Below are 54,942 nucleotides of genomic sequence, written 5' to 3'. Positions count from 1 at the left end.
ATTCGGTGGTGGATTGGGCAGACGCCATATCTCAGAAAGAGAGAGCGGCCTTTTGATCTTTCTTTTGAAGAATTCACTCGAATTTATGCTAGGCCCATGCCCTAATGACAAGCCGCCAGCTTGCATTGGTAATATTTAGAAATCCACCAGTGTCTTTGCGTGTAATCTGAGCTGCACTAGAAGCCTGCGACCCAAATCTAACGACCATATTTGTAGCATCGGGAACTACACTTAGGCCTCGATTGGTGCTTGCTTCGTGCGATCCAATCGAGACAGGTTCTTCGTCTCCAATAGAATAGCCACCCTCAGCAGTGGTGCACTGTAAGAATGCAAGGTAATTTTTCGGCTTCACCCCCAGCCCATGAGCCAACGTCAGCGACCCGCCGGATGTGATGGTCTGTTGCGGGCTTTCATAAAACTTCTGAAGCAACGTCGTGGACGACTGGACATAGCGTGCATCCTGTTCGGCTTGCGACCATTGCAGCTTGATCCATCCTCCCCAGGCACCGCCAGCCTGCCTGCGCCGCCATAGCTTTTGGTCTGCCGCCGTAGTGTCGTTGACGAAATCATGCACCGTCTGCGTCCGGTAGCCAGTGCTTCCGTGCGCTTCCACAAACCCCAGGAACCAATTTACGCCGTCTGGCGCATTAGCCGCCGCCGAGGCCATATACCAGCCATTGTCCAGGGCGTTGTTCCAATCGGTGATCGTCTGCGCGACGACACCAAGGTTGGGTCGGCTATCAAGTTTCAGATCAAACCCAGCCTTGACGAACCCCGTTGTAGCCAATTGCGTGGTATTCGTTCCAGGCGCTGCGGTCGGCCCCGTTGGCGTCCCGGTAAATGTCGGCTGGCCTTCGGCGCCAGGCTGGACACCGCGATCCCACTATCCTTCCCCACCTTGCCCGTCGTGCCCGCGAAAGTGACAATATTGTCGGTTGCCGAAGACGCAGGCCCCAAAAAATCTCCTACTCCCGTCCCGTCGGCGCCTCTGTCGCCGGCCCGGTCGAACATCAGCCAGATGCCGTTGGCCGCCGTCGGCAAAGTGCCGGCGCCGCTGACATAGGCGAGCGTCAGTTTGCGGTATCGCGTCGCAGCCATCAAATCGTCGCGCAGTTTCACCACCTTGCCGTCCTTTCGGTGAAAAAGCCTGAATTCCTCGAACCAGGGCAGCAGCGTCGAAAACACCTTGAAGCGGCCGGATTGCATGCGGTCGAGCATTTCCATCAGCCCCGCCTCGACCGAGACCGAGCCGTCGGCGAAGCGGGCGTGGCCCGACAGCATGTTCAGCCCGTGCGCGGCGTATTGTCTGGCAAGCGCGGTGCCCGCGCCTTCCAGCGTCTCGCGGCGGCCGTCGCGCGGCCAGGCCCAGGGCAGCCATTCGCCCCATGGCTTCAGCGCCAGCACCTGCATCGCCGGCGTCTGCTGCGAGGCCCTGGCTGCTTTGGTGACGTAAACGATATCAGCCTCCGTATCCCAGGCGAGTTCGACGGCGGCCGAGGGATGGTCCCATCCGAAATCGAGCGCGCCGATCCGCGGCCAGTAGCGCGGCAGCCGGAACGGCTCGCAGGCAATCAGCTCCTCGGCAATCGGAAAGATGCGGCCGGAGCCCAGCACCGGAATGCCCTTGGCCCTCGCTTCGCGCTCATGTTCGGGATAGGCGGCGATGATCGCGGCACGCTCGTCCGGCGAATAGTGTTCGACGTCGTCTATGGTCATGAAGGTGACGTGACGGGTCATGCAAGCATGCTCCAATAGAGTGTGGCCATTGATACCAGCGCTCATCAATGCGAAGCTGACCCAAGACTTGGGGGAACACATGATTCGGATTGCAATCGTTGTCGGCATTGCCGCCAGTGCATCGGCATGCACCAGCCAGGCGAATGTTCCTTACGATACTAGTAAAAAAATCTGCAGAACCCGTACCGATCCAGGAACAGGGTTCAAACGCGAGGTCTGCGTCCCCGACACTCCCAATCAATCCTGTATGCTCTATATATATCAGTATACCGGTCGAGAGAAAATATTGTGCGGCCCATTAACGCGCAAATCGTCAACCGCCGAAGGTCGTGCCAGGCAACTTGCCGGCACCAAATACCCCTGATTCGACTTAACTGGGTTTGATGCGGATCACCTTTGGCGCCTGCGCATCCATGAACATGTAGCACCTGCCAAGCAGCGCCTTTTTGCCGAGCTCATCGAACACATTCTGCCCCAGCGGCGTGATCAGCACCTCGCCCGTAGCCAGCCCATCCTGGTGGCGGGCCTCGATCTCTTGCCAATGCGCATTCGCAACGTCGGAAAGCACGACATTGAAGGCTGGATGATTGTAGCTGACCAGCACGTTGCCATCATCCATGTCAGACGGCTTCATGTCCGGGTGATAGTTGTAAATCATGGCAAGCGTCTGGATGGCGGCCATGGCTGCCGCCTCATCGGACAGGCCGGCTTCCGTCAGCACGCAGGTGCCGTTTCAAGGATGGCAAAGTCACGGCCTCTGTCGAAGTAATAGCCGAACCGTTCCTCGATGCGATCGATGGGTTGTGAAAACGAGGGTCGCCATTTGGGCACCTGGGGCTTTGATACCTCAGCACCACCCGCCGGCGACACGACAAGCGAAGACAAACCGCCTGTCAATACCTGCCGCCTGTTCATGGACTTGGTTCCTCGACAACCTGGCCACCAGTCTAGTCGCGGTTCGCAATTCCGCAACGCGCCGAAACGGGAAAGCTTCGCTCTCATCTTTTCCTTTATCGCTTTATGCGGTAGGTCTTGCCGTGCATCGGCGACATCGATGCGTCTGGGCTGGTGCATTCTGCGCGGCCTGTACTCTACGCGGGTGGGACAGCCACTCTTTGCCATGACAGATCTATTCGAGGCGATGCGCCTGTCCGCCGAGGACAGCGAGGTTGCTCATCTTTTTTTCAGCGAAGGCGGTAAGATCCTGCTGCCACTCGGCAAATCGACAAATGCCATGACAGGTCAGGAGATGCTGGAGCGGCTGCTGTCGTCCCCGAATGATGACGATGGCGCGCTTGCCAACGACCTTCTCGGCGAGCTCGGCAAGACGGTGCCGTTGGAAAGCCTTCGTCTCCTGCTGACATCTGCCAATGCTGAGACGCGAGCGGCGGGTGCGTTTATTGCCACCTTTCAAAACCAGAACATAACTTCGATGGTGGGTGAGCTGGCCGCGCTGCTTGGGGACAGCAACCCGCGCACGCGCTTCGATGCCGTGGAGTCTATCTTGCGATGCAGTACGCGGAACGATGGTCAGCATCTCGCGCAGGCGTTGTTTGCCCTTGATGATTATCACGATGGTGTACGCATGGGAGCCGTCAAATTTGTGCGCTTTGCAAAAGACTGGCAGTTAAAGCTTGCGCGTCAGCACGCCGCGTTGCTCAGGCCGCAAACGCCGTTTTCGGCGATCGCCGATATCTCCGGGCAATGGCGAGGTGATGCATCAGGCATGATCCGTGCTATGCTCGACCATTCAGAGCCGGTAGTGCGCCGTTACGGCTTGGGGCTGGCCAGCCGGGCGAGGTTGGTCGTTGTTGACGCGTTCGTCGAATGGGCGCAGGCGTCCGCCGATCCTGAAATCAGCAAACTGGCAACCGATTGCATCGAGCACAACCAGATATCGCACCACGCCGTATGGCAATCATCGTTGCCGGCAATCGCCTGAGGCACCGCTGATCTCGGGGTCAAGATAGCGACGTGACAGGACGTAGAGCCTGCCGAACTGATTCAAAGTAATGTCGTATGATGTTGTCCGCGCACGATATTTGCGCCGGGCGTGGCGGTTCTTACCTTCTCCCTTTGTGGGGTGAGAAGCGGTCCGCGTGGCGGACGAAAAGCCAATTGCTTGGCTTTTCGAGCTTCGAACGCCCTGATCCTGCGAAGGGCCGGGTGGTGGCCGATCCAACCTGCCGGGTCCCCGCTGCTCCGCAGCGTCCCGGCGTTCGCCGGCCTTTCGTCGTGCCACTGGCACGACGAATTCGCTTCGCGAACCAGCTGCTCACCCCACAAGGGGGGAAGGGAGAACCTCCTGCGCCGTCAAGAACCGCAGCACCACGTCGCTCATGCCAAGCAGCGGCGTAAACGTCACCATGGTGATGCCGCCCGTCGCGTTGGTGCGGGTCAGGCCTTCGGAATAGATATCGAGCGGCGGCTCCTCGTCGAACCAGACGCCGTGCAGGGTTTCGCCCTGCCACTTTTCGCGGCCCTTCTCATAGCTCTTGAACGACAGCACCGATTCATCGGCCTGCACGTCGCCGCCGCCGCCCCAGCGCACCACGATGCTGTCGAGCGCGCCCGGCGCGCCGCGGCCCATCGTGGTCTGGCGGATGGCATCGGCGGGGATCATGCCGGTGCCCCATGCCGCCTGCTGCTGCGGCGGGCCGACCAGCACGCGCTGCGGGTTGTCTCGCGTGCCCTCGCCGGTCACGCCGGCAGCCCATAGCCTGACGGCGGCGTCGAAGGTCTTGCCCTGCCACCACGCGGGATAGCGGCCGGTGAGATGCATGGCCCATTCGGCGCCGCCGGCCCTGGTCTTGCCCAACTGGTTGCCGGCCATGAACAGACGTTCCCGGTTCTGCGCGCCGGCGGCGTGAAACTGCGCCTGCCTGGGATAAGGCCGGTAGGCGGCAAGCTGGTTAGTCCTGCGCCTGCGGTCCAGCTCCTGCAGCAGCGCCAGATAGTGGCGGCGCGTCTTCAGGCTGGTCGCCAAACGGCCCGAGGACGGCTTCGAGGCCACGGATGCGGCGGCGGATCTCGTCATCGCTCAGGGCTTCCAGATTGTCAGATGAAACATGCAAATCCTTGGCCAGATCCTTGGGTAGCACCGATTGCACGATCTTCAGATACTGGTCGGGCTTGTCGGCCCGGACCGCGGCAATGACGCCGGCGCCATGGGCGCTGAAATCGGCGCGAACCGCGTCGAGGAAATCATCGCCAAGCGTCTTCTTCGTCCGCTTCGGCTTGGCAGCGGCGGCAGTCGCCTTGCGGCCAGGGCGCGCACGCGGCGCCGTCCGGTCAGCCATGATCCGAGATCCCGGCGGGCTCGGCGGTAGGTGCCTGTTTCGCTGGCCGCTTGATCTTGCCGGACTTGATCTTGCCGGACTTGCGCCGTGCCGATTTTGGCCCTGACCGTGTTGGGGCGGCCTTGCGGGCTGCATCAGCGGCCGGCGCGTGGCGCTTTCCGGCAGACGCGGCTTTCAGGCTTGCCCTGGCGATCGCCCTTGCGTCGTGCGCGCCGCGCGGAAAGCCGAAGCCGCCGATGGCATCGACAGGACCACCGCGAACCATGCCGATCAGCACGCCCGGCACGACCGGCTCGATACGGCCGATGCGCGCCTGCGGGGCAGCGCCCTCGAACACGCCAATGGCGCTGACGACCTCGCGGCCGTCATCGTCGGTGATGATGGTGGCATAGCGGTTGGACAAGGGAGGCCTCGCGGATAAGGCAGAATGAACCGAGGATAGCGTTCCTTCACGCCCCCCTCTGTCCTGCCGGACATCTCCCCCTCAAGGGGGGAGATTGGCAGCTCCAGGGTCGCGACCAATTTGCAGCGCTGACGATTGGCGAAAGCAAGGCGGCAGTCCGATCTCCCCCCCGTGTGGGGGTTGAGGAGTGGTCCGCGCAGCGGACGGAAAGCCAATTGCTTGGCTTTCCGAACGACGAACGTCCGGCAGGCCAGAGGGGGGCTGTCCCGCCGACATCCGATATCCGCACGTTGTGGGCATCAGGAAAACAAAACCCGCCTCGTGGGCGGGTCGGTGGCGCAAATCAGCACCATGGACAAATCATAGCAAAGCTGCCCTCACCCGTCAATGCAGATAAGAAATAATTCCTACTCCGGTCAAAGCCTCGTCCTTGGCGGCGGCGCGCATTGCGCGAGGGCCGCATCGATGGGATGCTGGGTCTCGTCGGAGAGCGAAATGAGCGATGTGACCAGTCACTATGGCAGCGGCGGCATTGTCGAGCGCATCCTGTCGGCTGTGCCGGACGCAAAGGCCGGCAGCCTCGCAGCCAAACAACTCTATCCGTTCGATCAGCTTCATGGCCGCGAGCTGATCGCCACGCAGGACCATGCTGCGCGTCTTGCGCCCTCCGCCGGCGATCGGGTTCTGGACATCGGCAGCGGCATTGGCGGCCCGGCCCGGTTCCTTGCCGAGACCTATGAGTGCAGCGTCGACGGCGTCGACCTGACGCAGGCGTTCGTCGAGGCATCCCGCCGATTGACCGAGCTCTGCGGCCTCGGCGACAAAGTGCGTTTCCATGAGGCCGATGCGACAAGGCTGCCTTTTGCGGACGACACATTCGACGCGGCGATCTGCTTCTATGTCGGCATGAATATCGCCGACAAGGCGGCGGTCATCGGGCAAGCGTGGCGCGTACTGAAGCCGAAGGCCAGGCTTGTCTGGACCGAGGCGGTGCTGGCGGACGGCGAGCCTCACTATCCCTTGCCTTGGGCGGTGTCGGCTGTGGCCAGCCATCTCGTCGACCGCGAAACCCTGAAGGCTCTGTTTGCTTCAGCCGGATTCCAGGTCGACGACGTCATCGACGAAACCGGCGATCACGTCGAGCTGGCGTTGAAACGGGCAAATTCCAGCATGGTTCCGTCGCCCGCCCAGCAGCAGGCCAATGAGATCGTGCTCGGCGCCGAGTTCGTGCATCGGCGAAAAAACTACATAAGCAGCCTGAGCGAGGGAAAACTCGCGTCACTGGCCATCATCGCTTCCAAGCCGGCCTGAAACAAAAAACCCGCCTCGGCGGCGGGTTGGTGGCGCAAATCAGCAACATCGACAAATCATAGCATAGCTGCCCTCACCGGTCAAGATATGTCAGGAAAGAATTCCTACATCGACATCGATCGGAGACTCGGCGATGCTAGCGCTACCACATCCGGCGTCAAGTCATATGCATATGTTCTAAAGTGCCATGCCGTCGGCGGATGTTGTCTGATAATTTGTCCTTTGGCATCAAGGGGGCAAAAGAAGCCATGTCTGAGGACAAAATCCGAAATATAAATCTGACCGCCGACATCGTCGCGGCATTCGTGCGCAACAATTCAGTGCCTCCGGATAGCCTGCCGGCGTTGATCGAGAGCGTCAATGCAGCGCTCGCGGCCGTGGACAATCCCGTTGCTCCGCCGCAACCTGCGCCTGAGCCCGCGGTCAACCGCAAGCGCTCGGTAACGCCGAATTTCATTTACTGCCTCGAGGATGGCAAGAAGTTCAGGTCGCTGCGGCGTCATCTCGGCTCCGCCCATGGCATGACGCCGGAAGCCTATCGCGCCAAATGGGACCTGCCCGGCGACTATCCGATGACGGCGCCCAGCTACGCCGCCAAGCGCTCGGAGCTGGCAAAGGAGTTCGGGCTCGGCATCAGGACACCCGAGGCCCCGGCCGCCAAGGCGCCGGCCAAGAGCAAGACCAAGGCGTAAAGGCACGCCCCCTCCGTGCCGTACGCCTGCTGGAGGACGATCGTGGTGGCCGGAGAGCCCAATGACGTTCGCGTGGAACGTGTGGACCGCCGCCAATGGGCGGTGCTGGTTGCCGAGAATGGCACGGTGACCCAGCATCTGTTCATGGCCCAGGAAGCGGCCGAGGAGTTTGCCGACGGCGAGCGGACAAGGCTCGGCCTTCCCGCCAGGCCGCCGGCGGCGGATCCGCTGGCCTGAACAGTCCTTCAACGGGCTGCAGGATACAAGACGCAGCCTTCGACAGGCCGTCTAGCGACTGGTCATTAGCTGGCTCTTATGGAATCATTCCACTCCAACTCGGGGGAGAGCGGGATGGACAAACCAGCCATGGCATCCGTGTTCAGGATGCGGCAAGCGCCAGCCACTGTTTCGGGCGTTCGCAGCGTCGGCCAAGGCCAGGCCGATCCGGTCATCGGCAGAAGGCCGCTCGGCGAGGCGATCCGCTTCGTCATCGACGCCCATCCCCATTACGACATCAGCTGCGTTTCGATCGCCTATGGCGACGGCTCGGCCCCGCGCCTCGGCAGCCGGGAGGTCAAGGCGCTGTGGGCCGAATATGGCCGCCGCTGGATGGAAGAGTAGCGCAGGCCATCGGCCGACGCCTATCGCTTGCATCCCCGTCCGGATCGTAACAGCGGCTCATGCGTTGAGCGTGAGCCAAATGGGAGCAACAGCCATGAACGTCGCCAATCTGCAACTCGAAGGCCTGCTGATGGCCGTCGCCTCGATCAATCAGGTGCTGGTGCGCAAGGGCCTGCTCACGGTGGAGGATATCGACATTGCGCTGCGCAAGGCCGAGGCCATCGAAACCGGCGAGGAGCGGTCCGACGGCATGTCGGAGTCCAACCGCGACGCCGTCAACTTTCCGATCCGACTGCTGGAACTGGCCAATCAATGCCAGCCGGAGGCGGACATGCCGTCCTTCTCGAAACTGGCCCGCATGGTCGGTCAGATGAAGGAACCCTACAACGACCAGATGTGAGGCGGTCTGCCGACGCGGGGCCTCACCCTCGGCCAATCTTCGAGGCCAGCACGCTGCCCGGTCCATGCGCGGCGGCGAACAGCAGGCCGGCGGCGAACGGGAAATGGGACATGAAGGCGCCGAACTCGGCCTGGTTGCCGGTCCAGTGCGACGGACCGTGGAAGGCAAAGCCGAGGAAGACCACGTAGACGGCGGCGACCAGGGCGGCCGGCGTGAAGAACGCTCCGGTCAGCAAGGCGATCACCAGCAGCGTTTCGAGGATCGCGGCGCACCAGGCCAGAAACAGCGGGAACGGGAAGCCGGCGGCGGCGATGTAGCCGGCGGTCATGTTCATATCCATGAACTTGAAGGCTGCTCCCATCGCGAACATGGCGGCCAAGGTCAGGCGGGCGATGAGAATGGCCGCGGTCTGCCACGGCGATTGAACGGCTTCCATGATGTGCTCCAAAGGTTTGCAACGGGTTTCGCCCCAAGGACGGGCGCCACGCCGCCGATCCTACACCAGCCCGCGAAATTCTTTCGCGGCAAAGCCGGACCTCGCAAAAGGAGGCGCTTGCAATCCTCTTGCCGCGCGTGGCCGCTCAGAGCTTCGCCATCAGCTCCCGCCCCAACCGTTTCGGCGGCTCGGCGCGCAGCACCACATTGGTCGTCACCGCGCCGTAGCGGCCGATGGCATCGACGATGCTTTCGAGGTCGGGCGGCGACGGCACGACCACCTTGACCAGAAAACAATCCTCGCCGGTCACCCGCAGCACCTCGACCACTTCCGGCATGGCCGCGAATTTCTTCAGGCAGGTCTGGATGTGCTCATGCGTGGTGCGCAGGCGGATCATGGCCATGGTGCCGAGACCGAGGGCGGTGGGATCGATCGCGGCCCGGTAGCCGGCGATGATGCCGCGCTCCTCCAGCCGCTTCACCCGCTCCGACGTCGCGGGCTGGGACAGGCCGACGCGGCGGCCGAGTTCGGAAATGCCGATGCGGCCATCCTCCTGCATGATCTCGATGATTGCCATGTCGGTGGGGTCGAGCCGTGGCCGGTAATCGCCGTTTGCCATGAACACCTTCAATCCATCGGAATTCTTCATCGCTTTCCGATGATCTCTCATTCCGCGAACAAGGAGAAGCCCTAGGATTGGGACATCATCTGCGGCGAAGAAACAGGATTTTCCATGACCGACTTCATCATTCTGCCGGGCAGCGGCGGATCGGGCGAGGCCCACTGGCAGACACGCTGGCAACAGGCCGACCCGGCGATGCGCCGCTTCAGCCCGGCAAGCTGGGAGCTGCCGGATTTCGACGACTGGGTGGCGGCGCTGGACGTCGCGGTGTCACAGGCACAGACCCCGCCGGTGCTCGTCGCCCACAGTCTCAGCTGCCTGCTGGTCGCGCATTGGCAGGCGGTGTCGAGCCGTCGGATCGGCGGGGCGTTTCTGGTTGCGGTTCCCGACCCGGCCTCGCCGGTCTATCCCGCTTACGGAATTCCCTTCGCCGATACGCCGCGCGGGCCGCTTCGCTTCCCCTCGCTGATCGTGGCCAGCACCGACGATCCCTATGATCCGAACGGCTATGCCGGTGAGAAAGCCACACAATGGGGCAGCGAACTGCACATCGCCGGGCCGCTTGGTCACATCAACAGCAATAGCGGGCTGGGCGACTGGCCGGCGGGAATGGAGCTGCTGACGGCCTTCGTGAGAGAGAGACAGGCCGACCACGCAATCGCACCGTAGGCGCCCGAAGCGTGCGCGCGGGCTTGCCCCGACTTGTCCCGCCAGCTATCTCTCGGGAGGGCGTTTGTGAGGGAGCCTGCGAATGGTGTCCGTCCGATATCTGGTCCGCGATGTCGATCTGTCCATCGCGTTTTATACGAGCCATCTGGGCTTCGCGCTGAAGCAGCAATTCGGTCCGGCGATGGCCATCCTGACGCGCGGCGACCTTTCGCTCTGGCTCGCCGGCTCCCTGGCGTCGGCAGCCAGGCCGATGCCGGACGGCCGGACACCCGAGCCGGGCGGATGGAACCGCTTTGTGCTCGAAGTCGAGCAATTGCCGTCAATCGTGACTGAGATGGGCGAGGCCGGCGTGCGGTTCCGCAACCAGATGGTCGAAGGTCCGGGCGGGCGACAGATTCTTTGTGAAGACCCGTCCGGCAACGTGATCGAGCTGTTCGAGCCCAGCTAGGCTTCGGCCGTCGCCTCGGATTCGGCGCCGGGCTTTGCCTGGCCTTCCCACTGCCGCTCCGCCTCTGCTTTGCGCTTCGGACAATCCTCGTAGTCATGCTCTCGCGAACCGCAATAGGAGCAGCATTTTGCCGGCGTGTCGGTTCGAAGCATTGTGGCCATGCACAAGAATGCACGAAAATTCATCCGGTTGCAGCAGCGTCTGCGACGTCGCTGCTGGGATGCGTGACCGCCAGCCCTGGCGCCGCCCTCAATAGCCGCCGCCGAGGATCGGCAGAATCTCGGCGGCAGACATTGCGCGCGGCGCGTATTCGTCCGGCCTATATCAAAGTTAAATGCGGATGCTGGGCGTGAGGTGGTAGGTGATCGCGATGGGGGGACTCTCAACGCGCTCGAGGTGTCCCATGGACGTTCGAAATCTGATTGCCAAATTGTCAGCCGCGGTATTGCACCGCCGCGCCGCGTCTTCGCCGATACTGTTCAGGCCGATCCGCAACTCGCTCGCCGACATCCCGTTGAAGCCGGCGCCGCGCCCGCCTTATCGTCCGCATCGGCCGATCTGGCCGGCAAGCAACATGTAGCTCGCCGGGCTGCAACCAGTTTGTGATTTCCTCGTTTATGGCGATCCTGTTTTCAAGGAGGCAAGTGATGCGATCAATCCGGGCGAGACGCGAATGGTTTGGATGGTGAGCGCATGAGCCGTTTTCTGCCCCTGACGATCAGATTCGTGGACGGAAGCGCGATGACGGTGTCGTCGGTCGCCGACGCCAGGAGGGCGCTCGGCGGAACATGGAAGAACAAGCAGGCGGCGGCTTACAAGGCGGCCGACAGGCTGGTGGATGACGCGTTGAACGGCATTTGCCGCCCGGACATCGCCTTTGCCGCTTTCCAGAATGCCGCCGCCCAACAGGGCTTGCTGAAGCCGACGAAGCCAAGTGCCGCCCTTGCCATGCTCGACGAATTGGCGTCGCTGGATGGGCATCGTTGAAGACCGGCTGACGGATTGCCTGCGATGTCATGGCGAACGCCGGATAGCCTATCTCGGCTCGCGGTTCATGCTGAGATAAGTCGGGTCGAACTCGGCGATTTCCACCAGCTGCTGCCAGTCCAGAATGGTCACCATGTAATTTGCCCAGCCGATCACACCGATCTTGCGCAGCGCGCCGATGACCCGGTTCATGTGGACGACCGAAAGCCCAAGCACATCGGCCAGTTCCGCCTGCGACAGGGGAAGCCGGAAACTCATGCCGTTGGTCTGCTTGACGACCTGGAGCCGCACGAACAGCTCGCACACAAGATGCGCCAGATGCGAAGTCTTGGACCGCCGGCCCATGGCCACGATCCATTCCCGATGGATGGCGCCATCGACGAGCGTGTCCAGCCAAAGCAAGCGGCTGAGATGAGGCGCCTGTTCGGTGATCGTCCTTAGCCGACTGTGGTCGGCGGCGATCACCCGGCATGGCGACAAAGCTATAATGCCATGGTCCATTGTCTTGAGCAGGAAGGCGTGCAAATCGACAAAATCGCCGGGCACCTGCAACGAGGTGAACTGGCGGCCGCCATCCTCCAGCACCTTGTAGCGCGCCGCCAGACCCTCGATGATGAGCGTGCTGTAGCCTGGCCTCGATCCCTCTGAAACGATGTCCTGACCGGTGGCAAAATCCATCTCGATGGTCATGGCGGCGGCCAGCAGCCCCTTTTCCTGCTCGGACAAAGCGTCATGCTGGCCAAGGTTGAGATAAAGCGGTTCTAGCATCGAGGATCCAGTTCGAGATTTCGTGGACATTCGTGGCCTAGCCAAACGCCGGAGATCGGGTGCGGTTGCAATCGGCCGGCACGGCGACGGCTCCTGGCAGGAAATCTGCTCAGGGCACAGTCGCATGGAACCATGGGTGCGGGTTGGGATTTAATCCATGTCGCTCAAAAATGGCCCCGATTTTGAGACAACGACATGCATAAAAACACAGACCTGAAGCGCGTCGCCTGCGTCCTTCAACCGCGATGCGCCTTAGCGTTCTCACGCAGGGATCCTTGCACACATGGAACGGTTCTACTTCGACTTGTACAACGCCGAGACCCAGATTGATGAAGAGGGGCAGCTTTTTCCCAGCCGGGAGCGTGCGGGAGCCGAAGCGCTGCGCATATTGCACGATGTGGCGCGCGACGAGATACCGGAGGGCGACCACCGGCGGATCACCGTCAAGATGCTGAACGAGAACAGGGAGCAGATATTCGAAGCGTCGCTGACCATGGCGTCGCTGTGGAGTTGAACTCGTCGACCCTGTCGAGGACTGTATGGAACCTCTTGCCCTCCCCTCTGTTTCCTAAGGAGGGGCCAGCGGCAGAAGCTGCACGGCTGATTGACTGGAGGCATCTATGTCCTTGCAAAAGCTTCATCCCGAGCAGGTCGACGACACACGCAGGCTTGCCTATTCGACCTTTGCCCCGGCGCTGATCGGTTCGCTCACCAAGCGTCTGGCGCGGTGTCAGGGCGTCAAGGAACTGGGCGCCCTGGAAAAGTCGCTCATCCGCCTGATCGAAGACTCTGATGTCGATGGGCCGCAAGCCGAGGCGATGAAAGAGTTCGCCATCGAGCTGGTGGTGTCGACGATATCGGAAGCCCGCGCTCACCCCGACACCAAGAGCGATGTCGAAGCCGTTGGCGAGCGCCGCGCCGAAGGCCGCTCCGAGAACCCGCAGACGCTCGAGGAGCAGTTGCAATCAGGCCTCGAAGACAGTTTTCCGGCCAGCGATCCGCCCGCCGTCCTCTCGACCGCCATTTCCGGCGGCTCGAAGGACCTTGTCGGCACCGACGAGGTGTTGCGCCGCAAGAAGGAGGCGGCGCAGCGAAAGCAGGAGAAGGCCGACGCCGGTTAGCCGGACAAGTCGCGCCAGCTCGGGCGATGAGAAGCCGTCAGCCGAAGCGCTTTTCCGGTGACTGTCCGCTGGATGGTGACTGTTCGCCGGCCCGCGCGACGATCGCCTCGAGCGGCTCCGGCCGGTGCAGCAGAAAACCCTGGCCATAGGCCACGCCCATGCCGCGCAGAATGTCGAGCGCTTCCTGCTGCTCGATCTTTTCGGCCACCACCGCGCAGCCGAGACTTTTGGCGATGCCCGCTATGGCCGAGACGATCTCGCGGTCGAAACGGCTTTCCGCGATATTCTCGATGAACGAGCCGTCGATCTTGATCTGATCGACCGGAAAGCGCCGCAAATATTCGAACGAGCTCATGCCGGCGCCGAAATCGTCGAGGCTGACACGGCATTGCCGCTCGCGCGCCTTGCGCACGAACTGCTCGGCGGCGTCGAAATTGGTGACGGCCGCGGTCTCGGTGATCTCGAAGCCGATGCCGGAATGCGGCGCCCCGGTCTCGGCGATGACGGCGTCGACGAAATCCCATAGCAGCGGATCGCTCAGCGTCTGCGCCGACAGGTTGAAGCCGAGCATGATGGCGCCTGACCGCATCGCCGCGCCATGCTGCGAAAGCGCTGTCCTGATGATCCAGCGGTCCAGCCGCGAGGCAATGCCGAAGCGCTCGGCGACCGGAATGAATTCGTTGGGCGGGATCAGCTTGCCATTGCGCCCGGCAAGCCGCGCCAGCACCTCGACGTGGCGGCTCTCCTGCCAGGGCTGGCCGAGCAGATGGATTTCCTGGCCGAACAGTTTCAGCCGCCCGTCATCCATGGCGTCGACCGTGTCGGCGGCGACACGCGCCGCGTTGAGGCCGCCGGAGCCCGACGCCGCATCGGCCGAAAACACCGCGAAGCGATTGCGCCCGGCCGCCTTGGCGGCATAGCAGGCGTCGTCGGCGCAGGCCAACGCATCGGCAACTGTGGTGGTGGTGTCCTCGACGAANGTGGTGGTGTCCTCGACGAAGGCGATGCCGATGCTGGCCGCGAGTTTTCGCGAGGTCGCCGGCAGTCCGAGGTCGGCGTCACGGACCGCCGCAAGAATCGCGCCGGCCAGCGCCTCGGCCTTGGCCGATTGGCAATTGGGCACCAGCAGCGCGAACTCGTCGCCGCCGAGGCGCGCGGCACGCGCCGATGCCGGCAGGCAGCCCAGAATACCGGCGGCGACACCCCTCAGCGCCAGGTCGCCGGCGGCGTGGCCGGCAAAGTCGTTGAGCGCCTTGAAGTAGTCGAGATCGACATAGAACACCGCCAGCGGCAAAGCCCGCTCGGTGGCGATATGCACGGCCAGCAGCCGGTCGAAGGCGGCACGGTTCAACAGGCCGGTCAGCGCATCGTGGTGAGCGGCGTAGGCGAGTTCCCGCTCGCGCTTCTTGTCCTCGGTGATGTCGCGCACGGTGCCGAGAATCTGGCCCGCCGTCTCGGGCGCCGCGATGAAGCGCACCAGCGATTCGACATGGCGGATTTCGCCGTCGCGCCTGACGATGCGGTATTGCGCGGCGACGACGCCGTCGGTCGAAAGCGGCGCCAGATGGGCGCGCTCTGCGGCATCCTTGTCGTCGGGATGCAGATAGGAATGCCAAAGGTCGGCAGCCACCTCGTCGGTGTCGGCGACCAGGCCGAATATCTCCCTGGTGCGGGCGTCCCAATAGCTCTTGTTGGCGTCGATGTCGTGATGCCAGATGCCGGTGCCGCTGGCCGCCAGCGCCAGGCGAAAGCGCACATTGACCCGCTCGAGTTCGGCTTCCGCCTCTTTCTGCCGGCTGATGTCGGTCTGCACGCCCATCAGCCTGACCGGCTTGCCCGTCTCGTCACGCTCGACAATGCCGCCGCGGTCCAGCACCCAGATCCAGTGGCCGTCCTTGTGCTTGAGGCGCAGCTCGGTCTCGATCGAGGCGGTCAGGCCGGAAATGTGCCGCTCGCCGCTGGCCAGCGCCCGCTGGCGGTCGTCGGGATGCGTCAGCTTCAGCCAGAGGTCGTCGCTGTTGGCAAGCTCGCCATCCTCATAACCCAGCATGTGCGACCAGGTTGGCGAATAGAAACAGTCGCCGCTCAAAATATCCCAGTCCCATACGCCGAGATGAGCGCGTTCGAGCGCAAGCGCCCAGAATTCGCCGTTGCGTATTTTCTCTTCAGCCATGCCCTGGTTTCGCTCACTCCGTCGCCGCCACTATGCACGCAAGCAGAGAAGAAAGCGTTACCGGGTGCGCCGCGCCCACAGTGCGGACAAGGCCTGCAATCGTGCCGGACCATGCCGTAAGGCGTCATCATGCCATTGGGGCTCGTCATGCCATTGGCGCCCTGATTGGAACCGCCCTGCCCGGGCCTGGCTCGACGATCCTTATCGCGCGGCGGCGCGCATTGTCCTCAAGCAGGCCGCGCAGTTCCTCACGGCCGCGCGCGATGCGCGACATCAGGGTGCCGGCCGGCACGCCGAGCATCTCGGCGGCCTCGGCATAGGAGAAGCCCTCGATNCGCGATGCGCGACATCAGGGTGCCGGCCGGCACGCCGAGCATCTCGGCGGCCTCGGCATAGGAGAAGCCCTCGATGGCGACCATGGTCAGCGCGGCACGGCGGTCCGGGCTGATCGCCTGCAGCGCGGTGATGATCTCGCGCGCGGCTACGTTCTCCAGCTGGTCGGCGGGAGAGGCCTGCACCTCGCCGGCCTCCAGCGGCAGCATCGAGGCCTCGCCTCGCCGGTTCACCTTGCGCATCTGGTCGATGAACAGATGATGCATGATCGTGAACAGCCATTTTCGCGGGCTCTCTCCCGTCTGCCAGTTGTCCAGCCGCAGCAGCGCCCGCTCCAGGCAGTCCTGGACGAGATCGTCGGCGGAATCGCGGTCGCGCAGCAGCGAGCGCGCATAGCGGCGCAGGCGCGGGATTTCGTCGAGAATTGCTCTCTGCTTTTCGTCCATGACCTTTTGTCTTCGTTTCGGCATGCCGTTGCCGCAAAACCGCTGCGCCCCCGGGTGAGGACAGCTTTGGCTGATCTGAAAAATTCCTCTGTTCATGCCTGTCGTCGGCTCCAAAAACGCTGGCCACTTTTGGGCGACAGGCATGACGCGCTAGCGCGGCGTGGCGTCGATGGCGACCCGGTCGGGATAGAAGGCGCCGTGGGCGCGAATCTCGGCCATCTCGTCGAAGGGCTGCTCATAGGCCCACATCGCATCGTTGCCGGTTTCACCCGCCGGCAGCACGTTCCAGTAGCTGGCGTCACCCTTGTAGGGGCACAGCGTCGACCGCTCCGTCTTCTTGAGCTTGCGGAAGTCGATGTCCTCGAACGGGATGTAGAAGGAGAAGGGATGGGGCGGCTCGGTCACCATTTTGGCTTTTGCCGAGGAAGCGATGATGTTGCCGCTTGCAAACACGACGACACGCCCGTTGAAGGGCTCGACGGTGATCACCTTGCCGGGATTGCGCCTGAAGCCGGGTGACGGGTTCGCATGCTGATCCATGACTGCTCTCCTTGTCCGCTGGTGGTTCGATGCCGGTCGACGGCGTCAGCTCTCACTGGTCACTGATGGGCGGCGACAGCCGTCACGCGCGACAGCTTCTGGCGCTTTTCGAGCTTTGGCTTTTCATAGGTCTTCTTCATCGTTCTTCCTTTTCTGACGTCTGGCAGCCGGTCCGCGCGGCTACCGGCCGTACGATCATGGCTCCAAGGGACAACAGGCGCATCTCCCGTCCGGCCGATGCGCCGCCGAAGAAATCGGGGTCAGCGTGGCAAGAATGATTCGCATCGCCGCGATCCGACGGCGGTGGATTTATCTCAGCCGGGACGGCCATGCTTGGGCCGGGCGGAACACGGTTTTGGCGAATGCGGCCCTGTCAGCATGATCGCAAGGCTTGGACAGGCTGGAACAGCCACCCGCGCGGCTATATGGCGATGGCTGCTTGGCGCCGGTGCACGCCGCGAAATATCGATAATAAAGGACGGCAGGTGAGACTCTACAAAATCAAGATGATTTGCCAGATATTTTCGCCTTTTCTGCACGAGAACTAAAATAAATTATCGACAGACGAACTTTCACTTTGGAAAAATGTCCATTTTATCTCTGTTAACCAAATATTAACCAAAATTATCCGATACATACCGAAGTTATTCGCTGTCGCAATCCGAATCTAAGTTGTAATAATAATTGCACAGTTCGCTTGTGACATTACTGTACCGTTGATGTCTTGCGAAGCATGCAGCGGAGGAGCTGTAGGGGTGAAATCCGGGTCAAGACCGTTTTGCGAAGAACGATCTGCCCCGACGGAGGGCCATCGCATGAGATTGCTAAAATACGCGCTGCTGCTGGGTGGGTCGCTGCTTGCAACCCTTCCCGCGACCTCCACCGTCTTGACCACCAACTTTAACGTGAAGATCACGATCACAAACGAATGCAAGATCCTGACGGCTAGCGATCTTATTTTCGGTTCGCACGGTATCATTGATACCAATGTGGACCAGACCAGCACCATTGGCGTGCAATGCACCGCCGGACAGACCTACGTCGTGGGTCTGGGGCTCGGAAATGGCGCGGGCACAACCGTCGGGAGTCGCAAGATGACCGGGCCGGGCGCAGCGGTGGTCAACTATAGTCTTTACCAGGATGGCGGCCATGCGCAGGTCTGGGGCATCACATCCGGCACCGACACGCAAGCGGGAACCGGCAATGGCAGCGTCCAGAGCCTCACGGTCTACGGGCGCGTTCCGATCCAGCCGACACCGGTGGCGGGCGACTATGCGGACATCGTTCAGGTCACCCTAACCTACTGATTATCGGCACCAATTACGAGGAAGACCATGCGATCCATGCTTTCATGCATTGGCGCCACGGCTCTTTTATTGCTCTGCGCCGGGACGTCACACGCTGCCTCGCTGAGAGTAGCGCCGACAGGCCTCGAACTGATCGCTCCCGACAGCGCGGCGGTTCTCAACCTCGCCAACGATGACGCCAAGCGGCCGATCAATGTGCAGATCCGGGTCTTCGCATGGAGCCAGGCCGGCGGCATCGAAACGCTGACGCCGACCACGGACGTGGTCGCCAGCCCACCATCGACCAAACTCGGACCCAATGCCCAATACGTGGTTCGCGTCGTGCGCGTGTCGAAGGCGCCGGTGCGGGCCGAGGAAAGCTACCGCGTCATCGTCGACGAACTGCCGGACCCCTCACGCAAGAAGGCCGGTACGGTCGCGCTCGCGCTTCGCTATTCGGTGCCGGTGTTTTTCCGCAATGCCGATGCAGCGGCGCCGGCAGTTGCGTGGAGCATTTCGCGCAAGGGCGGCGGCCTTGTGCTGACCGCCAGCAACAGCGGCGAAAGTCGCCTCCGCCTGTCCAACCTATCCCTGACCCAGAACGGCAAGAAGCTTGGCAGCCGAAACGGACTCGTCGGTTATGTCCTGGGCGGCGCCACCATGCAGTGGCCGATCGGCAGCAGCAAATCACTGTCCGCGGGCTCGGTGCTTTTGAAGGCACAGAGCGATCTTGGACCTTTCGATGCCAAAGTTGCCGTCAAGGGCCGCTAGCACCGCGATTGTCGTCGCGCTCGCGACTTTCACACCTTGCCCGGCAGTGAACTCGCAAGAGCTGCCGGCCGTGACGAACCCTGAAGAGCCTGAATCCGTTTTGCCAGCCGGCCGCAGCCTCTATCTGGAGGTGTTCATCAACGACGCCTCGACGAAACTGATCGGCAATTTCACCGAAATGCCGGGCGGCGGCCTGGCGGCGACTCCGGAAGAGCTGAAAGGGGTCGGCCTGAAGCCGCCGGAGGGCGTAGCCGACGCCGGCGGCCTGGTCAGGCTCGACCAGCTGGCGGACGTGTCGTTTCAGGTCGACGAGGCCACGCAGCGCCTCTATGTCACGGCGGCCGATGACAGCCGAGAGGCGCGCATCGTCGATCTCGGCTTACGCTTGCAGGAGGACCGGCCGGCGCCGCAGTCGGGCTTGGGCGCGGTTCTCAACTATTCGCTGTTTGCCAGCTCCAACTCATTGTTCGACAAGGACGTCGAGCTGTTCCAGGGCGTTTCCGGCGGTTTCGATGCGCGCGGGTTCAGCCCCTACGGGACGCTCAGCCAATCCTTCATCGCCGGCTATTCCGACGGCAGGCTGGGTGGCTTCACCCGGCTCAATACGACCTGGAGCTATTCCGACCCCGACCGGCTGATGACCTACCGAGCCGGCGACTTCATCTCCGGCGGATTGTCGTGGACGCGTCCGGTCTATCTCGGCGGTATCCAGGCGCAACGCAACTTCCACCTGCGATCGGACCTGGTGACGCTGCCCCTGCCCTCCTTCGCCGGCACCGCGGCGGTGCCGTCGACGCTGGAGGTCTATACGCAGAACGTGCGCACCTATTCCGGCGACATCCAGCCCGGGCCGTTCCAGGTCACCAACCTGCCGGTGTTCACCGGCGCCGGACAGGCGCAGGTGGTGTTGCGCGACAGCCTCGGCCGCGAGACCACGGCCACCTTGCCATTCTATGCCTCCAGCATGCTGCTGCGCCAGGGACTGCTCGACTTTTCCGTGGAGGCAGGGATGGCGCGGCGCAATTTCGGCATCTCCTCCGACGATTACGACGGCCGCGTCATGGGGGTCGCCACGGCGCGTTACGGCGTGACCGACCGGCTGACATTGGAAGCCCATGCCGAGGGCGGCGCCGACCTGATCAATGGCGGCATAGGCGCTGCCTTCCCGCTCGGGGCATATGGCGCGGCTTCGCTGGCAGTCGCCGGCAGCCATCATGACGGGCGCACCGGTTCGCTGGTCGATGCCAGGGCCGAGTTCGGTTATGACGGCTGGGCGGTCAATGCCCGCATGCAGCGGGCGTTCGGCGGCTATGATGACATCGCTTCGGTGACGGCACAGCCGGTCATACTCGATCCAGATGATTTCACCCGTTTCAGCGCCGGTGTGCCGCGGGCGGTCGACCAGGTGACGCTCAGCGTGCCGATGCCGATCGATTTCTCCAGCCTCAACTTCTCCTATACCCACCTCAAGGATGCCGAAGGCGAGACNCTATAGTCAGGCGATCTTCAAGCGCAGCACGCTCTATGCCACGGCCTTCGCCGATCTCGACGACGGCGACAGTTATGGCATCTTTGCGGGGATTTCGATCCCGTTCAATGACGACGTCATGGCGTCGACGGGTGTCGAGCATGGGCCTGACGGCCTCAATATCGTGGCCGACCTCGCCAAATCGGAGCGGGCCGAGGACGGCAGCATCGGCTGGCGGCTGCGCACCTCGGAGGGCGAGGTCCCCAATCGTTCGGCAGCGGTCAGCTACCGCGCGCCGTTTGCGCGTTTCGAGGCCGGCGCCCAGCAATTCGACAAGGACTTTCGCGTGACCGGACAGATGGACGGCGCCATTGCGGTCGCAGGCGGCGGTGTGTTCGCCACCAACCGCATCGACGATGCCTTTGCCGTCGTCGATGTCGGCACGCCGGACGTCGAGGTCCTGCATCAGAACCGGCCGGTGGGGAAGACCGACAGCAAAGGCCGCATCCTGGTCACCGGGCTGAATTCCTATGAGCCCAACACGGTGTCGATAGACCCGAAGAACCTGCCCGTCGACGCCGATATTCCGACCACCAAGGAGACTGTCGTTCCGGCCGACCGCAACGGCGTCGTGCTGAAGTTCGGCGTGTCGGAGGCGGCGCAGGCCGCGCTGGTGACGCTGGTCGACCCGAGCGGCACGCCGCTCGAAGCCGGGCTTGCCGGCCGCGTCGACGGCGGCACGGAAGATTTCGTCGTCGGCTATGATGGGCAGGCCTACATCAAGGGCCTCGGCAAGCAGAATGCGGTGGTGGTCGGTCTGGCGGACGGCAGCTCGTGCCGAGCGGATTTCCCGTTCGAAGCGGTGCGAGGCCGGCAAGTGACGATCAAGGATGTGGTGTGCCAATGAAAATCCCAGGCCAAATGATGCGCGCTGCAGTCGTTATAATCCTCGTACTGCTGCCGTCGCTGGCCCGGGCGCAGAGCTGCACCGGTACCGTCACCGACATGAATTTCGGTCTCATCGACACGCTGTCGGCCACCGCAGCCACCGCGACGGCGACACTCAACATGAATTGCACCGGCGGCGTGGTGCGCATCCTGTTCTGTCCGCATATCGGCGCCGGCAGTGGGGGTGCTACCTCGGCGGCAGCCAGGCAGATGGCGAGCGGCGCCAACAGCCTTAACTACCAGCTCTATTCAGACCCCGGAATGAGCGTCGTGTGGGGTTCCTATACCTGGGCCTATGCATCGCGCCCGCCGCCGCAGGTGCTGGTGCCCATTCTCATCGGCAATGCATCCGGCAGCGCCACGATCTACGCTCGGGTGACCGGCGGCCAGTCAGCGGTTCCGCCGGGCACCTATCAGTCGATATTTTCGGGCATCCACGTCGAGTTTCGCTACCAGAACGACCTGCTCGGCAACAGCTGCAACACCGGCTTCGGTCTGACGGCGCCCGATCCGACCTTCACCATCAACGCGACGGTTGCGGCCAATTGCCTGGTCACCACCCAGAACATCGATTTCGGCTCCAAGGGCGTGCTCACCGCCAATGCCGACGCCACCGGCCAGGTCTCGGTCACCTGCACGCCGTCGACCGCCTATACGGTGTCGCTGAATGGCGGCACGACAGGCGGCACGCCGACCAACCGAAAGATGTCAAAGGGGGCTGAGCGGGTGACCTACGGCCTCTACAAGGACGCCGCGCGCTCGCAGCCCTGGGGTGACGCCGGAACGCCGGGAAGCACGGTGGCCGGCACCGGAACCGGTACGGCCCAGGCGCTCACCGTCTATGGCCGCGTGCCGCCGCAGACGACGCCCTCGGCCGGCGTCTACACCGACACGGTGGTGGTGACCATCACCTATTGATCGCGGCCCGCCTCGCCGTTGGCCGGCGCCAGCCAGCGCGCGTAAATCTCGCCGACGATGCCGCGGCGAAAGACCAGCACGCAGATCATGAAGATCAGGCCGGTGGCGATGGTCACCGGGAAGCCGGAGGTGGCGAGCGTGTTTTCCAGCCCGACGACGAGGCCGGCGCCGACGACAGGACCGACCATGGTGCCGATGCCGCCGAGCAGCGTCATCAGGATCACCTCGCCCGACATCTGCCAGGTGACGTCGGTCAGCGTCGCGAACTGGAAGACGATCGCCTTGGTCGCGCCGGCAAGCCCGGCAAGGGCTGCCGACATGACGAAGGCGACGAGCTTGTAGCGGCCGACCGAATAGCCCAGCGAGATGGCGCGGTTCTCGTTCTCGCGGATCGAACGCAGGATCATGCCGAACGGCGAGTTGACGATGCGCCAGACGGCGAAGACGCCGATGAGGAAGACGGCAAGCACGACGAAATACATGTTGAGCGTGACGTTGAGATCGACGATGCCGAACAGATGCCCGCGCGGCACGCCCTGTATGCCGTCCTCGCCTTCGGTGAACGGCGCCTGGACACAGAAGAAATAAAACATCTGCGCCAGCGCCAGCGTGATCATCGAGAAATAGATGCCTTGCCGGCGGATGGCGAGGAAGCCCATGACCAGGCCGAGCACGGCCGCTCCGGCGGTGCCGAGCAGGATGCCGGCCTCGGGCGGCCAGCCCCATGCCTTGACGGCGTAGGCGCAGAAATAGGCGGCGGCGCCGTAGAAGGTGGCGTGGCCGAACGACAACAGCCCGGTGTAGCCGAGCAGCAGGTTGAAGGCGCAGGCAAACAGCGCGAAGCACAGCATCTTCATCAGGAAGATCGGATAGACGAAGAAGGGCGCGGCTATCAGCGCCAGTATGGCCAATGCCAGCAATACCCGCTCCAGCCGCACGGAGGCGGCGGTGCGCTGTTGGTGAAGGGTTGCCTCGCTCATCTCAGGCGTCCCTTCCGAACAGGCCGGCGGGGCGCAGGAGCAGCACGACCGCCATGATGACGAAGACGACGAGGTTCGACGCCTCGGGATAGAACACCTTGGTCAGGCCCTCGGCGAGGCCGAGCATATAGCCGGTGACGATGGCCCCGAGGATCGAACCCATGCCGCCGACCACGACGACGGCAAAGACGACGATGATGATATCGGAGCCCATCAGCGGACTGACCTGGTAGACGGGCGCGGCGAGAATACCGGCAAGGCCGGCGAGCGCCGCGCCGAGCCCATAGGTGAGCGTCAGCAGCAGCGGCACGTTGACGCCGAAGGCCTGCACCAGCTCCGGATTCTCGGTCGCGGCGCGCAGATAGGAGCCGAGCCTGGTCTTTTCGATCAGGAGCCAGGTGCCGATGCAGATAATGAGCGAGGCCACCACCACCCAGCCGCGATAGTTGGGCAGGAACATGAAGCCGAGATTGGTGCCGCCGGCAAGCTGCGCCGGAACGGCATATGGGTTGCCTGACACACCGTAGTAGAAACGGAACACGCCTTCGATGACCAGCGCCAGTCCGAAGGTGAACAGCAGCCCGTAGAGCGGATCCAGGCGGTAGAGCCGCGACAGCGCCACGCGCTCGACCGCCATGCCGAAGACGCCGACGATGAGCGGCACCAGGAGCAGCGCCGGCCAGTAGCCGATGCCGAGATGGACGAGCAGCAGGTAACCGATGAAGGCGCCGAGCATATAGAGTGCGCCATGGGCGAAATTGATGATCCGCAGCAGGCCGAAGATGACGGCCAGGCCGAGGCTCAGCATGGCGTAGAAGGAGCCGTTGATCAGCCCGACCAGCATCTGGCCGAGCAAGGCCTGGACGGGGATGCCGAAGATCATGGTCATGGCGTCACCGATGGTGTTGCAAGGGGGATGCGTCTGTGCGGCACGTACCCCCACCCGGACCTTCGGTCCGACCTCCCCACAAGGGGGAGGTAGGGCGGTGGCCCTCCACCCTCCCCCTTATGGGGAGGGTCGCTGCGCAGCAGCGGGGTGGGGGTACTGCCGTGGGCTGTCGTCATCATACCCCCAACACCTCGTGCAGCTGTTGCGTGTGAGCGGCAAGCTCGCTTACGGCAAAACCCTCCACCACCTTGCCGTGCTCCATCAGGTAGAAGCGGTCGGCGATGCGGGCGGCGAAGCGGAAATTCTGCTCGACGAGCAGGATGGTCATGCCGCGCTTTTTCAAGGTCGCCAGCAGTTCGCCGATGCGCTGGACGATGACCGGCGCCAGGCCCTCGGTCGGCTCGTCGAGCAGCAGCATCTGCACGCCCGTCCGCAGGATGCGGGCGATGGCCAGCATCTGCTGTTCGCCGCCGGAGAGTTTGGTGCCGGGGCTGTTGCGGCGCTCCTTGAGGTTGGGAAAGAGATCGAAGATCTCGTCGACGCTCATGCCGCCCTTGGCCACCACCGGCGGCAGGATCAGGTTCTCGTCGACGGTGAGCGTGGCGAAGATGCCGCGTTCCTCCGGCACGAAGCCGATGCCGCGATGGGCAACACGATGCAGCGGCAGGCGCATCAGGTCGCTGCCATCGAAGGCGACGCTGCCGCTGCGCTTGCGGACCAGCCCCATGATGGCGCGCAGCGTTGTGGTCTTGCCGACGCCGTTGCGGCCGAGCAGCGTCACGGTCTCACCGCGAAAAACGTCGAGGTTGACGCCATGCAGCGCATGGCCCTCGCCATACCAGGCATGGAGATCGCGCACGGCAAGCAGCGGCTCACTCATGCTCGGTCCCCCTGCTCGGTCCCCATGTAGGCGACCCTGACGCGCTCATCGTTGCTCACCGTCGCGTAGTCGCCGGCGGCGAGCACCTGGCCGCGCTGCATGACGGTGATCCAGTCGCAGAGGTCGGCGACGACGGTGAGATTGTGCTCGACCATCAGCACGGCGCGGTCCGTTGCCAGCGAGCGGATGATGCCGGAAATGACGCCGACATCCTCGTGCCCCATGCCGGCCATCGGCTCGTCGAGCAGCAGCACTTTCGGGTCGAGCGCCAGCGTGGTGGCGATCTCGAGCACGCGCTTTCGGCCATAGGAGAGATCGCCGGCCGGACGATGCGCGACATCGTCGAGACCGACGACGGCAAGCAGTTCGCGCGCCCGTGGAGTCAGTTGGTCAAGCGCGGCCAGCGAGCGCCAGAACTGGAAGCCGAGCCCGCTCGGCCGCTGCAAGGCGANGATGCGGAAAGATCGCCGATATCTGGAACGAGCGGACGAGACCCATGCGCGCCACCCTGGCCGGCGCGGTGCGGGTGATGTCGTTGCCCAACAGTTCGATCCTGCCGCTGCTCGGCTGCAGGAACTTGGTCAAGAGGTTGAAGATCGTCGTCTTGCCGGCGCCGTTCGGCCCGATCAGTGCATGGATCTGGCCGTGATGGACGTCGAGGTCGACATTGTTGACGGCGACGAAACCGGCAAAATCGCGCCGCAGGCCGCGGGCGGAGAGCACCACCCGCGGCTTGATTTCGGCACCGTCCGGCTGGACGGCCACGGCTTGCGCCAGCGTCACTTGGTGACGAGCGGGCAGCCGCTGTCTTCAGCCTTGATGAAGGCCTTGTCGCCCGGAATGGTCGCAAGGTAGGTGTAGTAGTCCCAGTCCTTCTTCGACTCCTCGGGCTTTTTGACCTGATAGAGATACATGTCGTGCACCATCGAGCCGTCGGCCTGTACCTTGCCGTTGGCGTTGATGATGTCGTCGACGGGCATTCCATGGAGTTGCTTGGCGACCGCCTCGGTCTCGTCGGTGCCGGCCTTGTCGATGGCCTTGAGATATTGCAGCACCGCCGAATAGGTGCCGGCCTGGATCATGTTGGGCATGCGGTTGGTGCGCTTGAAGAAGCGCCCGGCGAAGTCGCGGCTCTTGTCGTCGCGGTCCCAGTAAAACCCTTCGGTGAGCACCACGCCCTGCGCCGCCTGCAGTCCGAGGCCGTGCACCTCGGCAAGCGTGAACAGAAGTGCTGCCAGCCGCTGGCCGCCGGCGACGATGCCGAACTCGGCCGCCTGCTTGATGGTATTGGAGGTGTCGAGGCCGGCATTGGCAAGGCCGATAACCTTGGCGCCGGAGGACTGCGCCTGCAGCAGGAAGGAGGAATAATCCGTCGATCCCAAGGGGTAACGCACCTCGCCCAGCACTTTGCCGCCGCTTGCCTCAACAACCTTTGAGGTCTGCTCCTTCAGCGAATAGCCGAAGGCATAGTCGACGGTGATGAAATACCAGCTGTCGCCGCCCTGCTGCACCAGCGCGCCGCCGGTGCCGACCGCCTGCGAGTGGGTATCGTAAGCCCAGTGGAAACCGTAGGGCGAGCATTGCTTGCCGGTCAGGTCGGCCGATGCCGCTCCGGTGACGATGTCGATCTTCTTCTTTTCCTTGGACAACCCCTGGACGGCGAGCGCCACCGAGGATGTCGTCAGTTCCATGATCGCGTCGACCTGCTCGGTGTCGTACCACTGGCGCGCAATGTTGGAGGCAATGTCGGGCTTGTTCTGGTGATCGGCGTTGACGATCTCGATTGGCGCGCCCTGCACCTTGCCGCCAAAATCCTCGACCGCCATCCTGGCGGCCTCGACCGACCATTTGCCGCCGAAATCGGCATAGACGCCCGACTGGTCGTTGAGGATGCCGATCTTGACCTTGCCGTCGGAAATTTCGCCGGCCGCCGCCGGCATCGCAGTCGCCGCAAGCAGCGCGGCTGAGACGAGATAGGATGCTTTCACAGGTGGTTCCTCCCTTGTGGCCGACGCTGGAAAACGCGGCGGCCTTGCAATGGTTCAACAGCTCCGTCCGGTTCTCGCTGAAATCCGGGCCAGCGCCCGCCACTTCTCCTCTTGGCAACCCCTCCGCCCTGGGTGCGCCGGGAACCGTAGCATCACATTTCGCGAGGCGAGAATGCTATTTTCGTAGCATGGCGTGTGGGCATAACGACAAGCCTTGGAGGCCGAGTTCCTTCACCCCCCTCTGTCCTGCCGGACATCTCCCCCTCAAGGGGGGAGATTGGTTGTCACTGCCGCCGTTGCCAGTCGCCGACGTTGCAGGGTGGCGCCGTCAGCGAAGCTGCTGATCTCCCCCCTTGCGGGGGAGATGTCCGGCAGGACAGAGGGGGGTGTTCAAGCGCTAGCTTATGAGTGACTAGGAGCGAACGCCTCACCGCTTCTGCGGATAGATCGTCTCGCCGCGCTTCAGCATCTCGACAAAAGCCTCGATCTTCTTCCTGCGCCCCGCCTCCGTCTTCATGTTGTGCGTTCGAAACGCCAGCGCGAACCGGTTCTGGGCGGAAAGCTTTGCCAGCATCTCCTTCGCCTTCGGCTCGGCGTCGATGGCGGCCTGCAGATCGTCAGGGATCTTCATGTCCTTGCCTGAGGCATAGGCGCGGTCCCAGCGGCCGTCGGCCTTGGCCGCCTCGACCTGTTTCAGCCCGTGTTCGGTCATGCGGCCCTCCTCGACCAGGCGGGCGACATTGTCGATGTTGATCTTGCTCCAGATGCTCTTCTTGCCGCGCGGCGTGTAGCGCTGCAGAAAGCTCTTGTCGTCGAGCGGCTTGCGTATGGCGTCGATCCAGCCGAAGCACAGCGCCACGTCGATGGCCTGCTTCGGCGTGATCGAGGCGAGGCCCGAGCCGACCTTGTGGACCTTGATCCAGACCTCGCTCTCGCCGGCATGATTTTCGCGCAGCCAGGCGTAAAAACTGTCGGGATCGGGGAATTCATGAACCTTGTCGGGATCGACCTTGAACGGCGCCATCATCACCTCGTTGTTGCCGGGCCGGCTGTATCGGCTGTCGATGCCAGTTTCCGTCAGCGGCGTCGATACCCCCTAGCCTATTGCGAGCCGGCTTGCGCCCAAGCCGGCGCTCATGGCAGTTTTCCGGCTGGTCGAGCCGGGCAAGGCAGACTGCAATTCGGGGGAAATGCCATGCGATCGATGTTACTCGGCCTCATCCTTCTGCTGCCGGCCTCTGCGCTCGCCGAACCCATCGAAACCCAGAAGATCATCACCGCGCTGACCGGCGACTTCAATGGGGACGGCGCCGCCGATCTGGCGATGATCGTCGAGAGCGAGCCCGAAGACGATACCATGGACATGCATTTCTTCCTGGGGGACAAAAAGTACAATTTTCTGAAACCCGCCGGCGTCGTGCATGAGCAGGTCTACGGCGAATGGAACGACTACGACCAGCCGCATTATGAGGGCTCCGGCATCGAACCGGAGTTGACCTTGCTGCCCAACGGCTCGATCAAGATCTATCTGCCGGGGCTGATCGGCCCCGGCGAGCGGACCGACATGACGCTGACCATCGCCTGGCGCAACGAGGCCTTCGTCGTCGCCGGCGTTGCCTATGACCATTACAAATACCAGTCCGTTGTCGTCTACAGCAGCTGCGACTACGACGTGCTGACCGGCAAGGGCAAAAGTATGCAGACGCAGGATGATGACAGCAAGGTGAACAGTATCGTGTCTGTCGAAGGCCAGGTCGTGCCCTTCGCGGAGTGGGACACGGGGACGCCTTTTAGGGTATGCGGGGATTGAGGGGGCAGCCAATCTCCCCCCTCGTGGGGGAGATGGCCGGCAGGGGGGCCGCTGTCCCGCCAACGCACCGGCCAGTGTCAGCCACGTTTATCCCGCGATTCTTGTCAGAAAATATAGATTGAGAGGTCGCGATCCTTCGCGCCCCCCTCTGCCCTGCCGGGCATCTCCCCCACTTGGGGGGAGATTGGCTTCACTGCAGATGCGGTTTCTTCAAAAAGCTGTTTCGGTCGGCGGATTTCACTCGCAGCCAAGTCTCACGACCGTCACGCACGACCCTGAGAGGAATCTCCGAACCCGCCGGATTCTGCCATAGCTTGCGGTAGAAATCGGCGAGACCGTCGACCTCGCCATCGCGCACGTCGGAGATGATGTCGCCCTGGCGCAGGCCGGCCTTGGCGGCGGGGCCGCCTTCGGCGACGCTCATCACCACGACCGCACCGTTCGACTCGGCCGAGAAGGCGCCGAGCCATGGGCGCGGCGGCTTCGCCACCTGGCCGCGCGTCAGGAGATCGTCGAGGATCGGGGTCAGAAGGTTGATCGGCACGACCATGTTGATGTCGGCGACCTCGCCGTTGCGGCTCATCTGCAAAAGCAGCGAACCGATGCCGAGCAGGCTGCCATCCTGGCCGATGAGCGCCGCGCCGCCCCAGGACGGATGCGCCGGGGCAATGAAGATCGCCTCGTCGAGCAGATATTCCCAATAGCCGGCGAATTCCTGCTTGGTGACGATGTGTGCCTTGACCGAGCGGCCGGTGCCGTCGGCAAACACCACGGGGTCGCCGATCTTCGCCTTCGAGGCGTCACCCAGCGCCACCGCCGGCAGGCCGAGCGGCGCCAGCGCCTGCACTAGGCCGAAGCCTGTCTCCTGGTCATAGGCCAGCGCATGCGCCGGCACGACGCGGCCGTCCTGGTCGGTCAGCCAGACCTCCTCGGCCTCGGTGATGAGATAGCCGATGGTGAGCACCAGCCCGTCGCCGCGGATGACGACGCCGCTGCCTTCCCGGCGCGTGCCCAGGGCATTGGCCGTGAAGGCATCGTCGGGAACCATGGCGCGCACGCCAACGACGGAGCGCAAGAGCGGGGAAACGGGATCGATCGGCATGCGGTCATCCTGGCAGATATGCGTGGGCAGTATCCTCTATAGGTATGCCGCGCTGCACAGGGCGCAAGGGCTTAGGCAACAAGGCAATCATTTCAGAGGCTGGCGCTGCCCCTCATCCGCCTGCCGGCACCTTCTCCCCGTATAGTGACGGGGAGAAGGGAGATGGCCGCAACATCGGCGCTCTTGGCAACGCTGGCAATTGGGGAAATCAGTAGGCGACAGCGTCCTTCTCCCCGTCACTATACGGGGAGAAGTGCCCGGCAGGGCGATGAGGGGCGGCGCCGACATCGATAATAGTTCAACACAAGTTGAACCTTTCTGAATTGCACCTATGTGTTCCCGTATCTAGGTTCCGCCGACTTTTCCGCCATCAGTCTCGCGCCGTCGCGCAAGTCGTTTCGCCCGCCAAACCAAGGAATTTCCCGCATGACCGAATACACCCCGCCGAAAGTCTGGAGCTGGAAGAAAGCCAATGGCGGTACGTTCGCCAGCATCAACCGGCCTATTGCCGGTCCGACGCATGACAAGGTGCTGCCGGTCGGCAAGCATCCGCTGCAGCTCTATTCGCTGGCGACGCCGAATGGGGTCAAAGTGACTGTCATGCTGGAGGAGCTTCTGGCGCTCGGCCACAAGGGCGCCGAATACGACGCCTGGCTGATCCGCATCAACGATGGCGACCAGTTCGGCTCGGGGTTTGTCGAGGTCAACCCCAACTCCAAGATCCCGGCGCTGCTCGACCGCAGCGGCAAGACGCCTGTCCGCGTCTTCGAGTCCGGCTCGATCCTGCTTTATCTCGCGGAAAAGTTCGGCGAGTTCCTGCCGACCGAACAGCCGGCGCGCGCGGAAACCTTGTCGTGGCTGTTCTGGCAGATGGGTTCGGCGCCCTATCTCGGCGGCGGCTTCGGCCATTTCTACGCCTATGCGCCGGAAAAGTTCGAATACGCCATCGACCGCTTCGCCATGGAGACCAAGCGCCAGCTCGACGTGCTCGACCGGCGGCTGGCAGAGACCGAATATCTCGGCGGCGCCTTCTATTCGATCGCCGACATGGCGGTATGGCCCTGGTATGGCGGCCTGGCGCTCGGCCGCATGTACAATGATTCCGCCGAGTTCCTGTCGGTGCAGGACTACGAGCACGTACAACGCTGGGCCAGGGCGATCGACGCCCGCCCGACCGTGCAACGCGGCCGCATGGTCAACCGCGCCTTCGGCGACCCGGCCATGCAACTGCACGAGCGCCACGACGCCAGCGATTTCGAAACGAAGACGCAGGATAAGCTTGTGGTGGCGGAGTGAGCTAATCTCCCCCCTTGAGGGGGAGATGGCCGGCAGGCCAGAGGGGGTCGGCTCGACTGGGCGCGACCTCCTGCGACTGATGAAGGTTAGCGCTCCACGCGCGGCGACCCCCTCTGTCGCCTTCGGCGACATCTCCCCCTCAAGGGGGGAGATTACTGGCCCGCAGCCTTGCCGCTGGCGANACGACCCCCTCTGTCGCCTTCGGCGACATCTCCCCCTCGAGGGGGGAGATTAGCCCATCAATTTCGCCAGCCTCGGCACGCCTTCACCCACGGCGCGTTCATCTGCGAGCGTAAAGCTCATCCGCATCGTGTTGCGGCCCGAACCGTCGGCGTAGAATGCGTTGCCCGGCACGAAGGCGACGCGGGCTTCCTTGACCGAGCGGGCGAGCAGCGCGGTGGCGTCCGCACCTTCGGGCAACGTCAGCCAAACGAACATGCCCCCTTCCGGTCGGCTCCAGCTGACGCCATCCGGCATTTCCGCTTCGAGTGCCGCAAGCAAGCCGTCGCGGCGCTGGCGATAGGCGCCGATCAGCTTTTCCACCTGGCTGTCGTACACGGCCTCGGAGACGCGGTGCATGACCAGCTGGTTGATCGACGGGCTGTGCAGGTCCGACGCCTGCTTCATCAGCACCAGCCGCTCGACGACACGGCGCGGCGCGCAGACCCAGCCGACGCGCATGCCCGGCGACAGGATTTTGGAGAACGAGCCGCAATAGAGCGTGCGGGCGTTTTCGATGCCGCCGGAGCGTTCGCAGTCGAGCGCCAGGATCGGCGGCTGGCCCTCGCCGTCATAGCGCAGCGCGCGATAGGCGGCGTCCTCGATGACGGCAATGTCGAGCTCGCCGGCAAGGTCGAGCACCGCCTCGCGCTGCTGGCGGTTCAGCGTCTCGCCGGTCGGGTTGGCGAAATCGGGCACGAGATAGGCAAATTTCACCTTGCCGCCTGCAGCGGCAGCCGCCGCCTGGTAGGCGGCGGGCGTCATGTTGCCGCCATCCGGCGTCAGCCGGTCGTAGCGCGGCTCATAGGCGTTGAAGGCCTGGAGCGCGCCGAGATAGGTCGGCCACGTCACGAGCGCTGTGTCGCCGGGCGACAGGAACAGCTTGCCCAGATAATCCAGCGCCTGCTGCGAGCCGGAGGTGATGAAGATGTTGTGCTCGTCGCAGGCGATGCCAAGCTTGCCCATCTGGCCGGCCAGCCATTTTCTGAGCGGCAGATAGCCTTCGGAGACCTGATACTGAAGTGCTGCGCTCGCCTCCGCGCCGCCCAGCACCGAGGCGTAAGCATCGGCGATCGCCTGCGCCGGAAACAAAGCCGGATCGGGGATGCCGCCGGCAAAGGAGATGATGTCGGGCTGGTCGAGCAGTTTGAGCAGCTCGCGGATTTCCGACGCCTTCATGCGCGAGGCGCGCGACGCCAACAGGTCCATCAAACTCACGAGCCCACCTCCCGGGATACGGCATCTGGTCCAGCATGACCGTTCCGGCCATGCCAATTAGGTCAATCTGGCTGACCTATTATCAGGCTCCCCCACCCGCGGGAATAGCCAGACCGTGATTCCGCGTGGCCCAGACGAAAAAGGAAACACATTTTTGCCCCTGCACAGGGAAAATTGTTGCGCGCCGAGGGGCGCGGATGCAACATCATTCCGAGCGGACCGGCATAAAAAGAAAAGCGGTCTCAACAAGGGGGGTTAAAATGACGCTTGAGCTCATCGGGGCCGGATTCGGCCGCACCGGCACATGGTCGACCTTTGCCGCGCTGAACAGGCTGGGCCTTCCCAGCTATCACATGCAGGAAGTCATCCTCAACAAGGCCAACAAGGACCATCTCGACTTCTGGCGCAAGGTGGCCAACAGCCCGCCCGGCAGCCAGCACGACTGGACCAGAGTGTTTGCCAACTACAAGGCGACGGTCGACAATCCGGGATGCTGCGTGTGGCGCGAATTGATGGCCGCCTATCCCGACGCCAAGGTGCTTTTGACGCTGCATCCGCGCGGCGCCGAGGCCTGGTACGACAGCACCATCGACACCATCCACTTCACCGAGACATTGTGGCAGTTCAAGGTGCTGGAATGGCTGACGCCGTTCGGCCGAAAATTCGGCGACATGTCGCACAGGCTGATCTGGGGCCGCACGCTTGCCGGCGTGATGGACGACCGCGCCAAGGCGGTGGCGCGCTACAACGCCTATACCGAGGAGGTGATAGCGGCCGTGCCGCGGGAGAAGCTTCTGGTGTTCAAGGTCAGCGATGGCTGGGCGCCGCTCTGCGGCTTCCTCGGCGTGGCGCTGCCCAACGAGCCTTTCCCCAACCTCAACGACCGCGAAAGCGTCAAGAAGATCATCCGCGACATCATCAAGGGCAGCTACATCATGCTGGGGCTGTCGGTGGCGGCGGTGCTTGCGGCGGTCGCGGCGCTGTGGTGGTGGCTGGGGTAGCCGCCGGACCGTCAGGGTACCGCTACTTGCGCGTGATCCAGCCGAGGAGATCCGGCTCGACGTCTTCGTGGTCGGTCAGGTCGCGAACCAGGGAAGCGGCGAGCGCGCGCCACCGCTTTTCCGGGACATTGTCTTCCATTACCGATTTGATGAAGGCGGCGCGCAGGATGGCGCAATCGAAGGCGGATACATCGAAAAGCAGTTCTGCCATTTCGGTTTTCCCCGTTCACATCGGGCGGGCGGGCCTGTCGAAGCCTCAGGCGCCAGCGCCCCATATACATGGTCGACGACAGCGGATTCATACTCTTGCCGAACCAAGGTTCAACACAATTCGATTGTACGGTTTTTACCAAGCGATTGCGGTTCGTTGCCCGCTTTTGCGCCGATGCTAGATTTGCCGGGCGGCCTCTCCCCAGATGGCCGCAAATGGCCGGCGCGGCTCTGGCAACATGCTTTCACCGGCATTCGCGTCGGCCATTTCCAGCGGTGCCAGGCTCAGCCCAGCAGGCGTTCGTAATCGGCCTCGGCCTGGCCGTAGAAACCGTCGGCGACGGCGATCAGGCCATCGCGGTCGCGGATGACGATCTCGCCGCGCCTCGACCGGATCAGGCCGCGCCCTTCCAGGATCTGCAGTCCGATGGTGACGCCCGGGCGCCTGACGCCGAGCATGACGGACAGGAACTCATGCGTGATCTGGATCTGGTGGCCGACCACCCTGTCGTCACACATCAGGAGCCATCGGGCCAGCCGATCCTCGAGCTTGGCGCGGGCATTGCTCAGCGCCGTGGATTTGGTCTGGCCGTGCAGGTAGTGGGCATAGCGGAGCAGGAAGGCGCGAAGCGTCGGGCTTTTCTGCAGCGCTGCCTTGAACGGCTCGGAATCGATGCACACCGCCTCGCCTGGCATCTGCATGTAGCAATCATGGGGCGCCCAGTCGGCGCCCATCACCAGAGCGGAGCCCGACATGCCTTCGTGGCCGATGATGCCGACCTCGGTGTCGAGCCCCGGCCGGTTCCTCGCCACCACCGAGGCCAGGCCGCTTTCCAGGAAGCATACCGAGGCGACCGGCTCGCCCGCCATTTCGAGCGGGGCTTTGAGATCGAGCACACGATGGTGCAAATGCGGCGCAAGCAGTGCGAAGTCGGCCGGGTTCATGCGGCGCAAAAGGCCGCTTTTCTCCTTGCTGACCGACTGGTCCATCGCTCTCTCCCGTCAAGGGCAAGAGCACATGTCATCTCCCAGCCGTCGGCGCCCTGCCCAAATGCAAACGGTCATTGGACGATAGCTGACTCGGATTCAGCCATTGTACTTCGTACAAAACCGACAAATCAGGGGCGACGCCCCATCAATCAATCCAGCAGCTTTTTCCTGGATCAGCGCTTCGGGCGGTCAGCCGCAACCATGCGCGCTTCGCGCACGATGGACGAGCGATCGTTGCCGATCAGCGATGCGATCTCTTGTATCTGCTGCTCGGAGGCCCCGGTTTCCCGCGCCAAGGCCGCGAGCGTCTCGGCGCTCAGACCGGACTGTCTCGGTTGCTCCGCCATGGCTCCAATGCCTCCTCTCGGGGCAGGAGTGCGATGGTCGCTCCCAAGCGTCAGCGCCCATTGATGTGGCTGACGATGCTATACTGTACGCTTCCGAACAATCGATGGCGAGCGATATATTAGCGACGCTGGATGCGGCCCTAGAACGGCAGCCTTATCTCATCGATCGACCTCGACTCCGTCCAGCCAATGTCCTTCTGGATCTCCGTCGGCAGCGCATTCAGTGCGCGCACGGTCTTCCTGTGCTTGCTGGCGCGCGCCAGGGCAGCACGAATTCTGCTGAGACTTTCAAACATCGGTTACCTCCATGCAGCAGCAAAGCGCTGCCTCAGGCCCGCTCTTGCACGGCCTCTGTAACCGATCGATTGCGCGGCAACGGTGAAGCGCTTCACAAACCGATGTCGCCCAGAAACATTTGTATACAAATTAGTTGCGCTCCCGCGGTTGCGTGATCCGACCTATGGCAGGGCGATCGCATATGGCGCTCCCTCGGGTTCGGCGACCCACCTTCCCTTCGTCGGCGCAAGGCGATCACATATGAGTTCTTACGAAGAGGACCCCCACCCTAACCCTCCCAAAAAGGGGGAGGGAACGCTGCCGCAAGCCACCCTTTCTGGCGTCGAACCTAGGCGATTTGCGGCGATCAGCGCCTACCAAGTCTCCCTCCCCCTTGTGGGGAGGGATTAAGGGTGGGGGTATTCGTAGAGCGGAAACCTGTCATATGCGATTGCCCGCTCCGCGGAGGGAGAGGAAATGCCAATCACCGAGGTGGCGGCCTTGATGGGCTGGGTTTCCTCTCCCCATGGACATGGGGGAAGTGGCCGCGGCGGACGGAGTGGGGCTGGCGCCGCCTTATGCGATTGCGCTGCCCTCCTCCGCACCATTGCCCGCATCCTCGTCCGCCAGCCTCGGCTATGGACGAATCCCATCATGCGCAATAAGGATGGGGTCTGCCGTGGCGCTTTCGCGCCGGAGCAGGCGACGTTCGATCAATGACGCTGCGCCGGGCGCCTTTGACGCCGCCCCGCAAAAGTGTCGACACCGGGGGATCTGGTCATGACCGACAACAAGCCGACCGTAGACGTTACCAAGGATTGGCAGGCAACGCAGGGCCAGAAGTCCGGGGCCACGCGGCTGCGCCTGTTCGCCGTGCTGTCGTGGGTCATCGCCATTGGCGGCGAGATCGCCGGGATCGTACTGCTCTACAAGCACAAGTTCGACCAGGGCAACCTGCCGCTGCTGATCGGCATCCTGGTCGGGATCGCGATCTTCGCCATCGCCGGCAGCCTGCTCTGGAAGGCCGCCAACCGGAAGGACCCGGCCCGCGAATCCGACACGTTCCGGTTCTTCGTCCAGAACCAGCTCGGCGCGATCATCACGCTGATTGCCTTCCTGCCGCTGGTTCTCTTGATCCTCAACGACAAGAACATGGACCCGAAGAGCAAGAAGGTGGCCGGCGGCATCGGCGCCGTGCTGGCCGTGCTGGCGACCCTGATCGGGGTCAGCTACCAGCCGCCATCGGTCGAGCAGTACACGCAGGACATGAACACCTGCGCGGAACAGATCAAGGCGGGGCAGCCGACCACGGCCTGCTCGCCCGAAGTCGCCGCCCAGGCGCAGGCGATCGCCACCGACTCCACCACGGTGGCCGCGGCGACGAAGGACGCGGCACACCCCAATGGCCAGGATATCGTCTACTGGATCGCGCCGGAAAACGGCGCCGCCAAGTCCGACACCGAGCACGTCTTCCACCTCTGCGCAGCCGTCAGCCCGCTCAAGGACAAGACCGTCAACAGCGGCTCGGTGACCGAAGCCTACGCCCAGAACGCCATCCGCATCACCAAGCAGATCGAGATGGAACAGAAGCAGTGCGGGTTCACGGCGGCGGCCGCCGCAGCGCCCGTGGCACCCGCGCCAGCGCCGGCCCCGGCGCAATAATCCACCCACGTTCAAGGCGCGCCCGGCAGGGCGCCCCTATAGCTTTCTGAAAAAACCGGACGGAATGTTGGGATCCACTTCGCCCGGCCGCAGCCTGATTCCGTCTTCGAATCCGTTCAGCGTCACGCACTCAAAACCATTGTGCCCCAGCAGCGCCACCAGCGATTGACGGTCGAAATGGTGCAGGTGCTCGTTGGGCAGACGCATGCGCCACGTCTCGAACCACGCATCACCATCGGCACCGAGCTCACACCAGCGGCAATAGGGAACGGCGATGGCCAGATGGCGGGCCTGAAGGCGGGCGAGAAAACTCAAGTCCGGGATGTGCTCGAGCACGTCGAACATGGCGACGAGATCCCAAGAGCCGGCAAGCGCCTCCTCCCAATCGACAAAGCGCACGCCCTCGGGCAGCGGAAACCAGGTGATGTCGCAGCCGGCGCAGTCGGCAACCCCGGCAATTTGGGGGCTTCGATGAAGGTGCCGGTGCCATAGCCGATCTCCAGCACCGAGCGCGGTATCTCGCCGGTGATCCCCAGCACCCAGCCAAGCCGCTGATAGCCGAGTTTGATGGTCCTGCTTGTCGTAGGCGATCGGCGTGGCGTCGATCTGGTGGATGACGCCGAAGCGGTCGAGTGCGTAGTTGTCTAGCATTGGCGTGCGGTCCCGGGGGATTGGGAAGCCTACATGGCGGAGTTAAACGCAAGGTAAGCGGTCAGGGCGGCAATCATGGCAGGGCGGCAACGTCGCCGTTATTACTCTGGCCAAAGGTTCACTCTCAGCCAACCGCTTTGTGTGGCTCCGCTGACCGCACGCGCATCAAACGAGCCAGGCTGCGGCATCCAACGGCAGCTTCCACGCCAATCTGGGCGATGACCCATTCAAGCTGGTGCTCTCGGACCTGCATCCGAGCCTCGGTGAGTGCATTCAAAACGGCCTGACGGAATTCGGATTGCCCCAGACATTCAGAGATGGAGGGGAGCGCGAGCAAGTCTACCGTTGTGGCGAGTTGCAGGTCGGGGAACCGACCTCCGGCGATTCTCCATCCTTGCTTTTCGTCGATCATCGCCACGCCGCCAATATCCTTGGCAATCGCAATGGTGGCTGCCTCACCGTCACCGAGAGTATCAGAGGTCGAACCTGAAACTAGGGAAGCGAAGACGACATTCGCCGGATGCGTCAAGTCTGCCCGGATCATCACGTTTCTATCCAACAGAGCGGTGATTATCGAGGCATCGTTACGACCGCCGCCGACAATCTCCTGGATGGCGTATGAGCTAACGAGTGGCGGAGTCGGCAGCGCAGAAAGGATGCGCTCGCTCGAACCCGAACCTATAACGTTGATGACGACGCTAGCATCGAGAACGAGTAAGCCATCGGCAACACTAAGAGAGCTTGAAAAGGTCATTCACCTCATCCTTGCCGCTCTCTGCTTCCTCAAGGATCGCGCGGACTTGAGTCCGGGGCAGTTTTAGCAAGCGAACTAACTGTTCCTCGGAAACCAGCCCTTTCTGTGCCGCTTGGGTCGCCAGCGACTCAAGTCTGATGGACGGACGTGGGCTTTCGGACAAGCCATCGTCCAAGGCTGCCCTGTCGCCAAGTACCTGCCTGACGTGTTCGTCGGTGATATTACCGTTGTCAACGAACCAGTCCCACGTACCGCGCTTGGTCAGTTGGAGTTCCTCTAGCCGCATCACAGCAGCCTGCCGCGAAACATCAAAGAAGTGCGCTAAAATGATTACGTGCCGGCGCGTGAGGTGGCTTGAGCCCGCCGTTATCTCTTTGAATTTCTGCATTACGAAGCGTGCAGGCATTAAGAACGCACGCCCGAATGCATTGGCATAACGTTCCTCGCGTGAGTTTTCGTACTTTTCGTCCTCGTACACTTCCGCCACGCGCCGGGTCGCGGTGAAGTGGCCGAGTTCATGCCCGCCCGACTGGTTGCGTCGCTGTCTGCTGTGGCTAGAATTTATCAGAATGCAGGCACCGACGCTGTCATCAAAAGCGAAGAGGCCCGAAATCTTAGGGTGCAGTTTTCGCACATATATCCTCACACCCATCTGCAGCTCTATAAGCGCGAAGAGGTCCTGAATAGGACCATCACCAATTCCCAACCAACGCCGCAAATCCTGCGCGTCCTGTTCGGCTTGTAACCGAACATCGCCCGTCAGTATCATTTTCTCCTGTGGGTAGTTACGCTGACGAGATATCCCGACTAGATTCTCCAACTCCACTTCCGCCTTAACGAGATCATTCAGCAACTGGGCAGCTTCTTCCACTTCAGGCTGGTCCGCATCTGCAACGCGGCGGAATCTAGGTACAAGATCAACGTGGACAGCTTCTTTGCGAAGCAACGAATTTACAGAGACACCATAACACAGACTTAGTACCTGCAATTCCTCGATCTTGGCCGCCCGCTGGCCTTTCTCGATGGATACCAGTGTGGTCCGTGCAATTCCTGCGCGAGTTGCGGCGTCCTCCTGCTTCACTTTCGAAGTCTCGCGCGCCACCTTTAGCCGCTCACCGATTTCCACCGAAGATAGCTGTTCATTGCTATTCATGATCGGCTACTGAGCCAGGCGTTTATAAACGACTGCTTTCCTATGCTGCTGACGAAGGCTGACCATTCAAGTTCGTGCTGGCTAAGCATTCCATCCATTTTGTTCATTATCTCGGCGGGCGACTGATCGAGGGCATGAGCCAGCTGGTTTAAGAAGCGCCCCTTGACCAATCCATATTCTTCGGATCTCCGAAGTTCTGCCAAATGATCGAGGTGTAAGACGCCGGCAATGGCATACTCCCGTAGCGCTGGCGTAATCCGCGAAGCTTCAAACCCTGCATTGGCGCCGTCAGCAAAATCTGAGGCGCTAAGACTCTCCCAGATGTAGTTCGACGATGGCTCGACGAGATCCGCCGCATGGACACTGAGGCGACGGAGCATGCAAGCAGCGCAGATACCGCATTGACGGCGATGCTCGCCGATTGAGACCTGCCGGGACTGCTGCCAGCATGAGCGGGTGCTGATCCACTCTTCGGAATCCTTGACCTGAGCAGCGAATGCTTTGAGCGTTTGCGCCTTAGTGTTCCACAATCGAGGAAATTCATAGCGTAGTTTGTGGCCCAACAGCCCTTCTATCAAGCGCTGCATGTGCTTGGTGAAGGCCGGATGATTCCGATAGTCTGGATAGGCTTGGCCCACCGGAAGAAGCGCCGGACCAAGCGCCCCTTGTCCACTCTCAGGAATGATGATGATAGGGGCATCTACTAGATATGCGGCGATAGCTGCAACCATAGCGAATTTGAAGCCACGAGAGCGGGCGCTATTTTCCTCGTTGTCACCCTCGATTTTCACCTTGTAGGGAACGGACCTAAAAGGACGCTTTGCTCGCTCCGCACGCGACATTCCGTAAGCTGATCCGCCTAGGCGAACGAGAACAAGCTTCGGCCCACGCTTTTGCCGTTCCAGACCGGCGACGGCTCTCGAATCCATACCATCGCTGTAGGCAATCACAGCCTCTGCATTGAGTGGAAACTCCAAAAGTACCTGGCGTGGCGCATCTGCCGGCCGGGACCTCCCTACGAACTCGACCTTCCAGTTGTCGCCAGTAAGGAAATTCAGCGTATCGACTAAAAAGGGGTACACATTTCGGCTGGACCAAAGATCTGGATTGTGAACCTCGACCCTGAGATCAAAGTCTCGCCCCCACTGGTATGCTTTGCGAGCTCTCGAGCGATCACAGAATTCCACTGCGGCGGCCACGACCAGGGCATCATAAACCGTCGCGTTCCAGTTTCTGGACGCGAAAGATTCGAGTGCTTGTGTAGTGAAGGTGACGTTCTCATTAAAGATACACGGCATAGAGCCACTGCGAGCATTAACGGCAGAGGACAGTACATCCACCTGCAGTGTAGCTCTCGACAGAAGCTGCGAATCATTGCGCATGTAGTGCCACCCCTTCATCGACGCCTGTGCGCCTCATTGAACGTCGTTGCTGCGATGGGGCTAGCAGCCGCGCGCCGAGATCCCGAGAGTCGAGCTTGGTCGCTGCGTCCCTGAGGCGCGCACTCACCTTGTCGGCACGGCGTTCACTGGATTTGCGGAGATAATGTTCCGTTACTTGGCGTATGCCATTAAAGGTACTTTCCTTCGCTGCATTACCGACAGCAGCATCTAGCGCTACGCGAGTAAGCCGACCCTCGTCCGCAGCCAAGGTCGCCCACTCGTGCAGACGCGTTCCGAATACCGATCCTGCAGCCAAGGGTTTGATGCTTCGGAGTTGATCAACCGCAATCTCTCTTATGCCCAGGGAATTATTCTCTCCACTGAAGATTTTGATCAGAGCTGCAACAAGCGCTGGTGACACCTCATTGCGAAAATCGCTACGCGCTGCACGATGCAAGGCGTCCGCCACCTCCGTAACATCATAAGAGGCGTTGTCAGCCCTCTTGGAAAGCCTGCGCCATGCTGGCCGCATGGGCAAACTGCGATGGGGTCCATCACTCATCTACGATCTCCATGTCAAAAAAAGTACCATATTTTCTGACAATGTCAATTTGAGCGCATTGCAGGCTTCGGCCGCGAGCCACATGGATCACGAAACAGCCCTCGCACCGGGAGGCGCCAGCTGCTCGGAATATACTTCCGCCACAGATACACAGGCCCGGGGCGGCGCTCTGAAGGTAAGCTACACGGTGGCGTTCGGTGCCTGCACATCGCCTGGCCTATGGGAACACATTACTTTGACAGCCAAAATCAACAATCTGCGGCCCTTGAATTCATCAAATGTCGTTGTACTTCGGGGTACCATCACGAAAACACAGTGACGGATTGCTTCGCTAGCTCTCGTGAGCTACTCCTTAATGACTTAAACTAAATATTCTGACTGTTCTACACGGGGGGGGGGGGAGGAATATGCCGGAAACGATCAANGGGGGGGGGGGGGTAGCAATATGCCGGAAACGATCAACAAAATGATCAAAGACCCAATCCATGGCTTCATCGATTTTAACGGGGAGCGCGAAAACGAACTCAAGCTATTGCTTTCGGACCCCTTCTTTCAGCGACTTCGCCGCGTCAAACAATTGGGCTTCTCGGATTATGTTTTCCCTTCAGCAGCCCACTCCCGCTTCGGGCACTCGCTTGGAGTCTACAACATCGCAAAACGCATGCTCGATGTTGTTGAGCCTGGCAAAGCGCGTGGAGAGTGGTCAGAAACGGCATTGGCATGCCTGGCGGCAGCGCTCCTGCACGATGTTGGACATGGTATGTTCAGCCACGCCTTCGAAAAGGCGATGAATTTATTCTTCGATCGAAATCCAGACGAAACGACCACTCGATACAACTTAAAAGATGCAGTAGATCATGAAAAAGTCAGTCGGAATATTATTCTAAAATCGTCATTGTCGGACATATTGAAGAGAGCCGGCGGCGCATCTTTTCCGAATATCGTTTCCGATATGATAGGAAAAAACGACGAAAACTGCATATATACATCCATAGTCTCTAGCCAACTAGATGCAGACAGACTGGATTATACTAAGCGCGACCCTTATTTTGCGGGTGTTTCGTCGGGCGGGGTCGATCTGGACTGGCTCATCAGGAACTTTAAAGTCGGCGAAAACGGCAAAGCGCGCTTCCTCTATGTGGACAGCAAGGCATATATTTCTCTTGAGCAATTCTGCGTTACTATGTTCCACCTTTATCCAACTATATATTTTCACAAAAAGACTCGCGGCTTAGAATATATGTTCTCCTTACTTGTTAGTCGGGTATTTGAGCTTATTTCCGATGGAGAAATAGAAGCATCTGGATTGCCGTTAGATCATCCTTTTGTGAAATTTTTCGATGAACCAAGCCTAGATAACACTCTTCTGCTAGACGACGCATTATTCTGGGGCTCCCTGCATCTCTTTCGAGATGCACGCGATGGCTCCGTTAGCGACATCGCAACGCTCATATCTAACAGGAGAATTCTTCCGATGTTGGACGTTTGGAAGATGGTTGACGAGATTGCCGCGGAAAAACCAAATATATTGGCACTTTCTGCTGCCGAACGTGTGAGAGAAGTGGGCAAAATTTGCGAAGAGATTTGTGAAGAAATCAAGGCTGATTCAAACTTATGGAGTAGCGATTGTTACTATGACACAGCCGATCGCTCTATCTATAAACCAATGAAGATTCCTGGCGGGCACCCTCAGCAAATAAACGTCGGCGTTGGTGGGAAAGTGATGGACATTGCCTCCATTTCGCCGCTAGTGGCTAGCTCGGCGTCCTTTAAAATTTGTCGAATTTACTACGATGAACGGAAATACGACAAGGTGGACTCGTTGAAGTCGGCTTTGAGCGACGGCATCGAATTAAGGCTTGCGCTCCTATAGGCTCGGAGCTCTTGAACAAGGTTCCTAAAAACGACAAGGCCCCTCCCGGGGCCTTGCGCATCATCTCAGTGCCGGGCTCTGATTGCCCTCACTTCCCCATCAGTTGCTTGGCATTCTCGGCCGTGATCGCGGTGGTCTCCACCGTCACCGTCTTGTCCACCTCGGTGGCGCAATCGAGCAGGATCTTTTTCGACATCTCGATCGCTTCCTTGGCGCCTGTCGGGTAGGTGAAGGTTGCGACCCAGTCGCCCTTGGCGACGGCCTCGATGCCGCCGGCCGGGCCCGGCAGGCCGTCGGTGCCGATGATCTTGACGTCCTTGCCTGCACCCTTGGCGGCGAGCAGCGCGCCGGCGGCCATCATGTCGTTGGAGGCGTAGAGCACCTTTATGTCGGGGTGCGCCTGCAGCATGGCGGCGAAGGCGACCTGCGCTTTGTCCGGCACCCAGTCGGCGGCCTGCTCGGCGACGATCTGGACCTTCGGGTTGCCTTTCACGCCTTCCTTGAAGCCGTTGAGGCGCTCGACGGCCGGCGTCGAGCTCGGCAGGCCTTGCAGCACCGCCGCCTCGCCGCCATCGGGCAGCAGCGTCTTGGCGGTGTATTTGCCGGCTTCCTCGGCGATCTTGAAATTGTCGCCGCCGATGAAGGCGGTGTAGTCCTTGCCGGGGTCGCCGACCGTCTTGCGGTCGAGCTCGATGACCGGGATGCCGGCATCCATGGCGCGCTTCACCGCCGGCGTCAGCGGCGCCGCCTCGAAGGGCGAGATCAGCAGGATGTCGACCTTCTGGGTGATGAAATTGTCGACCTGCGAGGTCTGCGTGTTGACGTTGCCGGCGCCGTCGGCGATCTGCAGCGTGAAGCCAGGCACTTCCTTGGCCGCCGCCTCCAGCTCGTCATTGACGTGCTGGCGGTAGGGCTCGGCATTGTTGGCCTGCGAAAAGCCGATGACGAACTGGCCGTCCTTGGCGCAGGCTTTCACCAGCGGCTCGGCGGCGTAAGCGGAGCCTGCAATGCACAGGCCGGCGCCTGCCAGCAGCACGGCCTTGAGGGTCGATCCTCTTAGTGTCGTTTTCATAACTCACTCTCCTCCTCGTCCGGCCGGGGGGCCAGACCTTGGTTTGACGTTCACGTGTTGCCGTCTCCTCCTTGTTTGTTTGTGCATGTCGTCATCGCAAAACCTTTTGCGCGACATGCACTAACGACCCAACCCCTCGCGGCGGCGAACGAGGGACTGAAGCACTGCCGCCAGGACGATGATCGCGGCGGTCGCGAGCAGCTGCATGGCGGGCGTGATGTTGTTGAGCTGCAGGATGTTGGCGAGCGCGCCCAGCATGATGGTGCCCGCAACGGTGCCGACCATCGAGCCGGCGCCGCCAAACAGGCTGGTGCCGCCGATGACCACGGCGGCTATGGCCGTCAGCTCATAGCCCATGCCGTCATTGGCGCTGCCGAAATTGAACTGGCCGGCATGCACGATGCCGGCAAGGGCGGCGGCAAAGCCGGTGATGGCGTAGACGGAGATTTTCACCATCGAGACCGGCACGCCGGATATGCGCGCGGCGCGCTCATTGCCGCCGACGGCAAAGACATAGCGGCCGAAGCGCGTGGTGTTGAGGACGATGGTGGCGATCGCGGCAAAGACGACGAACACAAGCGTCGCCACCGGCACGGTGTTGTTGAACAGCCGCTCGCCCAGCACGGCGAACACCGGCGGCGCCAGGCCCGGCCCTTCGCCATAGGAAATGTTGATGTACTGGTTGCCGGAGACGACCAGCGCCAAGCCGCGCGCGGCCTGCAGGCCAGCCAGCGTGACGATGAACGGTTCCAGCCTGAAACGCGTCGAGATGGTGCCCTGGATGGCGCCGAAGACGATGCCCAAAGCGAGCACGGCGAGGATGGTGGGGATCAGGCCGAAGCCGCCGGAGATCATCATCGATGCGGTGACGACGCTGGACAGGCCAAGCACCGCGCCGACCGACAGGTCGATGCCGGCGGTGATGATGACGAAGGTCATGCCGATGGCGATGATGCCGGTCTCCGACACCGCGCGCACGATGTTGGCGATGTTGTCGGGGTTGAGGAACAGGATCTCGCCGTGGCGGCGCGGCGAGAAGATGATGCCGCCGATCGCCACCAGCACCAGGCCGATCAGGCTCTGGAAGCGCACGATGAGCGCCAGCGGGTCGCGATGCTTTTGAGGCGCCGCCGTCACCGGGCTCGCTGCCACTGGATTGTTGTCCTGAGACATCAGGCCTCCCTGCCATTAGCCGCGGCCAGCACCGTGTGCTCGTCGACGCCGCCCAAAAATTCCGCCACATTGCGCCCCTGGCGCAGCACCACGATGCGGTCGCACAGACCGATCAGCTCCGGCATCTCGCTGGACGCCACCAGAATGCCAAGCCCCTGCGCCGCGAGTGCCCTGAGCCGCTGGTAGATCTCGCCCTTGGCGCCGACATCGACGCCGCGTGTCGGCTCGTCGAGAAGCAACAGGCGGGGGTTGCCGAGGATTTCTTTTGCCAGCACCACCTTCTGCTGGTTGCCGCCGGACAGTGCGCCGACGGCGATATCAGGGTTCTTCGGCCGGATGTCGAACTGACCGAAGGATTCCTTCACCGCCTCGGCCTGGCGGCGCGGCGAGACCAGCCAGTTCGGCGAGATTCTGGATATGACCGACATCACCAGATTGAGGCCGACCGCCATGCGCAGCATCAGGCCCGAGCCCCGGCGATCGTCGGTGACGAAGGCGATGCCGGCGTGGCGGGCAGCACTGATCGAATCCAGTTTCACCGGCTTGCCCGATATGGCGACCTCGCCCTCCCAGCGGCCGGACAGGCCGGTGCCGTAGAGCGCGGACAAAAGTTCGGTGCGCCCTGCCCCCATGATGCCGGCAAGACCGACGATCTCGCCTTCATGGACATCGAGCGAAACGCCTTGCGGCGCCTGCCAGCCGGCGCTGTCGCGGGCGAGCTTGAAGCTGGCGTTCCTCAGGCTGAGCAGCGGCTTGCCCGCCGCTTTGGCGCGTTGGGGATAGAGCTCGTCGAGCGGACGCCCGACCAGCAGCCGCACCAGCTCCGCCTGCGGCGCGTGCGGCTCGGTGATGCCAGCAACGCGGCCGTCGCGCATCACCGTCACCCGGTCGGCAATGCCGGGCACTTCCTCCAGCCGGTGCGAGATGTAGACGATGCCGACGCCGGTGGCGGCGAGCTTGCGCATGATGTCGAACAGCCGCTCGACTTCGCCGACGGTAAGTGCTGCCGTCGGCTCGTCCATGATCAGCACGCGGGAGGCGTAAGACAGCGCCTTGACGATCGCCACCACCTGGCGCTGGCCGATCGACAGATCCGCCACCATGGCGGCCGGATCGATGGCGATCTCGATGGCTTCCAGCCGCTTCTTGGCCTCGCGGCGCATTGCCGGCACGTCGAGGAAGCCGCCCGGACGCATCAGTTCGCGGCCGAGGAACAGATTGGCGGCGACATCCAGCGACGGCACCAGGTCGAGCTCCTGGAAGATGGTGGCGATGCCGGCCGCTTGCGCCTCACGCGGGTTGTTGAAACGCACGGGTTTGCCGTCGATCTCGATCGTGCCTTCGTCCGGCGTGTAGACGCCCGACAACAGGTTCATCAGCGTCGACTTGCCGGCGCCGTTCTCGCCGAGCAGCGCGTGGATCTCGCCCGCCTTGAGGTCGAAGTCGACACCGCGCAGCGCCTGCACGCCGCCGAAGCGTTTGACGGCGCCGGTCATCACCAGCAGCGGCGCGGTCATGTTAGCCTCGTGTGGGTCGGCCTCCCGCAGGAGGCGCGCGCCCGCAGCGTCGCCTGCAGCCGCACCGAACGCGGCGCGGAACCGGTCGCCGCGATGCGGGCGCTGAGCAGGGCCGCGGCCTGCCTGCCTATCTCGGTGCAGGGCTGCGCGACCAGCGTCAGGCGCGGTTCGAAACAATCGGCCCATTCGAAATCGTCGAAGCCGGCCAGCGACAGATCGCCCGGAATGGTGAGGCCTCTTTCGCGGATGGCGCGGACGGCTCCGATCGTCGTCATGTTGTTGCCGGTGACCAGTGCGGTTGGTGGCGACGGCAGCGACAGGATGGCGTGGGTGGATGCGGTCGCCGCCGCCGTGTCGACATTCTCGGCCGAGAGATAGTGCGGCACGCTTTCAAGTCCATTGGCGGCGAGCGAAGCCTGGAACGCCTCGATGCGCTCGCGCGTCGTCGTCAGGCCGGGCTGTCCGGCGATATAGCCGATGCGCTTGTGGCCGAAGGAGGCGACATGGTCGATCAGCGCGCGCATCGCCGTTTCGTTCTCGACGCCGATCTGGTCGAAGCGCTGGTCGGCGAAACGGTCGATCAGAACGCATGGCATCTTCTTGTCGGCGAGATAGTCGATGGCCCGCTGCGGCGAGCCCGACGGCGCCAGGATGACGCCGTCGACGCGGCGCTGATGGAAAGCGCGCACCACCTGCAGTTCGCGGTCGGGATCTTCCTGGGTGTCCGACAGGAAGACCATCAGCCCGAGCCGCGCGCATTCGGCCTCGACCGCGCAGATTATGTCGGTGAAATAAGGGTTGGAGATCGCCGAGATCGCCAGGCCGACGCTGTTGGTGGTCGAGGCCTTCAGTGAGCGCGCCAGCTCGTTGGGCTGGTAGCCCATGGCGGCAATGGCGTCGTTGATCAGCCTCGCCTTCTCCAGCGAAACGAAGCGCGTGTTGTTGACGACATGCGAGACGGTCGACACCGACACGCCGGCGCGCCGCGCCACTTCAGCCATTGTCGGCAAGACATATCAGCGCCTGCAAGCGCTCCTCCCTTATGCGTTTCCCGTCCGCTCTGATGGCGGATTTCAAGGGAGCTTAGGGTGATCGAAACGTTTGCGCAATCGATTCGATGGAAATTTTTAGCGGGGCTTATCTCCCCCCTCGAGGGGGAGATGTCGCCGAAGGCGACAGAGGGGGTCGCCGCGCGTGAAGCGCCAACCTTCCATCTGCAGCAAGGACGTCGAGCCCAGTCGCACCGACCCCCTCTGGCCTGCTGGCCATCTCCCCCTCAAGGGGGGAGATTCGCAGTTTCAGCAAACTCGGCCACCAGCCCCTCATACGCCTCGAAGGCCGGCAGCGCCTCGTAACTATGCACCGCCGGCGTGGTTGCCCAAGGCAGCTTCTCGCTGGTCCATGTCTCGATGAACGGCGTGAACCAGCCGGGCTCGTCGAGCATGGTCGGACGCAGATTGACGAACCAGTCGAGCCCTTCGGGGCGCGTGAAGATCCAGCTCATGCAATAAGGGCAGAAGTAATGACGCGAGGTGCCGTGCAGCCCGCCGATCACCGGCTCGCCTTGCATGATTTCGAAGCCGTCCGAGGGAATGGCGGCGCTCAGTGAATAGGCGCTGGCCGACATGCGCTGGCAGCCGGTGCAATGGCAAGCCATGGTCAAAAGCGGTTTTGCGGAAATCTTGAGCCGCACACGTCCGCAGCGGCACCCGCCTTCGGCCGGCAATTTCAGGGTTGGCACGGTAGTCTCCCAGTATTCGAAGCGCCGGCGCTTCAGTCGCCGGTCAGCGCCTTCGTCGTCACCAGCGTGACGCCGGCATCGGTGAAATCAGCATTGTACCGGGCGATGATCTCGGTCGCGGTTTCGCCTTCAGTGTCCAGCGTGGAATGGGCATCGGAAACGACGGTAACGCCGAGGCCCTCGGCCAGGGCGCCCTTGACGGTGCCGGCGATGCAGAAATCGGTTTGCGCTCCGGCGAGCACGACTTCGCCGGCCCCCTGCCCGGCCACCCAGGCGCCAAGCTCGGCATTCGAGAAGGCGTTGCGGACGGTCTTGGAGAATGTCGGCTCGTCCTTGGCCTGGCCGAGTTCCGGCCATACCGGCCAACCCGGCTCGCCCGGAGCCAGCGGATCGCCGGCCGGCCCGTCATGCCTGACGAAAGCAACCTTGCGCCCCTCGCGCCGCGCCCAGTCGATCAGCGAGCAGGTACGCTCGGCTATGCCAGGCGCATCGTGGATCGGCGGCTCGACGCGGCCGTCGAACATGTTGGTCTGGAGATCGATGACGATGAGGGGAGCGAGGTTTGACATGGCGCGAAGATAACGCGGGCGATGGGAGGGTCAAGACGGCGAAGCTGCTGATCTCCCCCTTGGGGAGATTACCTGTACCCTCACCCGATTCCACCCGCGACCACGTAAGCACCAGCCGTGCGTCCATCCTCCAGCCGGATGACGGCCGTAACGATCGAGCCGTAAGCGCCTCGCCACACACTGTGCATTCTTTCGTGCTCGCCGGCGGGCACCAGGATGCGACCGTGAAAGCTTGTGCCGCTGCGCCGCAGAGCGACCGGTTCGCCATTGACGTGAACCTTGACGCCAGCGGTCTCCGCATCGAGTTCAACCGTCACGGCGATCTCGGCCTGGTCTCCTCGCCGCGTCGTCTCGGCAACAAGCGTAAGCCTCGGCGCCGGCGCATCGCTGGCCCGCAATCCACCAGGCCGCCCCGCAAACGCATCGTCCGGCAATTCCGGCGTGCGCGGCGGGCTGGTGCGGCGTTGGGTGGCGCGCTCGTAATCGCCGGCGAGCCGCAGCAACTCCGCATCATCATAGGCCTTGCCCGCAAAGGTCAGCCCGACCGGCATGCCGATATCGGCCATCGTTCCCATAGGCACGGTGACGGTCGGGATGCCAAGATGACGCCACACCAGATTGCCATTGGCAACCCAGGTGCCGTTGCGCCAGGCGATTGCTGCAGAGGTCTCGTTGACGTCGGCATCGGCCGGGCCGACATCGGCGACCGCCGGCAGCACGACAGCGTCGAGCCTGTGCTCGTCCAGCCAGTCCTCGAAGTCGATGCGCCGCGTCGCCTCCAATCCCTTCAGACCTTCCGCCAGCCTTGGAATATCCAGCAATGGCGTCACGCCCTGTTTGGCGCGTGTGACATAGTCCGCCAGATCGAAACCGTCGTCGCCATAGCGGTCCGGCAGCGCGCCCGGCGGCCGCGGGAAGATTTTTGGCCCGTCGACCGTGGCCAGGTCGGGGATGGCCGGGTCGGCATTTGCGCGCAGGAAATCGTCCCAGCCCCAGATGCAGAGATCCCAGATTTCGCGCTCGGCGAATGCTTCCGGCACCAGCCCGCGTTCGACCATGGTTTTTGTGCCCGGACGGTCGCGCTCATAGTTCGAGACGACGGGGAAATCGACCTCGACCACCTCCGCGCCAAGCTTTTCCAAGTCACGCGCTGCCTGCCGCCAGAGGTCGAGCACCGAGGCGCGGGTCTCGATGGGTTTGAGCGCGCCGCCGTCGCGGCCGATATACATTTTCGGCACGCCGAGGCGTTTGCCTTTCAACGAGCACTCCAAGGCGAGTGTAGTGTAGCTTGGCGGCCTGAGATCAGCGCTTTTCGCGATCGACACCCAGGGCTGCGCGCGCCAGAAATCGCCGCGCGTCTCGGTATCGTCGGCGACGATCACGTCGAGCAGCTCCAGCATGTCGGCGATGCCGCGCGTGTGCGGCACCACCACATCCATGGTCGGCACCAGCGGCCAGTTGCCCCTGACCGAAATGACGCCGCGCGACGGCGTGTAGGCGACAAGTGCATTGTTGGACGCCGGCGCGCGGCCGGAAGACCATGTCTCCTCGCCCAGCCCGAAAGCGGCAAAGCTCGCAGCGGTCGCGGTGCCGGAACCGTTGGACGAGCCGGAAGCGAAGGCGGCGGTCAGGTAATCTGCATTGTAGGGGCTCTCGGCGCGGCCATAGACGCCACGCTGCATGCCGCCATTGGCCATAGGCGGCATATTGGTCAGCCCGATCAGCACAGCACCACCGGCCCTCAGCCTGGCAATGGTGAAAGCGTCCTCGTTGGCGACGAGATGCTCGAAGGCGGGCGAGCCGGCGGCCACCGTCAGGCCCTTCACCTTATAGCTGTCCTTGGCGGTGTAGGGGATGCCGTCGAGCGGCCCGAGGGTGGCGCCATTGCGCCGCCGCAGGTCGGACGCCGCCGCCTCCTCGAACATTGCCGGGTTAAGCACCGGCACGGCATTGAGCGCAATGCCATGGCGGTCGTAGTGCGCGATGCGCCTGAAATACGCGCCGACCAGCTCGACGCTGGTGACGGTGCCGGCCTCCAGCGCGCGGCGCAGGTCGGCGATCGAGGCTTCGACGGGCTGGAGGTTGGGCATGGGGTTCTCGAGATGCAGCGGCAAATGAGTCTTCGCATCGTGCGATGCGAGTGTCACGCCGCAAACGAAAGGCGTGACGGCGACGCTTATGCACTCGGCTCACAGCATTTTGCTGTCGAGCTGGCCGTTTTCCTTCATCAGGTCGAGATAGGTCTTGGCTCCGGAACTGCCGTGGCCTGCCGCCTTGAAGAACCATTTGGCGGCTTCCTTGTAGTTTGGTTTCCCATCGACGCCGCGGTAGTAGAGCGAGCCCAGACTGAACTCGGCATCGACGCTGCCGGCCTTTGCGGCTTCCAGCCACCAGGACTCGGCAGCCTTGTCGTCTCTGGCAATGCCCACGCCGTTGGCCGAGGCATACGCTAAGGCGAGCTGGGCATCGACATTTCCCTGCCGCGCCGCCTTGAGCCACCAGCCCGCCGCATCCGCACTGTTTTGCGCAACGCCAGCACCCTCGGAATAGGCTGTGCCGAGCGCTTTCTGCGCGAATGCATTGCGCTGGTCGGCGGCTTTGCGCCAGAGCCTTGCCGCCTGAACGGGGTCCTTCGTTACTCCTAGACCATCCCAATACAGTCCACCGAGAGCGAACTGCGCAAGGTCATTGTCCTTGTCGGCAGCCTTGCTCAGCCACTCGAATGCCTGCCTTTCATCCTTCCCGACGCCCTGCCCGTCCCGATACACGACCCCGACATTATACTGCGCTACCACATGGCCTTGGACAGCAGCCTTCATCCACCATCGGAAGGCCAGATCATTGTCTTGCGCAACGCCGCGGCCCTGGCTGTAGAGGATACCAAGCATATATTGAGCGTCGGCGTTTCGCCCGTCGGACGCCTTTTGCGCCCAAGTCGCGGCCAACGCATCGTCCCGTCCCACGCCTTCGCCGAGCGAATACGCCCGGGCCAGATTGGCACCGGCTTCGGCATTCCCCGCTTCCGCGGCCTTGCGCCACCAATAGACCGCCTGCTCGGCGCTCTTCTCGACGCCTTGGCCCATCGAATAATATCCGCCCAGATTCGACTGGGCGAACACAAAGCCCTGATTGGCGGCTTTGCTCATCCACGCAAACGCCTGGCCGTCGTCCCTAGGGGTACCTTTTCCCTGGCCATAAGCGGCCGCCACCGCGTATTGCGCTTCTGTCAGACCGGTGGTTGCGGCCTTCATCCACCACCCGAACGCAAGGCGGTCATCCTGCTCAACGCCGTGGCCCCGCGAGTACAAAGTGCCCAGCAAAGCCTGGGCATTCGGCTCACCCAGATCGGCTGCCTTTTTCACCCACACTATGGCGGCCTGATCATCCTTCTTGACGCCTTGGTTAAGATAGTAGGCGCGTCCGAGACAGAAAGCGGCCTCCAGGCTTCCTTGGTCAGCCGCCTTGCGCCACCATGAGGCAGCCTGCTCGAAGCTTTGCGCAACACCCCGACCCTGCGCATACAGGACGCCGAGGGCGTACTGAGCGTTCGCATTGCCTTGTCGGCTGATTGCCTGGAAAACTTCGACGCCAGTTGATCGTTTCTTTCGACCCCTTGGCCATTTAAATAGACTTGGCCGAGAGAATATTCAGCCTCCCCGCTCCCCTGATCGGCCGCCTTGCGCCACCAATAGAGCGCCTGCTCATAACTTTGCGCGACCCCTTGGCCCTGCCAGTACAACACGCCGAGCTGGTACTGCCCATTCATGTTGTCTTTATCGGCGGCCTTTCGTGAGAAACTCTCGGCAAGCCGACTGTCCTTTTCAACGCCCCTGCCCATAAGGTAGGCCTGACCCAGTGCTGCTATGGCTTCCGCATTGCCGCCATCGGCGGATTTCTTCCACCAATACACCGCCTGGCTGTCGTTCTGAGCCACGCCCTCACCGCGCCAGTACAGCGCACCAAGCTGGCCTTTTGCGTCAACATTGCCAGCGTCCGCCATGATCTTCATTTGACGGAATACCTCGGCATAATCCTTTGCCTGGAGAGCCGCTGCACCCTTTTGTGCCGCTGACCACTGCACATAGTAATTTCGGCCAGGACCGAGCAGCACAAAAGCCGCCAGCAACACCAGAACGACGGTAAGGACCCCTCGGCGACGCGACTTGGGCGGGCTGTAGACAGGTGTATCCACTTTGGGCGCCCAGTCGTTGTTGCTCACCGTCCCCAATCCATTTGCAGCCACCAGTAATCCATAGCGCAAGCCAGGCCGTTCTGGAATATCCAAAGCATTTGATGTCGCTACTGCGGTGCGCCGGCGAACAGGATTTCGCCATCGCCGCCAGCCGCCGGCCAATCCCTGATGGTGCGATCGTCGCCGCCGGTGAGCAGCGTGCCGTCGGTGGCGAAGACAACGGCGTAGATAGGGCCGGTGCGGCTGTCGAACATGGCGATCTGGCCGCCGGTGCCGACATCCCACAGCCGCGCCGTGCCGTCGAGCGAGCCGGAGGCCAGGCGCTTGCCGTCGGCCGACAGCGCCAGCGTATAGACGGTGCCTTCGTGACCCTCGAAGCGGCGCAATTCCCTAAACGTGTCGAGGTCCCAGAGCTTGATCGTGTAGTCGCCGCTGCCGGTGACGACATGATGGCCGTCGGCGGTGAAGACGGCGCCGTAAGTGCCCTGCTCGTGGCCGTGCCAGCTGCGCAATTGCTTGCCGCTTTCGACGTCCCAGAATTTCAGCGTGCCGTCGATGGAGCCGCTCAGCGCGCGCGTGCCGTCGGGCGAAATTGCGACCGTGCTGATCGGCCAGTCATGTCCGGTCATCACATGCAGCACCGATTTGTTGACGAGATCCCAGACGATGACGTTGCCGGTGTCGTGGCCACTGACGGCGCGCTTGCCGTCCGGGCTGATCGCCAGCTTACGCACGCCGCCATTCGCGCCCGACGAGAAGACATGCAGCACCGCGCCGTCGGCAAGCTTTCGCAGCACGATCTCGCCATCGTCGCCGGCGGTCAGCGCGGTTGCGCCGTCGGGCATGAACAGCGCCGTGCGCGCCATGTCCTTGTGTTCACCAAGGTTGCGGATCAGCCGCTTGCCGGCGATGTCCCAGAGCTTGATCATGTGGTCGGTGCTGGCGCTCATGACGTCGCGGCCATCGGCCGAGACGGCGAGCCAGACGACGGCGTCGCGGTGGCCGTCGGGCTCGGTCGGCAGCGCCGGCGGAGGCGGC

At 62.6% G+C, this 54,942-nt stretch carries 58 protein-coding genes and 4 pseudogenes (1 of these 62 only partly in view); 22 read left to right on the top strand and 40 right to left on the bottom strand.

The features are described 5' to 3' along the window. On the top strand, positions 1–139 hold the 3' end of the coding sequence (locus tag X726_RS1000000170600) for a hypothetical protein (protein WP_156940686.1). It extends 287 nt beyond the left edge of the window; only the last 139 of its 426 coding nucleotides appear in the window; its start codon lies beyond the left edge, outside the window; it ends in the stop codon at positions 137–139. Here the strand turns inward: X726_RS1000000170600 and X726_RS1000000170595 are convergent. From X726_RS1000000170595 to X726_RS147900, 3 genes are all read right to left on the bottom strand, one after another. After that, positions 89–787, bottom strand: coding sequence for a pyocin knob domain-containing protein (locus tag X726_RS1000000170595; RefSeq protein WP_156940684.1), 699 nt, complete (start codon positions 785–787; stop codon positions 89–91). The two genes, X726_RS1000000170600 and X726_RS1000000170595, sit on opposite strands and share 51 nt — an antisense overlap. Then, on the bottom strand, positions 748–1,737 hold the full coding sequence (locus X726_RS0135700) for a terminase family protein (protein WP_023671454.1): 990 nt from the start codon (positions 1,735–1,737) through the stop codon (positions 748–750). The genes X726_RS1000000170595 and X726_RS0135700 overlap by 40 nt, the downstream gene beginning before the upstream one ends. A gap of 370 nt (positions 1,738–2,107) precedes the next feature. Beyond that, positions 2,108–2,419: a hypothetical protein gene (locus X726_RS147900; protein WP_155922511.1), complete on the bottom strand. Its 312-nt coding sequence runs from the start codon at positions 2,417–2,419 to the stop codon at positions 2,108–2,110. 114 nt (positions 2,420–2,533) lie between these two features. Between X726_RS147900 and X726_RS147905 the strand changes: the two genes are divergently transcribed. Continuing rightward, the gene (locus X726_RS147905; RefSeq protein WP_156940683.1) at positions 2,534–3,679 is read left to right on the top strand and encodes a HEAT repeat domain-containing protein; all 1,146 of its coding nucleotides are present in this window, start codon (positions 2,534–2,536) and stop codon (positions 3,677–3,679) included. Between the two features lie 333 nt (positions 3,680–4,012). Here the strand turns inward: X726_RS147905 and X726_RS147910 are convergent, their stop codons facing one another. From X726_RS147910 to X726_RS147915, 3 genes are read right to left on the bottom strand one after another with little or no spacing between them, the layout of a single operon-like run. Continuing rightward, entirely contained in the window at positions 4,013–4,750 is a 738-nt protein-coding gene (locus X726_RS147910) for a terminase family protein (protein WP_245260097.1), read from the bottom strand. Then, complete coding sequence (locus X726_RS1000000169330) at positions 4,650–5,036, bottom strand: hypothetical protein (RefSeq protein WP_023671450.1); 387 nt, start codon at positions 5,034–5,036, stop codon at positions 4,650–4,652. Before X726_RS1000000169330 ends, X726_RS147910 begins: the two co-directional genes overlap by 101 nt. Continuing rightward, the gene (locus X726_RS147915) at positions 5,029–5,439 is read right to left on the bottom strand and encodes a hypothetical protein (RefSeq protein ID WP_023671449.1); all 411 of its coding nucleotides are present in this window, start codon (positions 5,437–5,439) and stop codon (positions 5,029–5,031) included. The genes X726_RS1000000169330 and X726_RS147915 overlap by 8 nt, the downstream gene beginning before the upstream one ends. A gap of 495 nt (positions 5,440–5,934) precedes the next feature. Here X726_RS147915 and X726_RS147920 point away from each other — a divergent pair, with 495 nt between their 5' ends. From X726_RS147920 to X726_RS147935, 5 genes are all read left to right on the top strand, one after another. Beyond that, a complete protein-coding gene (locus tag X726_RS147920) occupies positions 5,935–6,750 on the top strand; it encodes a class I SAM-dependent methyltransferase (RefSeq protein WP_031215133.1) in 816 nt (271 codons plus the stop codon). Between the two features lie 248 nt (positions 6,751–6,998). Continuing rightward, a complete protein-coding gene (locus X726_RS147925; protein WP_023671447.1) occupies positions 6,999–7,442 on the top strand; it encodes a MucR family transcriptional regulator in 444 nt (147 codons plus the stop codon). Between the two features lie 72 nt (positions 7,443–7,514). Beyond that, positions 7,515–7,679 carry a hypothetical protein gene (locus tag X726_RS0135695; protein WP_023685951.1) on the top strand — a complete coding sequence of 55 codons (165 nt, stop codon included), beginning with the start codon at positions 7,515–7,517 and terminating at the stop codon, positions 7,677–7,679. A 114-nt stretch (positions 7,680–7,793) separates the two neighbouring features. Next, entirely contained in the window at positions 7,794–8,063 is a 270-nt protein-coding gene (locus X726_RS147930) for a hypothetical protein (protein WP_023671445.1), read from the top strand. Positions 8,064–8,157: 94 nt separating this feature from the next. Then, a complete protein-coding gene (locus X726_RS147935) occupies positions 8,158–8,463 on the top strand; it encodes a hypothetical protein (RefSeq protein ID WP_023671444.1) in 306 nt (101 codons plus the stop codon). 22 nt (positions 8,464–8,485) lie between these two features. On the opposite strand, the gene X726_RS147940 is transcribed toward X726_RS147935, so the two are convergent. Next, on the bottom strand, positions 8,486–8,899 hold the full coding sequence (locus X726_RS147940) for a DoxX family protein (protein ID WP_023671443.1): 414 nt from the start codon (positions 8,897–8,899) through the stop codon (positions 8,486–8,488). A 145-nt stretch (positions 8,900–9,044) separates the two neighbouring features. Beyond that, positions 9,045–9,548 (bottom strand): Lrp/AsnC family transcriptional regulator, encoded by a 504-nt coding sequence (locus X726_RS147945; RefSeq protein ID WP_023671442.1) that lies wholly within the window; start codon positions 9,546–9,548, stop codon positions 9,045–9,047. Between the two features lie 84 nt (positions 9,549–9,632). Here X726_RS147945 and X726_RS147950 point away from each other — a divergent pair, with 84 nt between their 5' ends. Together X726_RS147950 and X726_RS147955 are read left to right on the top strand one after the other, a co-directional pair. Next, positions 9,633–10,190 carry an alpha/beta hydrolase gene (locus tag X726_RS147950; RefSeq protein ID WP_023671441.1) on the top strand — a complete coding sequence of 186 codons (558 nt, stop codon included), beginning with the start codon at positions 9,633–9,635 and terminating at the stop codon, positions 10,188–10,190. 82 nt (positions 10,191–10,272) lie between these two features. Further along, positions 10,273–10,638, top strand: coding sequence for a VOC family protein (locus X726_RS147955; RefSeq protein ID WP_023671440.1), 366 nt, complete (start codon positions 10,273–10,275; stop codon positions 10,636–10,638). Here the strand turns inward: X726_RS147955 and X726_RS1000000170590 are convergent. Continuing rightward, positions 10,635–10,799: a hypothetical protein gene (locus X726_RS1000000170590; protein WP_023671439.1), complete on the bottom strand. Its 165-nt coding sequence runs from the start codon at positions 10,797–10,799 to the stop codon at positions 10,635–10,637. The genes X726_RS147955 and X726_RS1000000170590 overlap by 4 nt on opposite strands. A 242-nt stretch (positions 10,800–11,041) precedes the next feature. Here X726_RS1000000170590 and X726_RS1000000170585 point away from each other — a divergent pair, with 242 nt between their 5' ends. Further along, positions 11,042–11,218 (top strand): hypothetical protein, encoded by a 177-nt coding sequence (locus tag X726_RS1000000170585; RefSeq protein WP_023671438.1) that lies wholly within the window; start codon positions 11,042–11,044, stop codon positions 11,216–11,218. Between the two features lie 113 nt (positions 11,219–11,331). Continuing rightward, a complete protein-coding gene (locus X726_RS147960) occupies positions 11,332–11,625 on the top strand; it encodes a DUF982 domain-containing protein (RefSeq protein WP_023671437.1) in 294 nt (97 codons plus the stop codon). A 48-nt stretch (positions 11,626–11,673) separates the two neighbouring features. On the opposite strand, the gene X726_RS147965 is transcribed toward X726_RS147960, so the two are convergent. Next, positions 11,674–12,393, bottom strand: coding sequence for a Crp/Fnr family transcriptional regulator (locus X726_RS147965; RefSeq protein ID WP_023671436.1), 720 nt, complete (start codon positions 12,391–12,393; stop codon positions 11,674–11,676). 283 nt (positions 12,394–12,676) lie between these two features. Between X726_RS147965 and X726_RS147970 the strand changes: the two genes are divergently transcribed. Next, the gene (locus X726_RS147970) at positions 12,677–12,907 is read left to right on the top strand and encodes a hypothetical protein (protein ID WP_023671435.1); all 231 of its coding nucleotides are present in this window, start codon (positions 12,677–12,679) and stop codon (positions 12,905–12,907) included. A gap of 106 nt (positions 12,908–13,013) precedes the next feature. After that, positions 13,014–13,418, top strand: a pseudogene (locus tag X726_RS147975) (hypothetical protein); the annotation flags it as partial. 133 nt (positions 13,419–13,551) lie between these two features. Here X726_RS147975 and X726_RS147980 read toward each other — a convergent pair. The 3 genes and pseudogenes from X726_RS147980 to X726_RS147990 all read right to left on the bottom strand — a co-directional run bounded on the left by X726_RS147980 (position 13,552) and on the right by X726_RS147990 (position 17,006). Then, a complete protein-coding gene (locus X726_RS147980) occupies positions 13,552–15,687 on the bottom strand; it encodes an EAL domain-containing protein (protein ID WP_023671433.1) in 2,136 nt (711 codons plus the stop codon). Between the two features lie 145 nt (positions 15,688–15,832). After that, positions 15,833–16,466, bottom strand: a pseudogene (locus X726_RS147985) (sigma-70 family RNA polymerase sigma factor). A gap of 150 nt (positions 16,467–16,616) precedes the next feature. Then, positions 16,617–17,006, bottom strand: a complete 390-nt coding sequence (locus X726_RS147990; protein WP_023671430.1) for a DUF427 domain-containing protein — start codon at positions 17,004–17,006, stop codon at positions 16,617–16,619. A gap of 815 nt (positions 17,007–17,821) precedes the next feature. On the opposite strand from X726_RS147990, the gene X726_RS147995 reads away from it, so the two are divergent. From X726_RS147995 to X726_RS148005, 4 genes and pseudogenes are all read left to right on the top strand, one after another. Further along, positions 17,822–18,313 carry a spore coat U domain-containing protein gene (locus X726_RS147995; RefSeq protein ID WP_023671429.1) on the top strand — a complete coding sequence of 164 codons (492 nt, stop codon included), beginning with the start codon at positions 17,822–17,824 and terminating at the stop codon, positions 18,311–18,313. A gap of 27 nt (positions 18,314–18,340) precedes the next feature. Beyond that, positions 18,341–19,063, top strand: coding sequence for a molecular chaperone (locus X726_RS148000; RefSeq protein WP_031215130.1), 723 nt, complete (start codon positions 18,341–18,343; stop codon positions 19,061–19,063). After that, positions 19,035–21,438, top strand: a pseudogene (locus X726_RS01000000167160) (fimbria/pilus outer membrane usher protein). Before X726_RS148000 ends, X726_RS01000000167160 begins: the two are co-directional and overlap by 29 nt. A gap of 14 nt (positions 21,439–21,452) precedes the next feature. Next, positions 21,453–22,397 (top strand): spore coat protein U domain-containing protein, encoded by a 945-nt coding sequence (locus X726_RS148005; RefSeq protein WP_023671425.1) that lies wholly within the window; start codon positions 21,453–21,455, stop codon positions 22,395–22,397. Here the strand turns inward: X726_RS148005 and X726_RS148010 are convergent. The 6 genes and pseudogenes from X726_RS148010 to X726_RS148030 form a co-directional block, all read right to left on the bottom strand. Then, positions 22,391–23,377: a branched-chain amino acid ABC transporter permease gene (locus X726_RS148010; RefSeq protein ID WP_023671424.1), complete on the bottom strand. Its 987-nt coding sequence runs from the start codon at positions 23,375–23,377 to the stop codon at positions 22,391–22,393. The two genes, X726_RS148005 and X726_RS148010, sit on opposite strands and share 7 nt — an antisense overlap. Position 23,378: 1 nt before the next feature. Next, entirely contained in the window at positions 23,379–24,266 is an 888-nt protein-coding gene (locus tag X726_RS148015) for a branched-chain amino acid ABC transporter permease (RefSeq protein WP_023671423.1), read from the bottom strand. Positions 24,267–24,441: 175 nt separating this feature from the next. Beyond that, complete coding sequence (locus X726_RS148020) at positions 24,442–25,146, bottom strand: ABC transporter ATP-binding protein (protein ID WP_023671422.1); 705 nt, start codon at positions 25,144–25,146, stop codon at positions 24,442–24,444. Continuing rightward, positions 25,143–25,929: pseudogene (locus X726_RS1000000172270) on the bottom strand (ABC transporter ATP-binding protein). The gene X726_RS148020 and the pseudogene X726_RS1000000172270 overlap by 4 nt, the downstream one beginning before the upstream one ends. Further along, on the bottom strand, positions 25,926–27,134 hold the full coding sequence (locus tag X726_RS148025) for an ABC transporter substrate-binding protein (protein ID WP_023671419.1): 1,209 nt from the start codon (positions 27,132–27,134) through the stop codon (positions 25,926–25,928). Before X726_RS148025 ends, X726_RS1000000172270 begins: the two are co-directional and overlap by 4 nt. Before the next feature lie 427 nt (positions 27,135–27,561). Then, a complete protein-coding gene (locus tag X726_RS148030) occupies positions 27,562–28,158 on the bottom strand; it encodes a YdeI/OmpD-associated family protein (protein WP_023693762.1) in 597 nt (198 codons plus the stop codon). 171 nt (positions 28,159–28,329) lie between these two features. Here X726_RS148030 and X726_RS148035 point away from each other — a divergent pair, with 171 nt between their 5' ends. Next, positions 28,330–28,944 carry a hypothetical protein gene (locus tag X726_RS148035; RefSeq protein WP_033001906.1) on the top strand — a complete coding sequence of 205 codons (615 nt, stop codon included), beginning with the start codon at positions 28,330–28,332 and terminating at the stop codon, positions 28,942–28,944. Between the two features lie 190 nt (positions 28,945–29,134). On the opposite strand, the gene X726_RS148040 is transcribed toward X726_RS148035, so the two are convergent. Continuing rightward, positions 29,135–30,046: a S1C family serine protease gene (locus tag X726_RS148040; RefSeq protein WP_023671416.1), complete on the bottom strand. Its 912-nt coding sequence runs from the start codon at positions 30,044–30,046 to the stop codon at positions 29,135–29,137. Between the two features lie 426 nt (positions 30,047–30,472). Between X726_RS148040 and yghU the strand changes: the two genes are divergently transcribed. Continuing rightward, on the top strand, positions 30,473–31,342 hold the full coding sequence (yghU, locus tag X726_RS148045; RefSeq protein WP_023671415.1) for a glutathione-dependent disulfide-bond oxidoreductase: 870 nt from the start codon (positions 30,473–30,475) through the stop codon (positions 31,340–31,342). Positions 31,343–31,573: 231 nt separating this feature from the next. Here the strand turns inward: yghU and X726_RS148050 are convergent, their stop codons facing one another. Then, positions 31,574–32,770, bottom strand: coding sequence for a PLP-dependent aminotransferase family protein (locus tag X726_RS148050; RefSeq protein WP_023671414.1), 1,197 nt, complete (start codon positions 32,768–32,770; stop codon positions 31,574–31,576). Positions 32,771–33,039: 269 nt separating this feature from the next. Here X726_RS148050 and X726_RS148055 point away from each other — a divergent pair, with 269 nt between their 5' ends. Beyond that, positions 33,040–33,780 (top strand): sulfotransferase family protein, encoded by a 741-nt coding sequence (locus X726_RS148055; RefSeq protein ID WP_023671413.1) that lies wholly within the window; start codon positions 33,040–33,042, stop codon positions 33,778–33,780. Positions 33,781–33,802: 22 nt separating this feature from the next. On the opposite strand, the gene X726_RS11055 is transcribed toward X726_RS148055, so the two are convergent. The 4 genes from X726_RS11055 to X726_RS1000000171175 all read right to left on the bottom strand — a co-directional run bounded on the left by X726_RS11055 (position 33,803) and on the right by X726_RS1000000171175 (position 35,623). Then, positions 33,803–33,991: a hypothetical protein gene (locus X726_RS11055; RefSeq protein ID WP_023671412.1), complete on the bottom strand. Its 189-nt coding sequence runs from the start codon at positions 33,989–33,991 to the stop codon at positions 33,803–33,805. Between the two features lie 284 nt (positions 33,992–34,275). Beyond that, on the bottom strand, positions 34,276–34,980 hold the full coding sequence (locus X726_RS148060; RefSeq protein ID WP_023671411.1) for a Crp/Fnr family transcriptional regulator: 705 nt from the start codon (positions 34,978–34,980) through the stop codon (positions 34,276–34,278). Positions 34,981–35,153: 173 nt separating this feature from the next. Next, complete coding sequence (locus X726_RS1000000171180) at positions 35,154–35,327, bottom strand: hypothetical protein (protein WP_023671410.1); 174 nt, start codon at positions 35,325–35,327, stop codon at positions 35,154–35,156. 140 nt (positions 35,328–35,467) lie between these two features. Further along, entirely contained in the window at positions 35,468–35,623 is a 156-nt protein-coding gene (locus tag X726_RS1000000171175) for a hypothetical protein (RefSeq protein WP_023671409.1), read from the bottom strand. Positions 35,624–36,383: 760 nt separating this feature from the next. On the opposite strand from X726_RS1000000171175, the gene X726_RS148065 reads away from it, so the two are divergent. Next, positions 36,384–37,265, top strand: a complete 882-nt coding sequence (locus X726_RS148065) for a hypothetical protein (RefSeq protein ID WP_023671407.1) — start codon at positions 36,384–36,386, stop codon at positions 37,263–37,265. Between the two features lie 36 nt (positions 37,266–37,301). Here the strand turns inward: X726_RS148065 and X726_RS11070 are convergent, their stop codons facing one another. The 5 genes from X726_RS11070 to X726_RS1000000169315 all read right to left on the bottom strand — a co-directional run bounded on the left by X726_RS11070 (position 37,302) and on the right by X726_RS1000000169315 (position 41,767). After that, complete coding sequence (locus X726_RS11070) at positions 37,302–37,916, bottom strand: methyltransferase domain-containing protein (RefSeq protein WP_023671406.1); 615 nt, start codon at positions 37,914–37,916, stop codon at positions 37,302–37,304. A 124-nt stretch (positions 37,917–38,040) separates the two neighbouring features. Continuing rightward, positions 38,041–38,670 carry a hypothetical protein gene (locus tag X726_RS148070; protein WP_023671405.1) on the bottom strand — a complete coding sequence of 210 codons (630 nt, stop codon included), beginning with the start codon at positions 38,668–38,670 and terminating at the stop codon, positions 38,041–38,043. Continuing rightward, a complete protein-coding gene (locus tag X726_RS148075) occupies positions 38,648–39,823 on the bottom strand; it encodes an XRE family transcriptional regulator (protein WP_023671404.1) in 1,176 nt (391 codons plus the stop codon). The genes X726_RS148070 and X726_RS148075 overlap by 23 nt, the downstream gene beginning before the upstream one ends. Beyond that, a complete protein-coding gene (locus tag X726_RS148080; RefSeq protein WP_031215127.1) occupies positions 39,820–41,205 on the bottom strand; it encodes a 7-cyano-7-deazaguanine synthase in 1,386 nt (461 codons plus the stop codon). The genes X726_RS148075 and X726_RS148080 overlap by 4 nt, the downstream gene beginning before the upstream one ends. Next, positions 41,195–41,767, bottom strand: a complete 573-nt coding sequence (locus X726_RS1000000169315; protein ID WP_084630836.1) for a hypothetical protein — start codon at positions 41,765–41,767, stop codon at positions 41,195–41,197. Before X726_RS1000000169315 ends, X726_RS148080 begins: the two co-directional genes overlap by 11 nt. A 445-nt stretch (positions 41,768–42,212) precedes the next feature. Here X726_RS1000000169315 and X726_RS148085 point away from each other — a divergent pair, with 445 nt between their 5' ends. Continuing rightward, positions 42,213–43,640: an HD domain-containing protein gene (locus X726_RS148085; protein ID WP_023671402.1), complete on the top strand. Its 1,428-nt coding sequence runs from the start codon at positions 42,213–42,215 to the stop codon at positions 43,638–43,640. A gap of 88 nt (positions 43,641–43,728) precedes the next feature. Here the strand turns inward: X726_RS148085 and X726_RS148090 are convergent, their stop codons facing one another. From X726_RS148090 to X726_RS148125, 10 genes are all read right to left on the bottom strand, one after another. Next, complete coding sequence (locus tag X726_RS148090) at positions 43,729–44,712, bottom strand: substrate-binding domain-containing protein (RefSeq protein WP_023689831.1); 984 nt, start codon at positions 44,710–44,712, stop codon at positions 43,729–43,731. Between the two features lie 120 nt (positions 44,713–44,832). Beyond that, entirely contained in the window at positions 44,833–45,885 is a 1,053-nt protein-coding gene (locus tag X726_RS148095) for an ABC transporter permease (RefSeq protein WP_023671400.1), read from the bottom strand. Next, the gene (locus X726_RS148100; protein WP_023671399.1) at positions 45,885–47,402 is read right to left on the bottom strand and encodes a sugar ABC transporter ATP-binding protein; all 1,518 of its coding nucleotides are present in this window, start codon (positions 47,400–47,402) and stop codon (positions 45,885–45,887) included. The genes X726_RS148095 and X726_RS148100 overlap by 1 nt, the downstream gene beginning before the upstream one ends. Next, on the bottom strand, positions 47,399–48,412 hold the full coding sequence (locus tag X726_RS148105; RefSeq protein WP_031215126.1) for a LacI family DNA-binding transcriptional regulator: 1,014 nt from the start codon (positions 48,410–48,412) through the stop codon (positions 47,399–47,401). The genes X726_RS148100 and X726_RS148105 overlap by 4 nt, the downstream gene beginning before the upstream one ends. Before the next feature lie 266 nt (positions 48,413–48,678). Then, positions 48,679–49,143 (bottom strand): GFA family protein, encoded by a 465-nt coding sequence (locus tag X726_RS148110; RefSeq protein ID WP_031215124.1) that lies wholly within the window; start codon positions 49,141–49,143, stop codon positions 48,679–48,681. 32 nt (positions 49,144–49,175) lie between these two features. Beyond that, positions 49,176–49,712 carry an isochorismatase family protein gene (locus tag X726_RS148115; RefSeq protein ID WP_023671396.1) on the bottom strand — a complete coding sequence of 179 codons (537 nt, stop codon included), beginning with the start codon at positions 49,710–49,712 and terminating at the stop codon, positions 49,176–49,178. 80 nt (positions 49,713–49,792) lie between these two features. Further along, the gene (locus X726_RS148120; protein WP_031215123.1) at positions 49,793–51,802 is read right to left on the bottom strand and encodes an amidase; all 2,010 of its coding nucleotides are present in this window, start codon (positions 51,800–51,802) and stop codon (positions 49,793–49,795) included. A gap of 99 nt (positions 51,803–51,901) precedes the next feature. Continuing rightward, positions 51,902–53,074: an SEL1-like repeat protein gene (locus X726_RS0135675; RefSeq protein WP_156940674.1), complete on the bottom strand. Its 1,173-nt coding sequence runs from the start codon at positions 53,072–53,074 to the stop codon at positions 51,902–51,904. A gap of 5 nt (positions 53,075–53,079) precedes the next feature. Beyond that, positions 53,080–53,931 carry a tetratricopeptide repeat protein gene (locus X726_RS1000000168130; protein ID WP_156940673.1) on the bottom strand — a complete coding sequence of 284 codons (852 nt, stop codon included), beginning with the start codon at positions 53,929–53,931 and terminating at the stop codon, positions 53,080–53,082. Positions 53,932–54,011: 80 nt separating this feature from the next. After that, positions 54,012–54,942, bottom strand: a 931-nt coding sequence (locus tag X726_RS148125; protein WP_023671392.1) for a WD40 repeat domain-containing protein, incomplete at its 5' end; no start/stop codon positions are given.

The sequence above is a fragment of the Mesorhizobium sp. LSJC285A00 genome (genome assembly GCF_000503155.1).
In the GTDB taxonomy this organism is placed as follows: domain Bacteria; phylum Pseudomonadota; class Alphaproteobacteria; order Rhizobiales; family Rhizobiaceae; genus Mesorhizobium.
The sequence above is the reverse complement of the archived record's forward strand: the minus strand, read 5'-3'. Positions and strand labels throughout refer to the sequence as shown.

Excerpts from the sequence above, each read along its gene's own strand:
- X726_RS0135700 (WP_023671454.1), bottom strand. The coding sequence starts at position 1,737 with ATGACCCGTCACGTCACCTTCATGACCATAGACGACGTCGAACACTAT.
- X726_RS147900 (WP_155922511.1), bottom strand. The coding sequence starts at position 2,419 with ATGGCCGCCATCCAGACGCTTGCCATGATTTACAACTATCACCCGGAC.
- X726_RS147905 (WP_156940683.1), top strand. The coding sequence starts at position 2,534 with ATGGGTTGTGAAAACGAGGGTCGCCATTTGGGCACCTGGGGCTTTGAT.
- X726_RS1000000169330 (WP_023671450.1), bottom strand. The coding sequence starts at position 5,036 with ATGGCTGACCGGACGGCGCCGCGTGCGCGCCCTGGCCGCAAGGCGACT.
- X726_RS147920 (WP_031215133.1), top strand. The coding sequence starts at position 5,935 with ATGAGCGATGTGACCAGTCACTATGGCAGCGGCGGCATTGTCGAGCGC.
- X726_RS147925 (WP_023671447.1), top strand. The coding sequence starts at position 6,999 with ATGTCTGAGGACAAAATCCGAAATATAAATCTGACCGCCGACATCGTC.
- X726_RS147930 (WP_023671445.1), top strand. The coding sequence starts at position 7,794 with ATGGACAAACCAGCCATGGCATCCGTGTTCAGGATGCGGCAAGCGCCA.
- X726_RS147935 (WP_023671444.1), top strand. The coding sequence starts at position 8,158 with ATGAACGTCGCCAATCTGCAACTCGAAGGCCTGCTGATGGCCGTCGCC.
- X726_RS147940 (WP_023671443.1), bottom strand. The coding sequence starts at position 8,899 with ATGGAAGCCGTTCAATCGCCGTGGCAGACCGCGGCCATTCTCATCGCC.
- X726_RS147945 (WP_023671442.1), bottom strand. The coding sequence starts at position 9,548 with ATGAAGAATTCCGATGGATTGAAGGTGTTCATGGCAAACGGCGATTAC.
- X726_RS147950 (WP_023671441.1), top strand. The coding sequence starts at position 9,633 with ATGACCGACTTCATCATTCTGCCGGGCAGCGGCGGATCGGGCGAGGCC.
- X726_RS147955 (WP_023671440.1), top strand. The coding sequence starts at position 10,273 with ATGGTGTCCGTCCGATATCTGGTCCGCGATGTCGATCTGTCCATCGCG.
- X726_RS1000000170590 (WP_023671439.1), bottom strand. The coding sequence starts at position 10,799 with ATGGCCACAATGCTTCGAACCGACACGCCGGCAAAATGCTGCTCCTAT.
- X726_RS1000000170585 (WP_023671438.1), top strand. The coding sequence starts at position 11,042 with ATGGACGTTCGAAATCTGATTGCCAAATTGTCAGCCGCGGTATTGCAC.
- X726_RS147960 (WP_023671437.1), top strand. The coding sequence starts at position 11,332 with ATGAGCCGTTTTCTGCCCCTGACGATCAGATTCGTGGACGGAAGCGCG.
- X726_RS147965 (WP_023671436.1), bottom strand. The coding sequence starts at position 12,393 with ATGCTAGAACCGCTTTATCTCAACCTTGGCCAGCATGACGCTTTGTCC.
- X726_RS147970 (WP_023671435.1), top strand. The coding sequence starts at position 12,677 with ATGGAACGGTTCTACTTCGACTTGTACAACGCCGAGACCCAGATTGAT.
- X726_RS147990 (WP_023671430.1), bottom strand. The coding sequence starts at position 17,006 with ATGGATCAGCATGCGAACCCGTCACCCGGCTTCAGGCGCAATCCCGGC.
- X726_RS147995 (WP_023671429.1), top strand. The coding sequence starts at position 17,822 with ATGAGATTGCTAAAATACGCGCTGCTGCTGGGTGGGTCGCTGCTTGCA.
- X726_RS148000 (WP_031215130.1), top strand. The coding sequence starts at position 18,341 with ATGCGATCCATGCTTTCATGCATTGGCGCCACGGCTCTTTTATTGCTC.
- X726_RS148005 (WP_023671425.1), top strand. The coding sequence starts at position 21,453 with ATGATGCGCGCTGCAGTCGTTATAATCCTCGTACTGCTGCCGTCGCTG.
- X726_RS148010 (WP_023671424.1), bottom strand. The coding sequence starts at position 23,377 with ATGAGCGAGGCAACCCTTCACCAACAGCGCACCGCCGCCTCCGTGCGG.
- X726_RS148015 (WP_023671423.1), bottom strand. The coding sequence starts at position 24,266 with ATGACCATGATCTTCGGCATCCCCGTCCAGGCCTTGCTCGGCCAGATG.
- X726_RS148020 (WP_023671422.1), bottom strand. The coding sequence starts at position 25,146 with ATGAGTGAGCCGCTGCTTGCCGTGCGCGATCTCCATGCCTGGTATGGC.
- X726_RS148030 (WP_023693762.1), bottom strand. The coding sequence starts at position 28,158 with ATGGCGCCGTTCAAGGTCGATCCCGACAAGGTTCATGAATTCCCCGAT.
- X726_RS148035 (WP_033001906.1), top strand. The coding sequence starts at position 28,330 with ATGCGATCGATGTTACTCGGCCTCATCCTTCTGCTGCCGGCCTCTGCG.
- X726_RS148040 (WP_023671416.1), bottom strand. The coding sequence starts at position 30,046 with ATGCCGATCGATCCCGTTTCCCCGCTCTTGCGCTCCGTCGTTGGCGTG.
- yghU (WP_023671415.1), top strand. The coding sequence starts at position 30,473 with ATGACCGAATACACCCCGCCGAAAGTCTGGAGCTGGAAGAAAGCCAAT.
- X726_RS148050 (WP_023671414.1), bottom strand. The coding sequence starts at position 32,770 with ATGGACCTGTTGGCGTCGCGCGCCTCGCGCATGAAGGCGTCGGAAATC.
- X726_RS148055 (WP_023671413.1), top strand. The coding sequence starts at position 33,040 with ATGACGCTTGAGCTCATCGGGGCCGGATTCGGCCGCACCGGCACATGG.
- X726_RS11055 (WP_023671412.1), bottom strand. The coding sequence starts at position 33,991 with ATGGCAGAACTGCTTTTCGATGTATCCGCCTTCGATTGCGCCATCCTG.
- X726_RS148060 (WP_023671411.1), bottom strand. The coding sequence starts at position 34,980 with ATGGACCAGTCGGTCAGCAAGGAGAAAAGCGGCCTTTTGCGCCGCATG.
- X726_RS1000000171180 (WP_023671410.1), bottom strand. The coding sequence starts at position 35,327 with ATGGCGGAGCAACCGAGACAGTCCGGTCTGAGCGCCGAGACGCTCGCG.
- X726_RS1000000171175 (WP_023671409.1), bottom strand. The coding sequence starts at position 35,623 with ATGTTTGAAAGTCTCAGCAGAATTCGTGCTGCCCTGGCGCGCGCCAGC.
- X726_RS148065 (WP_023671407.1), top strand. The coding sequence starts at position 36,384 with ATGACCGACAACAAGCCGACCGTAGACGTTACCAAGGATTGGCAGGCA.
- X726_RS11070 (WP_023671406.1), bottom strand. The coding sequence starts at position 37,916 with ATGCTAGACAACTACGCACTCGACCGCTTCGGCGTCATCCACCAGATC.
- X726_RS148070 (WP_023671405.1), bottom strand. The coding sequence starts at position 38,670 with ATGACCTTTTCAAGCTCTCTTAGTGTTGCCGATGGCTTACTCGTTCTC.
- X726_RS148075 (WP_023671404.1), bottom strand. The coding sequence starts at position 39,823 with ATGAATAGCAATGAACAGCTATCTTCGGTGGAAATCGGTGAGCGGCTA.
- X726_RS148080 (WP_031215127.1), bottom strand. The coding sequence starts at position 41,205 with ATGCGCAATGATTCGCAGCTTCTGTCGAGAGCTACACTGCAGGTGGAT.
- X726_RS1000000169315 (WP_084630836.1), bottom strand. The coding sequence starts at position 41,767 with ATGAGTGATGGACCCCATCGCAGTTTGCCCATGCGGCCAGCATGGCGC.
- X726_RS148085 (WP_023671402.1), top strand. The coding sequence starts at position 42,213 with ATGCCGGAAACGATCAACAAAATGATCAAAGACCCAATCCATGGCTTC.
- X726_RS148090 (WP_023689831.1), bottom strand. The coding sequence starts at position 44,712 with ATGAAAACGACACTAAGAGGATCGACCCTCAAGGCCGTGCTGCTGGCA.
- X726_RS148095 (WP_023671400.1), bottom strand. The coding sequence starts at position 45,885 with ATGTCTCAGGACAACAATCCAGTGGCAGCGAGCCCGGTGACGGCGGCG.
- X726_RS148100 (WP_023671399.1), bottom strand. The coding sequence starts at position 47,402 with ATGACCGCGCCGCTGCTGGTGATGACCGGCGCCGTCAAACGCTTCGGC.
- X726_RS148115 (WP_023671396.1), bottom strand. The coding sequence starts at position 49,712 with ATGTCAAACCTCGCTCCCCTCATCGTCATCGATCTCCAGACCAACATG.
- X726_RS148120 (WP_031215123.1), bottom strand. The coding sequence starts at position 51,802 with ATGCCCAACCTCCAGCCCGTCGAAGCCTCGATCGCCGACCTGCGCCGC.